Origin of the sequence: Citrobacter sp. wls619 (assembly GCF_005281345.1) — a bacterium.
Lineage (GTDB): Bacteria > Pseudomonadota > Gammaproteobacteria > Enterobacterales > Enterobacteriaceae > Citrobacter.
Window position 1 is genome coordinate 2,387 of sequence record NZ_SZXJ01000042.1, and the last position, 56,944, is coordinate 59,330.

Below are 56,944 nucleotides of genomic sequence, written 5' to 3' on the forward strand. Positions count from 1 at the left end.
GGGCGAATATTAGCGATGCCTGTCTGCGTTGTCAAAGCCTGAATGGATATTTGCGATCGTTTGCTGAAATATTCTTCATTTCGTCGCTTATTCAGACGCAGACGGTTGTTTTATACACTTTTCACGTTCAGGACGAGGGTATTTCCACAGCCAACGGCCTGTGACCATACGCCAGTAAAATAACGCGGCCCGTACTGCCCAGTCGAAGAACATCCCCATCCAGACGCCAACGACACCCCAGCCTAATACGATCCCGAGGGTGTAGCCGGCGACAACACGACAGCCCCACATCCCCAACATGGAGACCCACATAGCGAAACGGGCGTCACGTGCACCTTTAAATCCAGCAGGAAGAACCCATGATGCTGCCCATATCGGCATAAATGCCGCGTTCAGCCAAATCAGGATGACAATGACCTCTTTTACATCCTGATCGTGGGTATAAAACGAAGCCATCAACCCAGCAAACGGGGCGGTTAGCCAGGCGATGGCGGTTAATCCGATTGTGGAGAGCCAGAATACATGTCGCAACTGGATTTCCGCCTGAGCAATCTGTCCATTTCCCAGACGCCTGCCGGTAATGATGGTAGACGCGGAACCTAAAGCGTTTCCCGGCAGGTTGATCAGTGCCGCTATCGAAAAGGCAATGAAGTTACCGGCAATGACGCTGGTACCCATACCCGAAACAAACATCTGCGTAAGTAACTTGCCACCGTTAAACAGGACTGACTCTATACTGGCAGGAATACCAATCCCCATAACTTCCCAGATGATGGCAAGATTCAGCGGTTTAAAATAGCTCTTCAGGGGAATGCGCAGCGCGGGGTTAAATCCAATCATCAGCACCCCTATAATGGCGATGGCACCAATGTAACGTGAAATCGTCAACCCCAGACCTGCGCCGACGAATCCCAGCCCTTGCCAGGAAAAAATGCCATAGATCAGGATGCTACTGATGATAATGTTCAGGATATTCATACCACCGTTAATCAATAACGGTATTTTGGTATTTCCGGCACCGCGCAGTGCGCCGCTGCCAATTAACGCAATTGCCGCCGCAGGGTAGCTGAGCACGGTTAATTCCAGATAGGTTAGTGCCAGCGCTTTTACATCAGGGGTGGCTTCTCCTGCCACGACATCAATAATCTGCTCACCGAAATAGTGAATCACCGCCGCCAGTACGACAGCAAATATCGTCATGATCACCAGTGATTGTCTGGCTGCGGCTCTGGCGCGTCGGCGATCGCGCTTTCCGAGACTAAAAGCAACCACCACCGTCGTGCCAAGGTCGATGGCGGCGAAAAATGCCATGATGACCATGTTGAAGCTGTCGGCGAGCCCGACACCTGCCATCGCTTCTTTACCCAACCAGCTCACCAGGAAGGTGCTCAGTACTCCCATCAAGAGTACACAGGTGTTTTCCAGAAAAATGGGGACAGCAAGCGGGGTAATTTCGCGCCAAAAGAGAACTTTATAACGCTTGCGTTTGGCATACCAGGGCGTGCGGGATGCGACCTGGCGTAAGGCTGCGGAGACGTTCAAAGTGGACCTTAATGAAGAAAGTTGAAACCTCATTTCAAATGATGAGGGAGAATCAAAAAAGCTGCAAAGTTTTTTCTATTTAAAATGTCTGTAAATGCAACAAACTGTCGAGAGAAGCATCAATTGCTCCTCAATGTAGGAATTGGGGTTTGACAAAAGTTTTTTCGCCGCTAAGATAAGCCTCCACAACGATTCCTCTGTAGTTCAGTCGGTAGAACGGCGGACTGTTAATCCGTATGTCACTGGTTCGAGTCCAGTCAGAGGAGCCAAATTCTTGTTTTCGTGCAGCTTCATTAATGCCTGTATGGTTTTAATACAACAGCTTAGCGTGAAAACTTCTCCTGATGCATTTTGATTTTATCCTCCGCATCGGGAAAAATTGGTGGTCAAATCTGGGGTCCGGTTCGTTCTATTATGGAGTGACCCCATATGTCTCTTACTGACACCAAAATCCGCAGTCTCAAACCATCTGATAAACCCTTTAAAGTTTCCGATTCCCACGGTCTGTATCTCCTGGTCAAACCTAGCGGTTCACGTCACTGGTATCTCAAGTACCGTATTAAGGGTAAAGAATCCCGTATTGCACTCGGTGCCTACCCAGTCATCTCCCTCTCAGACGCCCGTAGTCAACGTGAAGGTATTCGCAAAATGCTGGTACTGAACATCAATCCAGCAGAGCAGCGAGCAGCTGAACGCAGTTCTCGTATACCAAAGAAAGTGTTTAAAAACGTGGCACTGGCGTGGCATAAGAGCAATAAAAAATGGTCACAGAACACCGCCGACCGTCTGCTCGCCAGCATGAATAATCATATATTCCCGGTCATTGGTACGATGTCAGTTTCAGAACTGAAACCCCGTCACTTCATCACTTTATTAAAAGGAATTGAGGAAAAGGGTCTACTGGAAGTTGCATCCCGTACACGCCAGCACCTCCGGAATATCATGCGCTACGCCGTGCATCATGGATTAATCGATTTTAATCCGGCAGCAAACTTGGACGGAGTGACGGCTCCGCCAGTAAAACGTCACTACCCCGCTCTACCGCTGGAGCGTCTTCCAGAATTGCTTGAGAGCATTGAGAGCTTTCAGCAGTGCCGTGAACTCACCCGCCTTGCCATCCTGCTAACACTGCATCTATTCATTCGCTCGAGTGAATTGCGTTTTGCCCGCTGGCATGAAATTGATTTCGTAAACCAGGTCTGGATGATACCCGCCACGCGCGAAGCTATTGAAGGCGTGCGTTACTCTGGTCGTGGTGCCAAAATGCACAGGCCTCATATCGTCCCCCTCTCACAACAATCGATCGCGATCCTGAAAAAGATTAAAGATATCTCAGGAGATAATGCACTCGTGTTCCCCGGGGACCATAACCCGTATAAACCGATGTGTGAAAATACAGTAAACAAGGCGCTACGCCTGATGGGCTGGGACACGAAAGTGGAAATCTGCGGTCACGGTTTCAGGACAATGGCATGCAGCGCCCTTATGGAGTCCAGTATATGGTCACAGGATGCTGTTGAACGGCAAATGAGCCACCAGGAACGTAACTCCGTGCGCCAGGCATATATTCACAGAGCAGAGCATCTGGAAGCCAGAAAGGCAATGATGCAGTGGTGGTCGGATTATCTGGATACTTGCCGCAAATCCTATGTACCACCCTATATTCTAGGGAGAGGAATAAAAATGCCTCTATCTCACTAGAGTCATTTAATTATGCTAACAAATCAAAGCCGTATCAGTCCAGACTGATACGGCTTTTTTACTTTGTTCGGCAATCAATAAAACAGGAGCGATGATACGATACAAATGGTGTACTTTACCGTGTAAATGAGCGTTATGAAATTATTCAAAGTTAAATCTAATACCTGTCAGAACTGACAGTTTTATTCTTAGCAAAAAGGTATTTAATAGTTTTAATTTATCGAAAGCATTGTGATCATCATGGTTATTGGAGATATACAGAAACCTTTCTACATATCATTTTTCGGCTAATGATAAATTCTTTAGTAGCGGCAAAGGGGTTCCGTCAAACGAATCGAAAATCGATACGAAGAAATATCGGAGGACAATTCTGCTTAGCTAAGCACTACGTGTGTAAGCGGTTTCCTCTGAATTTAAAAGAAAGTTCAACATCATGAGGAGTGGGTAGATATGAAATTAATAAATGTAATAAAGCCAACCCACGTTTGTAATCTCTCGTGTTCATACTGCTATAACGATGATGAACGCCGTCCATTTATGGATATAGATACACTAGAAAAAGTAATAGAGCAGACATTTTCACTAGCAAGATTTATCGGCAAATACAAGTCGGTTGAATTCATTTGGCATGGAGGAGAGCCACTTCTAGCACCGTTATCATTTTATGAAAGAGCCATCGCCTTCCAGGAAGAATATGCAGATAAGATACCTTATTCAAATATTGTACAGACAAATGGCACAATAATTAAAAAGTAACATTTGAAATTTTTTAAAAAATACAAATTCCAAGTTAGTTTATCCATTGATGGTATAAAAGAATCACATGACGCAAACAGAGTATTCAAAAATGGTAAAGGTAGTTTTTCCCGTGTTTTGGAGAACGTAACAAAGCTAAGGAAGAATGGTTTTAGAATAGGTTGCGTTCTTGTATTAAACAGAAAAAATAGAGAAAACATTAAAGAGTCATATTCTTTTCTCCGAGAGAATAAACTTGGACTTAACATCATCCCCCTAATGAAGGGAGGGAATGCAACTAATATATTCAATGAAATAGCTTTAACGCAGGCAGAGTATTTTGAAACATGGTCATTACTTTATGAAGATTGGCTTTCAGCAGGTAGTGAAGATTATGTTGATGTATCTAGCTTTTTACACACAACACGCTCTGTAATATCAGGCTCATGTTCATCATGCATTGGGATGTCACAATGCGGTAAAGCTAATCTTTCAACGGACCCTCTTGGTAATATTTATCCCTGTGCTAGTTTAACGGGAAACATGGATGTTTGTTATGGTAACATCAATGAACATTCCCTCATTGATCTTTTTTATTCGGATACAGCAATAAAATGGAGACATAGATCTTCTACAGAAAAATGTTCTAAATGCAAATGGTTTCATTTATGCCATGGTGGATGTCCATCACGTTCATATCATTATTACAATGGAGAATATAATACACCTGATCATTATTGCAAAAGTATCAAAATGATGTACGACCATGTTGAATCACAACTTCTAAAATTCGGTATAACACCCGGAAATGTAAAGCCTAGCCATCTAAATGATGGTTTCATAAATGTAGATGAGTTAATTTTGAGGAAATAGATATGGATAAGAAAATCTGGACTAAAGCTTTACTCGCGAGCGTAAAAGCCCCAGTGACACTTACTGGTAAAAAGATAGATGAAAAAATCATTGTCGAGTTTACGAAGCAACCGAACGATGCTTCATGGATTATAATGTACACCAATGGAGTTATAATGATGAATAGCAATAAAATGCTATTCATTAACCTATAGATGTATATTTTCGAAGATTATTCAATCGCACAGCGTCTAGGAATATAGAACTAATTCCAGGATTGGCCAAAATTACTGTGCCACTACACGAACGTTTCATCCTGAGGTTCCCATTCACCGCCCTGCCGTCGTCAACTGTTCTGATACAGCAGAATTACCCGATGAGAAAATCGTCTTGCCGGTATCCCCAGCATCACGAATGCATTCCTGAAAGACATCTTCCTGAAGCTGGGAACTGGGGCAGAAACTGCGGGCACCTCTCCCCGGTTTTGTCTTCTCAATTTTGATAGCTGGCTACGACTCAACGGCAGCTATTTAGGTATGAGGCAGGGTATTTCTTAAGTTTCAACCAGCCTTAAAGAGCGGACAAACTCGATCAGTTCCCTGCTTTTCCTGAATTCCGGCCGCAAAGCGTTAAGGTCGTTGTAGTCTCGGGAGCGTGCAGCAGGCAGTAGCAGACATTAGGCAACGTTACAGAACGCTGGGTTTCTGGCACCAGCGTGACTCCTATTCCCATCGACACCATGCCAATAGCTACCGCAACATCGCGAGTAAAATAGATTTTTGGCGGGATACTTACAACCCGACCCCGGGCGGATCTTTCTGGATCATTAATGTATCCCCGGACAGCGCCTCCAGTTCGATTTTGTCAGCCCCCGCCTTCGGATGCGAGTGCGGTGCTGCGGCGATGAGTGACCTCGTGGCGATATCCACGAGGTTGGCAAAATGCTGAACAGACGATCGGAGCAGCCCCATATCGTTCCCCTATCGCGTCAGACCATCACTATTCTTAAACAAATACGGGAAATCTCCGGGCATCAGGAAGTAATATTTCCCGGAGATCATAATCCGTATAAGCCAATGTGTGAAAATACGATCAACAGGACTTTACGCCTAGTGGCGTTATGACACAAAAGATGAAATCTGCGGTCACGGATTCCGGGCAATGGCATGTAGCTCCCTGATGGAATCCAGTTTATGGTCTCAGAATGTAGTGGAGCGCCAGATGAGCCATCAGGAAAACAATAATGTTCGAGCAGCTTACATCCATAAAGCAGAATATCTTGACGCTCGTAAAGCGATGATGCAGTGGTGGTCGGATTATTATAGATAAATGCAGGAAAAATACCTCCCTTCCTATGTCTGGGCCAGGCTGGAGAAAGCTTAAAGCTATCTAGTCAGCAATAACTTTAATTTATCAGTAAAGTATAAGCAGAACCGTTCTGAAATAGATCTGCTTTTAAAATTTTATCAGGCAGCAGTATTTTCGCTTTATCTGTAGGTGATTCCTTATCCGGGCACAACTATTCTTAATTATACCATCCAATACTATTGCAATTCACGAGGTTACTGTAAACAGTTTTTCCCGTACGTTTTAAGTTTGTTCTCTGATTTATCTCAGTACCGATATTGGGGGCTCAAAAATACGAAGATCTCTGATCTAGCATTGTGCTGACTTTGGACAATCGTCACCGAGATATTTCTCTATAAATTCTTCTGGCATTACATTGAATTTCAGGTTAAATCTATGCCTAAAGTAAGTGACAGTTCTGAAATTATATTGTTTACTGATGGTAATGAGGTCATTCGAAGTGATCAAAAGGTCTACTGCTGCCATTTCTAGTTTTTTATTAATAATATAATTCATAATAGTTACTCCGCATTCTTTCTTAAAAAAGGCATGTAAGTATTGCCTGGATATTTTAAAAAAATACGCAATATCTGATATACTTAGGTTGCACTTTATATTTACAAAAATGTACTGTTTTACTTCATTGATATTTGTCATATAAATATATATTTAAGAGTGTTTAATACATAGTAACAGAGCAAAGAAAATAACAAAATAATCAATATAACAAAAAAAAATGATAACAGCACAACAAAAGACCATGATGAACGAGAGGTCTTTTGTTGTACAATAAATATGATTATCCTTAATCATAACATACTGAACGCATCAGCAGGCTGGGATTATATAGATAGCGGATTCTCAGTGTATAAAATCACATTTTGGCACAGTACAGTAATAATTATAAAATCGCTGAAGGATCAACCTTGGCCATGTTGGTAAATTTTTTCCATCTGGTAGATGGTCGATAACCTCATTATTCCAGAGACAGGCTAACATAACATCCAGCGAAAACTCAGGATGAAACTGTACCGAAAATGTTGTGCCACTATACCGAATGATTTGACAACTATCCTGTGTCGAAAATGCCAGTATGTTAGCCCCTTGAGGTGCTTCCAGGACGGTTTGCTGATGTGAGAGCCATGCCGAAAGACGTTTAGGCATATCCTTCAATAAAGGATCATTTTGATAATCTCCACTTAGTTCGATCAAGTGTAGCCCACACTCTCTTCCTGTTGGGTTATCTCCAACCCGCCCTCCAAGCGCATGCGCAATTAATTGATGCCCAAAGCATACACCCAGTAAGGGAAGTGAGTTGCTATGCGCGCTTCTAATCCATTCCGCAGTAGACTCACTCCATGGATGTAAATCAGTCACCATTGCCCAAGAGCCCGTTAGAATAGCCCCTGAAAAGTTGTCCGATGAAGGTATTTTTTCACCCATGTCAGGCCTGAATATTTTGATATCATTATGAACCGGAGGCAAAGCATCTATAAACCAGTCGCTCTGTTGTCCAATTGCCTTAAATATTGGCTCTGGTGGTTCCCCCAGCTGAATAATGGCTAAAGGTTTGAGCATATTAATCCTAAATGTAAAAATCATCTGTTGAATTTAGTACAGGTCGGATAATTCCATTTCGTATTGTAAAATCACCAAAATCTTCATTATCATTTCTGTTCACTGCCCATGAACTAATTAATGAGTCCAACTCACTAATAATATCATTTAAATGCCAGTTCTCCTTATAAAGCCGCGGTATACGGGTGCCCTCTTTATTTCCCCCCACGTATAAATCATAACGATCAAGTGCTCGACCTACCAAGCCCACTTCAGCTAGCATGGCACGACCACATCCATTAGGACATCCCGTCACACGGAAAATGAACGATTCGGTGGGTATCTGATTGCGCACAAGGATAGCATCCAGCCTGTCAATTATACCGGGTAAAACACGCTCTGCTTCAGCCATTGCTAGTGGGCAGGTTGGATAAGACACGCAGGCCATAGACTGCTTTCTCTGCGATGAAACAGAATCATCGATCAAACCATATTGACGAGCAAGACTGTCAATAAGTTGCTGATCTTTCTCCGGCACACCAGCGACAATAATATTTTGGTTTGGTGTGAGCCTAAAATCGCCTTTATGAATATTAGCAATAGCTGCAAGTCCAGACTTAATCGGTTTTCCGAGACTATCAATAAGACGACCACTAGGAATGAAGAGGGTCAGATGATACTTATTGTCGTTACCACTCACCCAACCGATGCGATCACCACGTCCCGTAAATCTATAGGTTTTAATTTCCTGGAATGTCATGCCCGCGCGAAGTTCTACCTCAGCCTTAAAAGCGTCTACCCCCACCCGATCGATCGTATATTTTGTTTTGGCGTTTCGACGGTTTTTTCTATTTCCCCAATCCCGCTGGGTAGACACAACGGCTTCAGCCACTGCCAGAGTGGACTCAAGCGGGATAAAGCCGAGCTCGCTGGCGAGACGAGGGTAGGTACTTTTGTCACCATAAGTCATTGCCAGACCACCACCGACAAGAACGTTAAACCCTTGAAGTCTACCTTTATCACCAACGGCTACAAAGTTCAGGTCATTCGCATGTAAGTCAACATCATTTTGTGGCGGGATAACAACAGCCGTTTTGAATTTTCTTGGTAAATAGCTATTGCCAAGAATAGTCTCTTCTTCAGGTTGCTTAACTTTTTCACCATCAAGCCATACTTCTGCATATGCGTTAGTTTTTGGCAAAAGGTGCTCAGATATTTTTTTTGCCCAGTCATAAGCTTGCTGGTGTATTTCTGATTCTACGGGATTAGATGTGCAAAGTACGTTTCGATTCACGTCCCCCGCCGTGGCACGCGAGTCAAGCCCCAACCTGTGCAATAGCTGATGAACAGGCTTTATATTTTTTTTTAGTACTCCATGGAGTTGCAATGCTTGTCTATTAGTGATTCGAATACTGCCATACTGAGTATGCTCTGAAGCAAACTCATCGATCCCGGCCCATTGCATTGGTGTGATTATTCCGCCCGGTAAGCGAACTCTAAGCATTACAGTGTGCAGAGGTTCCAGCATCTGCACCGTACGCTCTGACCGAATATCCCGGTCATCCTGCTGATACATACCGTGAAACCGGATCAACTGGAAGTTATCTCCAAGGAAACCACCGGTTAAATCATTCGTTAAATCTTCTTTAATTGTCCCTCGTAACAATTCACTTTCGGATTTAAGTCTCTCATTATCTGATAGTTTATCATTGCTCATATTATTTATTCCTAAGAGTATTGCATTAAGTTTCCTTAAACATTTTCATCTCTAGACACCAATAACGCTATGATCAGTCATGTTTTTTTTACTATATCAGTGCTAGTTAAGATGTTATATGTTATTCTAAAATGCTATTTGTACGTCAATAAAACCTCACTATATTATAAAATAGCATCATTTGCTTCCAGTTAATTTTAGATTTATCATGATATATGTGCGCATATTAAGAAATTTTCATTAATCAACGCTTAAATAATAAAGAAAGCTTGATGCAACCATTAATTGCAATAACCATTACATCCATTGGTTGTTTATCAAATAGTTATCATCTATAATTTCAAGGGGCAATATCATTTTCAACAAAACGATTACAAGATTGCATTTATTCATGAAAAAGCTTTTATTGCTGACTAGGCATATGAGTATTTTTAATCTACATCTGAAAGGGGTTACACATTCATCCTCGATCATTACTCAAACTATATACCCATATCCAAAGAATTTTTCTTGCGTTCTGATTCGGTGATATGCACAGGTTAAACCAGTAATTTTTCTACGAGGTTGGTTGAATCGCCACAGATGAAAAATCAACAATAAAAACAAAGAGTGATTTTTAATAATAATTACTATACCTATTCCCGCCGTATTTTTTCATTTTAGGTGGTTATGCTATTTAAACTCAGAGATAATTTTATGGTAATGGTGGCATGAGAAAAACATAAAGTATTAAAGTTAGCACGAACCAAACTGGTAAGTTCGTATATGCTATTTATATCAACGACTGGACGAAGTTGACTTCTACACACAGATTATTCTTCTCAATTTCATTTACTAATTTGAGAAAGTAATCTGTTTTCTCATGTTGGTTCAGAATATCACTCGATACCCTCTCTTCAACAAATGTCACACCTAACTCTCCGATGAAAGCATCATAGCGGACACATCCTCATTCCATACGACTTTTTGTTATCAGATCTTTTAGGACTGGTTTAATATTTTCAACAACCTTAACATCAGCTGTTAATAACTCGACAATGGAAATCCTCATAATAACCTCTTTTACAAATGGAAGCATTGACAATCAGCAACCACTCAAGAGAAACATTAAAATATAGGTGTTGCATATCCATATTTTAATGATAATGTAACTGCAAGCTACTTACGATTTACGCCAAAGGAAATCTCCGCTCTAGAATATAATATCATCTAAATAGTGTAAGAATATAATCTCTGACATAGGAAATAGCTTTATTTTTAAGTCCACGTTTATTCCATACTAGATACAAGTTGTTAGTTGGGGCATCAGTAACTGAATTGGCGGCCAGTAACCTACCGTCAGATAACGCATCCTGGCAATGATAATCTGGCAGAACACTCCAACCGTAGCCCTCGATTACCATGTCCTTAATAATGCGTAAATCGGGAACGGTAAATGCTGCTTTAATATCTGGAGATACCTGAAAAAGAGACAACCAGAGGTTCCTAACTAGGGGTAAATCCTCATCGTAGGCGATTAAGGGTGTCTGGTTTAACGACTCTTTCGTCGGTTTTCCTACTGCTCTTGCAAGAGCCGGTGCAAAAACAAGCATCATACGTTCAGTCAATAGATGTGCGAACGCGTACTGATGTTCATTCGGTATTGATGCCGTAATTGCTAAATCAATGGTGCCTGAATCAAGTAGGTTATAAATTAGCTGTTTATTGCCAGTATGTAAGCGAAAGTTGAAACCATCTGGCATCAGGGCCGCCAAAGAAGAAGCTAGTCTGTTATGAATAAACTCGGAAGGACCGACAATATGAACGGTTCCGCCCTCAGTTTGTCCTAGTCGATAAGTAGCCAATTTCATCTCGAGGCTATCAAGATGTGGCGCAATAGACCGAGCCAGTTCATCAGCTGCACCTGTTGAAGCTACCCCTCTTGGCTGACGAATAAAAAGAGGTTTTCCGACAAACATCTCGATTGCCTGGATGTGCAAGGACGCCGTTGGCTGGGTGATCCCCAAATTTATCGCAGCCTGAGATATGGATCGGACACGATAGACTTCAAGAAATGTTCTCAAATGCGTCAGATGGCTCATTTGGAAGTTCCCTCAAAGAAGTTTATTTCAGAAAATATGTTACATACCAAGAATTGCTAGTGATATATCTCTTTATTTCAACTTACATTCGCATAGTAACGGAGAATCACTCTTCAACAAAATGGTTCGCTGAAAAAAGTTACTGCTAATTTAGGACTGTTCATTTATAGATTTCCCCTGTAAGAACTCTATTTTGGTTATGTTGGGTGATGGTTCGCAAGGATTCCGACACATCGGCAACATAACTGTCTTTGATATTCCAGGAAGAGAGGGTATGTTCTAGCTGGTAAACATAATCCGCGTTACTTCCGATAGAACCGTGAGCTTGAAGTATTATCGGGGATACATCTTCAACCGAGCTGTTACTGATGTATAGGGAATGGTACCTATCACTAACAAATGTGATGGCGTCGACTTGCTCCCCTGAATCCAAATTCACCTGTAGCCAACGAGGTTGATACAAGCCGGTGATCATCTCGCGAATCCAAACCAGTAACAGCTCTTCCTCAAGCCCATTTTCAGACAGTTTTAATGCAATCCCCTCAGCGTCACCGTCTTTTTCCAGTGACAACATGCGGCCTGGTTTTTCCGGAATAGCCCTGCCAGATATTAGCTTAATACAGAACCGACGTTGCCAGCCAGGGAGAGTTGCTTTGCGTATCTCTTCAACAGCAAGCAACGGATTCCACATCAGCGAACCATAAGCAAAGATCCAGACTGGAGCGCCAGAAGGGCGCTCCTTTAATGCTGTCAGCATCGAGTCTGTGATTTTTTCGTAATCCCAGATCATATGACCAGGGAGTGTTAATTCATGCGCCCGGTGGAATTCTCCACTCAGAATGTAGTCACGAGTTAACATTAATCCTCCCCATTAATTAACGCTGTGCTTTACTCTTGGCGATCTGAGAAATAAGCAGCAGCAGACCCAGAAGGGAAAGCACAGCGCCTGCCAGACCAGTGTATATAATCCCCATACTGGTGATTGTGAAAGCACCAGTCACGGAGCCGAGAGCGATCCCGGAGTTAAACCCGGCGATATTCAGACCAGATGCCACCCCAGCTGCGTGAGGAGCTTTCTCGGATGCTACACTGATCAATCTGGCCTGCAAAGCAGGTACAGCCCCGAAGGTAAACATCCCCAGAAGAGCCACAAGAATCCCCATCATTACCGCTGAACCAGAGAAGGCCCACATACCCAGCGAAATAATGATGATACCGCCGACAATCAGAATATTTGCCCGGTTCACACCCAGTGAGTCCGTAATTTTTCCGCCCAGAACGTTACCGATAGCAGCGAATACACCGTATACAAGCATGAATATCCCTACACTGGAAGTTGCAACGCCCGTTAGCTGTGTCAGCATAGGTGCAATGTAAGTGTAGGCAGTAAAAGAACCGGCATACGACAGTACGGTAACGAGTGCTGCGCTGAGTAAGGTCGGATTAAGTAATGCCGTAATACTCTTCAGGGCGGAAGCACTGTGATCACCATGTAATGCACGAACAGGATCTTTCATACCAAACAGTAAGCCTGCGAGACCGATAGCGCCAAATACGCCAATAATTGCTAATACAGGTCTCCATGCCATTACACCACCAAGCCAGGTACTCAGAGGTACACCAATAGCCATTGCCAGAGTGAAACCACCGAAGACAACAGCGACGGCTCGTCCTTCTTTACCTGGTCCCGCGAGTTTTGCCGCAGTACTTGCAGCTACAGCCAGGAACAACCCATGACCAATACCCGCTACAAAACGTGCTGCTACCATTGAGGAGAGCGTAGTGGAAAAAGCAGCTACAAAGCTTCCCAGAGTGAATACCAGCGTTGTCACCAGCATGACATTTTTTCTGGACCAGCTGGCTGTAAGTGCGGTCAGGATTGGTGCAGAGAATGTAGCACCCAGTGCATAGGCAGTGACGGTCGCTCCTACTTGTTCCACTGTGACATTGAGGCTTGAGGCCATGACGTCACTGAGACCAATAGGTACAAACTCCGCCAGGCCAAGAGCAAATGCGCTCAGGGTGAAGATATAAACAACAAAAGGCATGATAATTTCTCACATCATTTAAGGTTAGATGCGAGTTTAAATAATCAATAGATATGTTTAAAATAATGCAATTTATACATGGTATAGGATTTTTTATGGCAAATGAGTGCTACTGCAAAGATTTTTTCTTATGATTTACCCATAAAAAAATCATGGCATTAGTGCAGAAAAAATCATTTCAGTCATAGGTAGCGACTCCTTATCCTCAGTTCATCGGCACTTTCATCACCTGACTCTCAACCAAGAGCTCTCTTATTAAGAGTCGAGTGTTCAGGCTAAAGGTGTCGGACAGGTTTATCCATGTAAACGGAGGAAGGAAAGAATGAGTAAACAACTTCAGGCCTTGATCATAGGTGCTTCCCGGGGAATTGGACTCGGACTAAGTAAAGAGTTACAGCAGCGGGGATGGGCGGTTTCAGCAACACGCAGACTGCTAGCAGGCGCAGAGGAATCACCGGAAATTAAATGGTTAACTCTTGATATTAATAATCTGCAGCAAAGTACTACATTTGGGCAGATGCTACCACTAGAGCAGTTTGATGTCATTGTGGTAAATGCTGGAGTTTATGGGCCGGATCACCAGTCGGTCAGTTCCACAACACAGGATGAATTGCTGTCACTATTCATGACTAATACCTTTTCACCTATCCGTATTGCGAATGCCGTTCTCCCCTCCTTAAAAGCGAATACGGGAGTCCTGGCATTCACAAGTTCAAAGCTGGCAAGTTTGAATGAAAACCCCCATGCTGATATGCCATTGTATTCAGCAAGCAAATCCGCTCTGAATATGCTCACACGTACATTGCTCCCAGCCACGGAGTCTCGCGGACTCACTCTCCTTTCCCTTCACCCGGGTTGGGTTCAGACCGAACTGGGTGGCGCTGCTGCACCTTTAACAGTCCAAGAGAGTGTGCAAGGGTTGGCAAATGTCTTGGACAATTATCAGGGAAAAGGTGGGCATCATTTCGTTGATTACAGTATGCAAAATTTATCCTGGTAGACTCAAGGTTTCTTAAAAGAAACTGCCTGAATTCGAAAGCAATTTTTTAACCCGATTTTGCGTTTTTAAATAAGTTTCTATTTACAGCGGATCTCAGACATGAGGATTAATTATGAATCACAATGTAAGAGGCCTAGATCACATTGCATTGACAGTGCCAGATATGGAAAAAGCAACGCTCTTTTTCAGGAATGCATTTGGTACTCGTCTTGCCTATGACCTACATACACCTGAAGAAGAGTCGCTCAAAGGGCCTGAAATTGAAGCCATGCTAGGATTAAGGTCTGGTGCAGAACTTGTACATATGCGTATGTTATCTCTAGGCGAAAGTACGAGTATTGAGCTCTTCTGCTATCATGAAGACAATCAGAGGTCTGCGGCCATTTCGTCAGACTTCGGTTTGCAACATTTTGCGGTGTATGTTGATGATATTGACAATGCTGCTGAGAAATTTGTTTCAGCAGGAGGGACTCTGTTTACCGAAATTAATCAGATCTTTGGAGAAATTGAAGGTGTGGACGAAAGGAATCGCTTTGTTTATGGCAAAACCCCCTGGGGGACAGTCGTTGAACTGGTAACGTACCCGGCCGGGATAAACTACCCTGATTACAGCGAATCAAACCGATTTACGCCACCAAAAAGCTAAGCACTTATGTATTATTAATAATGTAGAATTCTACTTTACTAGTCCATACATCCAAAAGGGGTTACTCCAGTAGATCCTTTTTTCATACTTTCCACCATAATATTTGACACTATATGATACACTAGATTTATAGCTACAATTATAAATGGCAAGTGCGCCTGCGGTTATTATAACTTAGGGGCTATGGAATTATAAAAACCCATCTGATAATCCAATAGCTTTATAATTCCCATGCGTTCCAGTTCAATAAATATTCACTGAGCAATCAGTAATCGTATTGCTGTGATTTTTTATTTATGGAATATACTTCATTTCACGTAGTGTAGTTAGCACTTCAATAATCATTTCTTCACTATCAATACACTCATTGAAGCCGTGCTTGCGGGCTTTAATCGTACTGGTGATATTATCGAACGTAGTTTTAAAAATAAAGCCACCGAACCCCCATGCCACAATTTTATTGTATGGATAGGGAATAAGATTATGCTTTTGTGTCAGTTTATCCCATAAAGACCCTTTATCTGCCATCGTATCCTGTAAGGAAAGTGGGAAAGGCTCCCCTGGCGAAACATCAAAAAACGCTGCTACACGTGGCCAGATAGAGGACCAGCGGAAGTAATCACCATTGGTGATATAAATATCTCACCAGGAAAGGACATGGGGACATTCAATGCTTTTGCTATCGCCCCATACACTACAATATTCATGACAAGTTAATGATGATATTAAATAATTAATGGGAGGCATGTTTAATTTTATGGATCCAAGGTACATTTCTTTATCACCTTATTTATAAAAACAGATTTAGCCATTTAATATCCGTTAAGGATGTCTTGTCTTCATTCACAATAGTAACGATCTTTTGAAACTTTCAGCTCCGGCAACTGAGCTTATCAGGAATTTGACAAAAATTGGCGCAACACATTAAAGCGACGCACCATTACAATCAGTCATCAAAATTTAACAGCAGAAATAACTGATTCCTGACTTCCCTTATGGCTTAAACAAATTTCGATATATCCCAGGCTGGCAACACAAATATTGTCTGGCAGCTTTGACTTCAGCATTCAAAGCTGCTGCGGCATGCCATGGCCATTGAGGGTCATAATGAGCTGCGCGAGCAATACAGTTAAGGTCAGTATCTCCATTTGCAATAATTGATTCCACATGAGCAGGTTTACTAATCAGACCTACGGCAACAGCCGGAGTCGTGACTTCTGTTTTAATAGTGCGAGCTAGAGGGGTCTGATATCACGGTGATAATCTGGTCAGGATGTAAGCCGCCACCGGAAACATGGATAGCATCAACACCATGATCTTTTAACTGATCCCGAACCATCTGCAGACCATCTCTAGACTGCTCAGTCGGAATGGTGTAAACGGCATTATAAGGAACAGCAGAAGGGGCAACTGGCTGCCCCCCAACGACCTGGTCAGGGGGATCTGCTCACTTTTTTCCCAGGGACGGTAAGTTGACGCCTTGCGTTCGGCGTGAGCGAGTTGAATGGCAACAGGCATATCTGACCATCAATGAACAGAATCCAGCACTTTGGCCATGGCTTCTTCAGTCTTATCATCGTAAAGACCAACATCTGCGTAAGTAATTCACTCTTCTGGGGAGACCGCTGTAACGTCAATGGTCAACAACCTGGGATCTGATTGAGCCAACTGACCAAGGTGCGTAAGATGCCAGTCGTTTATGCAACCATCGATGGCTGAATACTGGCACATTAGCACAATCACAATACGATTACTCAGCCCAAGATTACGAATCCATAATGGTTTAAACAATCAAGAATCAGGCATATCTACATCTCCATAATTAAATCCACCAAATCATAGTATTTCTGTAATGCTTGCAGATTTTTATAAAAACTAAGCAAAAACGATCTTTGCAATCTTAATCACCACTCAAAAACCGAGAAATAGTAATTCATATGATATATATAGAAAAGAAAATAGAGCCAATGAAAGCGTTATACTCTCATCTCTCTGCAAGCTCAAAGGATGTTTGCCCTGTTTTTTATCTTTATTTCATAAAAATACTCCTCGCGTAAACTATACAATTGTTAAGTTATCAACGATACAAGAAGTTTTCCTTACTTATTAATCGTTATCAACTACAGTGATATCACTAATTAAATGACATTACCATTTAAAAAAATAAAGAGTTCGTCCATTAAGACTTATAACCCGTATGATTCCTTGCAGTATGATGCAACGAGACATTATTCGCTGCTAGCGGAGGCTTTTGTATCCACCTATGCGACCATTCTTAGTGAGCGTAAATTGCCATAACTGAATATCTCTAGACCTGAATGCACCAGCACAAGACAGCAGGTAGTAGCTCCACATCCGATAAAAACGCTCCCCCATACGTTCAGAGAACTCAGGCCATGAATTAACGAAGTTTTTATACCACATCAATAATGTTTTATCATAATCAGAGCCAAAATTATGGACATCCTCAATCACAAAAAGGCCTTCTGCTGCATTAACGATGTCATTCATAGCAGGAAGAATTCCATTAGGAAAAATATATTTATTGATCCACGGGTCTGCTGGGGTTCCCTGAATATTTTTACCGATAGTATGAAGTAAAAATATACCATCATCAGTTAAACACCGTTGAGCAACACACATATAGGTATTGTAGTTTTTTTGTCCTACATGCTCGAACATTCCGATACTAGCAATTCGGTCAAATTTTTCATTTAATTCACGATAATCAGCGAAGCGGAACTCGACAGGTAAGTGTTTATAGCGTTCACGTGCATACTCAATTTGCTCTTTAGATATAGATACGCCAACACATTCAACGCCATAATGTTCAGCAGCGAATCCTATAAGACTCCCCCAACCGCAACCGATATCCAGTAAACGCATTCCGGGTTTAAGTTCAAGTTTTTTGCATATTAAATCAAGCTTTGCATCTTGGGCATCATCAAGAGTGGTTGCACCATTACTCCAGTAGCCGCAGGTATATGTCATTCTTTTATCAAGCATAGCAGCATAAAATTCATTTCCAATGTCGTAATGTTGCACACCTACCTGCCAGGCACGCTTATGCGACTGCAGGTTGAATAACTTTTCCTTAATAATATTTATTTTTGTCATTAACGGTACGACTTGCTGGTCAAGTTTATGTCTGAGAAGATGACAAAAAAATTCATCAAGTTCCTGACTATCCCACTTTCCGTCCATGTAAGCCTCACCAAGAGCCAAATTACCTCGTGTGAGAATTTTTGAGGGAAGGTTTTCATCAAATATTTTAATATCTTGTGGCCTTTCACCATTAACGGCGACATCAGCGGTGGCAAGAAGGTTCGCGATGAGTTTTCCTGCCGATGTGCGGCTAATATCAACCTCACACCATATTTCATTCAGTTCTTCAAATGATGAATTTGATTTTTCTCTTATAGCTGCCATACACTTAATTCCTGACTTCTGTTAATTGAGTAGTGTTAGTATTTCATTATCAGTTAAAATACCACGATGTTTTACAATGACAAACATTATTGTTTCTATATCAAACATATGATTATTTATGACTGGCAGGAATATAACTGGCACATATTTAGTGGGAATGCACTTTCATACATAAAATCATGCTACTGTGTAAATTTCCATCAGACAATCTTGAGACATACATGATACCCCCCTCTTCTTATATTTCGGTCCTGATAATAAGTAGCGGCACAGACTATTCTTCTATTCTCCCCAATAGCTTTGGCTTTAAGAGTACTATCAGCAAGCGTTTCGTACCTGACGGTAAAATTGATACCCTCGCAGACTAAGTCTACAAATCCATCCGTTAATGTTAAATCAACAGATAGATCCGGGTGGCAATCCTGAAACTGAACGACGCTTCAGACAGCAGTAGGCAAACCCCTTCAAGCAGTAAGCATACTTGGTGCTGCAATCTATCTGAATGAGAAAGATAACTTACCTCTACCGACTGGAATGATGTACCTGAGTTCACTGAAGCATACAGACAGGATATCCCTGCTCGCTTCACTTTCCCTATCATCGTTTCTGGTAAATTGGATCAGAATAGGGCTGACAGGGTACTGAACAATGGTTATGCAGATCTAGTCACTTACGGTGACCCGTTTGTTGCAAATCCTGTTCCACCTCGTCGTCTTGCTGAAGGTCTGCCGCTGGAAAATTTTAACGGTAGCGCATTATTTGGTGTTCCCGAGCAAGGTTACAATGATGACCCCGCCAGGGGATAAATAATTCATGATATCAAATGTGGTCGGGATGCGTGATCGGGTATCTCTATTCCTACGATCAGAATTCAGAACACTATTCAGCTGATAATATTTTTCAAACGGAAGATGTTTTTTGCAATCATCCAATATTGCAACATTAAGATGCATTTTTCTCCTTTTCATAGCATAATGAGTTAATTTTTTATGAATCATTAAAATCCAACAATGAAAATGGATGAGATTGATAACCGCATTTTGCGGGAATTACAAAAAGACGGGCGCATTCCAAACAATGTGCTGGCCGAAAAAGTCGGTCTATCTCCCTCCCCTTGCCTGCGTCGGGTGAAACAACTAGAGGAAAGCGGCGCTATAGATCGGTATGTCGCTATCGTCAATCCCACCACGTTAGGGCTCAATTTATCAATCTTCGTTCGCATCTGGCTCGACAGCCAGGGTGAAGAGGCCGTGGAGCATTTCTGCCGCGAGATCAAGCTACTGCCGGAGGTTGTAGAGTGTCATCTGATGGTGGGAGACTGTGATTTTTTATTACGGATCGTCGCAACGGACCTGAAAGCATATCGGCAATTTCAGATCAAACATTTGGCGCGCATCAAGGGAGTTCAAAGCATGAAAACAGAACTGCCAATGCAGACTATTAAACACACCACCGAACTCCCCATCCGTTAGGCCTGTTGCGGGCTTACGCCCGCAAAATCACGGTTTAGCATCAGTTACGATTCTGTATATACCTTCAATCCCCGGCATTCCACACCTCAGGTAGAGTCCATTACGCTTCGGGGTAAGCTCAGGTTTCGAGAGCGGCTGGCGGCATATCATCTTGATAGACTGGGGCGTCAGATACGCCATGTTATCAACATAGCGTGTTTGCGAAAGTATTGACGGATAGCTGTCAGACCAGCGCCATATCAGGCCTTCTGCACAACATGCAATCACCAGAAACATGCTGCACACGCAAGGATAAAAAACAGCTCTCTGGACCCGTGTCATACCCATTATTGTTGCCATGAGGTTTCACGATTGGCTGATTTTCTTCTGTCAAACAGTGACGCAATAACCGTCACCACCAGAACAGGCATCAACCAGCCCAACCCCAGATTAGTTAACGGCATCAGTCGCAGAAGGGACAGTGGCCAGACATTGAAACCCACAGCATCAAGAGCATCGGCTAAACCGAATATAAAGGCGATGAAGGCTGCCGGGGAAATGACCCTCCCCGGAGAGCGAAATTTTGCGCGAACAAACCAGGTTAAAATCAGCACGACAAAAACAGGATAGATAGCAGTCAGCGCAGGTACGGAGACATTAATCAGCGCCGTCAGCCCCAGGTTGGATACCGCCATGGAAAATAAGGCAAAAATCCAGACCAACCCGGCATAACTTACCGGTACAAGAACGGTGAAATAACTCGCACAGGCGCAGGTTAACCCTATCGCTGTGACCAAACAGGCAATGGTGATAAGTACACCAAGGAAAACAGAACCGGAGGCGCCATAACTAAAAGCAACATAGGCGCTGAGCACTTCAGCACCATTCGTTGCATTGCTCACCAACCCCCCACTTCCCATTCCCAGACGGAAGAGGCTCAGATACACCAGCATCAACCCTACGCCCGCGATCAAACCAGACAACACGGCATAGCGCGTAATTAATCCTGGAGAACTTACCCCTCGCGATTTGATGGCATTTACCATAACCAAGCCAAAAGCGAGTGCGGCTAGCGTATCCATAGTCAGATAACCATTGGTCAATCCCTGAGAAAAAGCGGATGTCGCGTAAGCCCCCACAGGCGATTGTGCTGTTCCTGCCGGTAGCACCAGCACTGTCACAGCAAGCACAATCAGAGCGGCGACTTTTATGGGAGAAAGGACTTTACCGACCGTATCCAGCAATTTTCCTGGGTACAACGAGACCAGCGCCACAACCCCGAAATAAATAACACTCCAGGCGAACAGCCACTTTTCACTCTTAACAAAAGGTTGCAGCGCAAGTTCATACGAAACGGTTGCCGTTCGTGGTGTGGCAAAAAGTGGCCCAATGCAGAGATAGCATACAATGACCAGCAACAGCCCCACCCGCTTGCCGACAGGCTGGGTAATTAACGCCATTGAACCAGCTGCACGCGCCATTGCAATGGTGGTAATAACAGGAAGCCCGACACCAGTCATTAAGAATCCAAGCGCGGCGAACCAAACGGATGTCCCGGCCTGCAAACCAATAAAAGGTGGGAAAATAATATTCCCAGCGCCGACGAAGAGCGCGAAGTTCATAAAACCTAAAACGATAATGTCTGTGATACGGAGTGTTTTCATTTTTATATCAGCGTTGTGTTTGTTGGGGGAAATCAGTTAGAGCATAAAACGGAGTAAGGCGGTAGCCAGTACACTGATAAGCACCACCGGCAGCAGCGAAAACCGCATGGCTGCCAGCAGCGCAATAACCAGCGCCAGCTGATCGGCTACATTGGTGGTGACAAAATGGGGTGCGATAACGGTAATCAACACACAGCCAGGAGCCGCTTCCAGAACGGCCTTCAGCCTCGGACCAGGTTGTCTCCCATGTAGTACGGCATAGCCAAGAATGCGCGTCAGATAGGTCGTCAGCGCCATCAATAAAATGGTCAGTAACGTCAGGCTCATCACTTTTTCCCATTCATCAGCAAGATAGTAACAATTCCTGAGAGTGCGCCGACGGGAACATAGGCTGCTCCCGGACACAGATGCCACGTCAGGCCTGCACAAACAAGACTCACCAGCCAGGGGATTGCTGGCCGAAATCCTTTCCACATCCCTTTCAGTAACACCAGGAATACGGCTGGAAATGCCATATCGAATCCCCAGACAGTGATATCACCTAGCACCGGGCCAACGACAACGCCAATACCCGTAGACAGAACCCAGATCAGCCAAAGTAAGATAGCTACGCCAGCGTAGAACCCCATACTAAAACCCGACATACCCTGCTGCCTGCGCTTTGCTTCATCAGCAATCCCCATTGCCCAACTTTCATCACACATAAAGAACAGTGCGAGGAATGCCTGCCTGCGTGGAAGATGCGCTAAAAAAGGCGCAAGTGAAGCCCCCATTAACAAATGCCGGCAGTTCACGAGAAGGCTGACAAGCACAATGGTCAGTACATGAGGTGGCGAGGTCCAGAGCGACAAAGCGGCAAACTCTGAACCACCGCCAAAGTTAAGACCGGTCATTAACATTAACTCCGCGGCCGTCATCCCTTTTTGGGCAGCCTGCGTACCCAACAATAATCCAAAGGGAATAAAACCAATCATGACGGGGACAGCCGCCATAGCACCGCGGCTGATTTCACGACGATTAGCAGAACGGAAAAAGAAGGAAACTGTACCGAACATAAATACTCCTTTTATGAAGGTGTATTATAAGTTTTGGGGACTGGCATCGGGATGCGTTTTCGTCGTAATAAGCGCCTTATTTGGCGTTGGATTCCAATAATTCACTCATTTATGAAATCCAGCGTCATTGAGGGCCACATCTCTGGATTATGCGCCAGCGGGAGAACCAGCCACAGCCAGTTCTCCTCTTTCATTACGTTAGGATGCCGCATTATCCGAGGCTACGGAGAACGAGGGCAGAACATCCTCAATCAACTCCTGTAACACCTCTTTCGCCGGTCGCTGGCTTGGCTTGAGGTTAAGCGTGATATGCGATACGCCTATACTCTCCTGCTGCTTCCAGAATTCCATCAAGGTGTTACGCCCTGCGCGCATGAAAATATTGTTGAACAGGCGTAAAGGCTCATTCGGGTTTTCACTTAACTCAAGGAAGTTTGCGTAGCCAAAGGGATGCCAGGTCTGGCCATCACCCAGCTCAGCAATTTCCTTCACGATATCGCCAGCGCGTTTAGGATCAACACCGTGCCAAATCCAGGCATCGGAGTGATTCGCGATCCAGGACATATCCTGGCGAGCACGGCCAATGGTGATCATTGGCAGACGTGGAACAGCGGGTTTCGGCACCAGATCAATCCCGCCGTTGAAATTGCCGTAATATTCTGTCGTGCCTTTTGGAAAACGGTTCTCCGTGAGCAAACGAATAACATCCCACGCTTCCCTGAACCGGTCGGCACGATTGTTAAACTCATAACCAAACGCCGGGTACTCTACAGGACGGTCACCGCTCGACATACCCAGCAGCAAGCGGCCACCTGACAAGCGATCCACGCTTGCCGCCTGTTTTGCCGTGAGGACCGGGTTTCTCAGCGGGGAGACTATTCCGGCAGTACCTAGGGCAATATTTTTGGTCACGCCAGCGAGGTAACCCAAATCAACCATCGGGTCATACACCTGGCCTGCATCACCAAAGTTGGGGTCATAGAACGGAACGTCGCGTAACCACAAGGCAGAAATTCCGCCTTCATCGGCCATTTGCGCTAATTCACGGTGATCGTCCATATCCGGGATCGGGCCTTCCGGATAACCCTTAAACGGCGCGATAAGCCCAAAAGTCAGTTTTCCCGGCTGGAATACACGTTTGAAAGCGGCATGCTGCTGAAGATGCGAAGGTAATGTGAGTTGAGTCATTTGAATTCCTGCTGATTAATTTAATTAGGTCTGTTGCAATACAGTAAAACAAATATTCGGGAATGTGCTTCCCATGTGATGGGACGAATTTATTCAGGGGAGTAATGAGCAATAAAAAGCCCGCGACTGGAGCGGGCTCTGGGGGATGATAATTAAAGATAGGTGACGTTATCTATCTGTCGTTTTGAATCGTCATTGAGGCCAAGAATATCAAACCCTGGCATGTCGCGTATAAACTCCAGGAATGGCGGCTTGATCCCTAAATCATCAAGGTCGGCGGCGTGAAGCTGGTAACGAATAGCCTCTTCATCGCCGGAGATAACTTTTTCTACCCAGTTAGGTTCAATAATAAGCTGGTGTCCCAGCGCAACAAAATCAATATCAGCCTGTACCACCTCCTCGGCTTGCTGAGGCGTGCGAACATTACCAACGGCGATGATCGGCTTTCTCGGGCTGACTTTTTTCAATTGGGTAATAATCGGTTCAATGTTCTCTTTATCACGCATTGACGTACGCCATACCGAGCCCATAGAAACGTGAATATAATCAAGCTCTGTATGCTGAAGCTCCCCAATGAAATATTTGGTGTCGTTCAGCGTAATGCCGGGTTCTTCCAGCTCTTCCGGCGATAAACGATATCCAACAATAAATGACGGCGAAGCGTATTTATTTTTTACCTTCATCACTTCGTCAATCACCGCCAATGGCAGGTTGAGTCTTTTATCCAGGCTGCCACCCCATTCATCAGTACGACGGTTTGAGTGTGGAGAGACGAACTGCTGTAACAGGTAGGTGTTTGCGCCATGAAGTTCGATGCCATCAAATCCTGCCTCGATGGCGCGCCGAGTAGCCTGGGCGAAATCGTTGATGAGGTTGACCACTTCATCTGCACTTAATTCTCGCGGTGTTGCAGCCCCGCTACGCGGCGCAGCAACCGCACTGGCGCTTACCGGCTGCAGGCCACGGGTGATCCATTGATTGGTCATGCGTCCCGCACTGAAAATTTGCAAAATGGCCTTGGCTCCGCGCGCTTTAATCGCATGGGCAAGTTTCGCCAGTCCCGGGATTTTGCTGTCGTCATCGGCACCTAATTGCCCTTCAAAGCCTTTTCCTTCTTTATTAATGTAGGCCACCGGCGTAATAAACAACCCAACACCACCTGCGCGCTGCTGCATATAATTAATTTCTTCGAGCGTCACCGTCCCATCCTCAAATGACATTTGCTCTGTCATTGGTGGTAATACAACACGGTTTTTAATGACAACACCATTAGGCAATGTAAAAGGTTTTAAAAAGCGATAATCCTTCATTTCAACTCCAGAATGAATTTGAAAACAACAACGTGATTTATCAAGTTTTCACATACTAGAGTAAATATTCGGGAATGTGCTTCCCATAACCGGGGAATATAAAGAGCAGATTGCGGCAAATACATCACAATATTCGCCGCAGCGCTGTCTGGTTCAGGAGATCTCAGCAATATCTCGCATCACTTCAGCGGCCACAATATGAGATCGCTGACGGGCCAGTGGGTCATAGATACGGCTGTCGATAATCAGTTCGTCAACCCCCGTGCTCGCGATAACCTCACGTAACCACGTGCCGACTCGCTGCTTATCACCCGCAGCGGTAAACGCCATCACCTGGTTCAACACCTGCCGCTCGTGCGATGGCAGGCTGGGGATATAGTTATCTATCGGCGGCTGAAGCAAGCCTGGGCGTCCCATGTGTAAGTCCAGCATCCATCGTTGATGTGAACTGGCGAGGTACTCTGCTTCCTCATTCGTGTCTCCAAGGAACAGATTTACCCCCGCCATAACGTAGGGTTTGGCCAACTGCGGTGACGGCTTGAAATTGTTGCGGTAATGCGCAATCGCCTGCATTAAGAAGCGAGGTGCAAAATGCGAAGCAAAGGCATACGGCAACCCAAGTTTAGCCGCCAGATCGGCACCATGAAGGCTGGAGCCAAGTATCCAGACAGGTACATCGTGCGGTTCCGGTACGGCTCGTACGGGGCGTCGATGATTATCGGCCAGATAATCCATGACCTCCACGACATCCTGATTAAAGTCTCGCTCTGGCGTTAAACCGCGCAAAGCGCGTACCGTGGCACCACCACTCCCAGGCGCACGACCGACACCGAGATCAATACGACCAGGATAGAGAGCATCGAGCGAACCAAACTGCTCTGCAACCACCAATGGCGCATGATTTGGCAGCATGATGCCGCCGGAGCCAACCCTGATAGTGTGAGTTGCGGCGGCAAGCTGAGCGATGATAAGAGCGGTGGCCGCCGAGCCAATACCCGGCATATCGTGGTGTTCGGCAATCCAGTAGCGGCGGAAACCGTGCTGCTCGACTGTTACCGCCAGTTCACGGGATTCATGAATCGCGGTGGCCAGGTCCTTGCCTTCACCGATCATGACAAGATCTAATACAGATAAAGCGGTCATTGTAACTCCAGAATGAATGTTAAAAATAATAAGCAAATGTTAATTTTTCACATACTAGAGCAAACATTCGGGAAAGTGCTTCCCATTATCAGGGAAGCACTGGAGCAGATTAAGTCAGACATTAATGTCTGAATAATTAAATAACAGATTAAAGACTAATTTTTTGGCCTCTTCCAGGGCACGCCATTTGCCATCCAGTCTTCGGCAATCATGTCGACAAATCCGCGTATTCTGGGTGATAAATGGCGTTTGCTGGGATAAATAATTCTCACGGGTTCAGGGTCAACTTTGAACTCCGTCAGAATGGCGGTTAATTCACCGCATTCCAGTGACTGGAATGCCAGGTAATCAGGCAACTGAATGATGCCAAACCCGGCGATAGCGGAAGAAAGCATTGCTTCTGAACTGTCGATATCCATTCGCCCCGGCCCGTCGTAGAGATAGTATCCCTCAGGAGTTTGATACCGCCAGACACGGCGTTTATCGGCGCTGCGGAAAAAGATGGTGTCGTGCCTGGAGAGATCTTCGGGCACAACGGGTACGCCGCGTAAAGAGAGGTATTCCGGTGAAGCGCAGGTCACCATGTGCTGAGTGGCAATGGTTCGGGTTAAGATCCTGGAGTCATCTTTTGGCTCGCCAATACGAATGGCGATGTCAAATCCCTCCTCGATCAAATCAACATAGCGATCGCTGAACACGATATCGGCTCGTAATTCTGGCCATTTTTTTAAGAATCTGTCGATCACCGGAAGTATATGCCGCTGCCCAAGAGACAGCGGCGCGGTAAGGCGAAGCGTGCCCGTCGGTTTTTCCCGCCGCAGCGCCATAGTGGCATCGACCTCTTCCAGATCCTCCAGAATCTGTTTGCACCGGTCATACATAATTCGCCCTTCTTCCGTCAGGCTGAGCTGTCGTGTTGTTCTGTTAAGAAGACGCACACCCAGTTGCGCTTCCAGCCGCGTAATGCTTTTGCCAATCGCCGACCGTGACAGGCCAACGCTTGACGACGCACGGGTGTAACTTCCCGAGTCAACAGCCGCGACGAAGGCGGCAATATCACCAATACGGTTCAGTTCCATCAGCTCACTCTCTTCATGGAAGCGCCTGCTTCCCGTGATATGGGAATCACATTCCCCAAATTTTCGATTACTCTTCGCATTAGCTTAACAACAAGCCATTAACAGAGAAGCTTTATTTTTCGTACATCTGCTATGCAGCACGTTTAACTAACCGACTTCCCACAGAAAAAGTGGCGAAGTCATACTCAGGAAGTGAAAAAATTCATGATGTTAAAAGAATCTGACGCCATCCTTGATGAAGTGATTACCGCATGGTCAGGTAAACGCCACTGGCCATCATTTATGGGCGATAATATCGTCTACGAAAGTAATCACCAGGGAAGTGCCACGGGAGAATTTGCCGTCAGGCAACTGTTTGAAGATAACTTTCCGGGTGGAATGACCGTACATGTAAACACCACCAATAAAGTTGTCCGGTCACAAACCCAATCCAGTACTATCGCCGCCTATTTTTACGGGAGAACCACTGATACACGTTTGCAGAATAACGACGACGTGAATTTCGGCGGAATGATTGTGATTAATACTTTCAGCGGATCTGTCGAACGCGTACGCGTCCATATGAACTGGCTAAAAGGTAACAAGAATATTGTGCATCACTGGCACTTCCCCTATGAACGCCAATGGCAGCCAGGGGACAGTGTTTCGCCTCTGATCAGTGAAATTGACGCTCCGTGGCACGCCTACAAGCAAGCGCATACACCTTTAAGTGATGAAGACGCAATTTCTGAAGCCTGGTTCCAGTACGCATGGGCGCTGGATATGGCGGATTATAGCTTGTTTAACGGCGCATTTTCCGACGATGCGAGCGCGGACTTACCCCCTATGGGAAAACTGAAAGGGCGTCGCATGCTGGTCTCAACACTAAAAGCCTTCAGAATGCCCTGGCCCTGGATTCAGCATTACGGTGTTCCATTGCAAATCGACATCGCTGAAGACCGCCAGTCTGCCTCATTTTTACTTGGCCGAATTATTCCGGAGCAAGATAAAACGGCTGACGGCGAAGCATTGTACGGCGCACATTATAAAATTGAGCTGAAAAAAGAGGGCAGCGAATGGAAGATGTCGCGCATGGATTATTTCCCAGGATGGTTCACCGTCAAAAATGAGGGCTAATATTGCGTTATGCAGGGGCATCTATCATGAATAAGATAATAGGTTTAACTGGCGTTTTAAATACCCCCTCAAGGACAGAGGGACTGGTCAGTCATTTAACAGAAGCATTCGTTTCCGGAACTGGATTTACGCATTCTGTTATCACCCTGAATGACTTTGGTGAAAGCCTGCCATTAGCAAGAAAAATCGAGGATCTCGACCAGAATGCTGGTGTTTTGGTTGATGAAATCGTCAACGCAGATGCACTTATCATCGGCGTACCTACCTGGAACGCGGGTTATCCGGGGATGTTCAAACATTTATTCGATCTCATTCCTCCGGATGCCATTGCCGATAAACCCGTAATATTATCTGCAACGGGAGGTTCCGATCGTCACGCATTAATGCCCGAGTACCAGTTGCGGCCATTATTTACCTATTTACGGGCGCGTGTCGCAACAACGACGTTGTTTGCCACTACGAATGATTTTGATGGCCATCAACCTTCTCCGGAATTTGAAAAAAGAATGCTTCGCGCAGTGGATGAATTAAAAGCGCTGGTTTATTGATTCCAAAGCAAAGATTCAGGAACAGAAACAAAGGTAAATTTATGCTCAGCAGACAGTCAATGCGAAACGGCAATTTTCTCCGTTATCACGAGGAGTTAGTTGCCAGCAAAGGATACTGGAGCGCTGAGATGCTGAGAGCCTCAATGCAATCCATCCTTGAAGAGCGCCCCGCCGGGGCGCCCGTCTGGCTATTCGCGTACGGTTCTTTAATGTGGAATCCCACCATTGCGATAGAAGAAATGCAGCGAGCCAGAATCGAGGGTTGACAACGATGTTTCTGCATACGATTACTGACCGGTAGAGCAACGCCAGAGTACCCGGGAAGAATGTTGTCTCTGGATGAAGGCGGCATGACGGAAGGTATGATTTTCAGGCTCCCGGAATGCTCGATGGAAAGTGAGTCCAGCATTAGCTGGATGCACGAAATGATAACGAAAAGCGCCATAAATCAGGGCGCTCCAAGCTACTTATATTGCTGATAGAAAAGGATAATCAATATATCCTTTTTCGTTCCCATCAAAGAAGATTTCACTGTCAGCAATATGAATTTAGCATCTTCCTGTATTACTAAAAATGCGAGCCTCTTGGAGCCTTAAGAACTGTCAGAGGAAATTGGTAGGATGGCCAAATCATTCCCGACAATGCCGCGTAAGTATTCCTGCAAAACAAACCATCAACTTTTAGAGAGCCTCTGGCACTCCAACGTCCGTTCCTGGCACAGAGCAGATTTTTTGACGCTCACCCTGGCTACCCATCCTTCATATGTAGAGTTCGCCATAAAACGATCAATACGTGAAGCGAAGCGTATAAGACCGTTTTAAGTAATCGGCAACGATGGGTGGTCATTCTAGCGGTCTTGACAGAAAGGGAATTCAGGTTTAGCTTATTTATTATACAGTTACTGGCAAAGGCGATCCCAGTCAGAGCAGCCATATTTGAGAAGCCTGCTTAAGGAAACTTGAGCGGGCTTTTTGCTTTTCTACGTTTGTTAATCACACCGAAAGCCTCAGCTTAGAATGGCTTCCAGTCGGGCCAGTACTTCATTACGACAGCGTCGGGTATACGTTCCAGACACTTACCGTTCCGGGCTCCCATATCAATCGTTCTGGGTTGGTCGCAGCGAATAACGCCCGTTGTTTTGGTTCCCGCCCCGTCCAGGGAGACGGTAAAACCGGCTACGCGGGCGAAGTTTTCGCCGCTGGTGACGGGAACGACAACGAGTAGCCGGGTGCACTTATTAAATGATGTCTTCGATACGATAAGCACCGGACACTTTCCGCTTTGTTCATGTCCGGCTGTAGGTTCCAGTGAGACGAGCCAGATTTCCCCTCTGTCCATTTACAGGATCTCCTTACCCACCGCAGGCGCATCAATCCATTCCCGACCCTCTTCACTCATTTCGGCGTGCGGATCGCACTGCGCCATCAGATTCACTCTTTACTGGCTTTTTTACGCAATTCGGTCACCGGTACGCCACCAATCCCCCAGTTATCCGTTTCGACTTCGTCAATAACCACAATAGTGGTGTTAGGATTTTTGTTAAGCACATCCACCAGTAGCTGAGTAACCCCTTCCATCAGCTGTTTCTTTTGTTTATCGGTAGCACCTTCTTTGGTGATCTTAATATTTACGTAGGGCATAAAAACTCCTGTAAACCAGATAATTATGGGAAATGCGCACAGATAGAAGAACGCAAACCCGTTAAACAGCAGAACAGAGCCATACTGCTTTTGAAAACGAATTCTGCCGGAAGAGTTATTAAGGTTATTAGCTGAAATATAACTAATATCATTATTTTCCAAAACAACCAGAATATTTACCTTTGTTGTATTGCAAATAACTCATCGCTGCTGCGATAAATAACGAGACGGCGCCCAGCAATATGGAGTAAGTCATGCCATTTTTATTACTCTGAAAGACACTGACGACTAATGGGCCAAGGATCTGCCCCACCCCATATGTCAGCGTAACAAGACCGAGGAGATTAATCTTTTGGGGCGCGCTTATTTTTCTAGCCAGCGGCATGACTAATGAGCTTGTACCCATAAATGTGCCACCAAATCCAATGCAGCTAATGGTTAACAGCAGTGGCGAGTTAATAAATATGGCCATGACTACGCAACTCGCTTGCACAATTAAGTTAATGCTCAGGCAGAATAATATATTCCATTTGCGAGCCGCCCATAGCCAGCCATAGCAGCCAGGAATAACGGCAAGACCGACAATAGACCAGATATGGTCGGCTAAAAAATTGTTGCCAACACCCCGGGCCATTAACGGCAAATACGTGGCGACAATGATATAACCGAATCCCGCCAGGCCATACAGTAAAGCTAAATTCCACCACTGGATATCCGACTCCGCACCTGCGGCAGTTTTTACGGGGGAGATCATATGCTTATCTTTCGGCAATAACATCGTCAGTATGACAAAAAGTATCGCTGAAATGATGGCTGCACCAATCCACAACACATGTGAATTTAAGGCGTAGGATACGCCAGCAATGACATACTCATTGCCGATAAAAATACCCATTCCTACGCCCGAAAACAAAGAGGCGATAACAAAAGGGTTATGGGTATGTTGAAGGACCAGCATTGAACCAAATATCATCATTCCCGCGCTTGCCACACCGGCGAGGAACCTGATTAACAAAATAATTTCTGCCTGGGTCACTTTTGCCATCAAAAAAATCAGCATGACGGTAAGTAGTGCTGAGACCAGTAACGACACTCTTAACTTATTGACCGCGCTAAAAATACCAAAAGAGAAAAGAAGGCTGCCAACAAGGTATCCTGCGTAGTTGGCGCTGGCAATTATTGATAATTGTGAAAAGGTAAACAGTCCTTCATGCAGCATAACCGGGAGCATAGGCGTATATAAAAAGCGCCCAATGCCCATTCCTAAGGTCAGGACGATCATACCAAATACAGCAGTACGCAACTGACGGAGGCCAACAGCACTGTGATTGAGATCCATATTTTGGCCTCAAAAGACGAATTAAGTTTGATTGTTATATTACACAAGTAAATGATGATAAAAAGTTAATAAAAATGACGAAAACATTCACTTTGAGTGATGCCTCTATGAACAGTACCTCTCTGAACTTGTTTAAAACGGTGGCGGAAACGGGCTCCATATCCGCTGCTGCACGTAGTCTGCACTGCGTGTCTTCGAATGTCACAACCCGCCTTAAACAGCTGGAAGCCAGCCTTGATGTCTCTCTGTTTGTGCGCGAGAAAAATCGACTTTACATTACCCCTGAGGGCGAGCTGCTTTTGCGCTACGCCAACAAAATTCTGGCGTTGTTAGAGGAAGCGGAATTGTCGATGCTGGGAACAAAAGTGGCGGGGCCATTGCGTATTGGTGCCATGGAAACGACCGCAGCGGTACGTCTCCCTTCGATACTGGCGGATTTCCATCGCGAAATGCCTTCCATTGAGTTAAACCTAAAAACCTCCCCTACTGAGGCGTTGGTGCAACACATTCTGAACAATGAACTGGAAATCGCATTCGTTGCCGATCATCAGGGGCTGCATATGGAAAATTCGCCCCTGCAATCACACGTGTTATGTCAGGAAACGCTGGTACTGGTAACGGCAGCAGAGCACCAGAATGTCATTACTGGTGCTGACCTCCAGGTGACAAGGCCGCTGGTCTTTGTTAAAGGGTGTAACTATCGCTCCCGCCTGGGAGAATGGCTGCGCCTACAGGGGGTCGATTACGCCGATCCTCTGGAATTTGGCTCTTTTCAGGCGATCCTTGGCTGTGTGAGTGCCGGGATGGGGATTGCGCTGTTGCCGGAGAGTGTTGTCAGACAGTATGAGAATAACTTCCCTATCCGCAGCCATACGATTACGCCACAGATAGGTAACGTGAACACCATGATGATATGGCTAAAAAGCCGCGAAGTCAGCCGGGTACTTAATCACTTTGTCTCGTTTATTACACGGGCTTAAGCGATTGCGTCGGGTCACGCCAGGCAGCCGGCAACCCAGTGCATTCATGGATGCTAAATATCTTATCCATCACAGGGACAGGCCGCTTCACACCGTTGATTAAAGTTATGTAAATGTAAATTATTTACACTTTGCAATGATTGTAATTGCTAGTGATTATCATTTATTGTACGCAGGCAAAAAATGAGCCCCTGCTCGGGTCACTGTACGTTCCAATTACGCTGGGATATAAACGATGAATGCTCTGCCTCGCACTGGACTGCGCCGTATCACGCTTGCTTCTGCTCTGCTCCTCTCTGTCAGCCTGCCGGCTTTCGCCCAGGATGCGTTAACGCTGTATACCACCCGTGAACCGGGCCTGATTCAGCCCCTGCTTGATAGCTGGACGAAAACCAGCGGTATAAAAGTCAGCACGGTCTATATCAAAGACGGCATGCTAGAACGTGTTAAAGCGGAAGGTAAAAACTCCCCTGCCGACCTGCTGATGACCGTTGACGCCGGGAACCTTATCGATTTAGTCGAAGCGGGTGTGACACAACCCGTAGAATCAGAAGCACTGAAAGCGGCTATTCCGGCCAATCTCCGCGGTGCAGATAACCAGTGGTTTGCGCTGTCTATGCGTGCGCGTGTGTTGTACGCCGAGAAGTCAATGCCAATTGATAACTGGCATTACGAGCAACTCGCCAACCCTGAGTACAAAGGTAAAGTCTGTATCCGTTCCGGACAACACCCGTATAACACTGCATTGATTGCCGCCATGATCGCGCATCACGGCGAAGCAAAAACCGAAGAATGGCTGCGGGGCGTGAAAGCGAATCTGGCACGTAAAGCGACTGGCGGCGACCGTGACGTTGCCCGCGATATCCTCGGGGGTATTTGCGATATTGGCCTGGCGAACTCCTATTACGTCGGCCATATGAAAAATGCCAAAGAAGGCAGCGATGCGCGTCAGTGGGGCGATGCAATTAAAGTCGTTAAGCCAACCTTTGAAAATGGCGGCACGCACGTCAATATCAGCGGCGCTGCAGTAGCACGCTATGCCCCCAATAAGGCCGATGCCGTTAAGCTGATGGAATATCTGGTTTCCGCACCTGCCCAGCAGCAGTACGCGAAAGCGAACTTCGAATACCCGGTACTGAAAGGTGTCACTCTCGACCCAGTGATCAACGCCACAATTGGTGAGATCGACGTCGATAAAATTCCGTTAACCGAAATCGTGAAATACCGTAAACAAGCAAGTCTGCTGGTAGATAAAGTTGGATTCGATCAATAAACCTCTGCAGTTTCCGACGTTACGCGGCCTGGTTTCCGGGCCGCAGTCATTATTAACGCCGTTGCACCTTGGGGCGCTTTGCATTGCGCTTGGCGTCCTGACTCCCATCATTGCGCTTATCTGGCAAGCTACCCAGTCGGATTTATCGCACTGGGACAATCTCATTACGTTTGTGCTACCTGCAGCATTAAAAAATACCGTACTGCTGTTAGCCGGTGTGGCCGTGTTGGTTGGCGTGATTGGCGTAGGCAGCGCCTGGGCCGTCACAGCATGGGACTTTCCTGGACGTAAGATCCTCAGTTGGGCGTTACTGCTGCCGCTGGCGATGCCAACCTACATCGTCGCCTTTGCCTGGCTCGATCTGCTGCATCCGATCGGCCCTCTGCAAACCTTTATCCGCTTCCTGCTGGGCTTTGACAGTCCACGGCAGTTCCGACTACCGGATTTGCGTTCGCTTTCCGGCGCGATTATTTTGCTCGGTTTAGTGCTCTATCCTTACGTCTATCTGACGACCCGTGCCACCTTTATCAGTCAGCCGGCCCATTTACTGGAGGCTGCCCGCACGCTGGGATGCAGCGCTGCCGGGACGTTCTTCCGGGTCGCCCTGCCAATGGCGCGCCCGGCACTGGCTGTCGGCATCAGCCTGGCACTTCTGGAAACGCTCAACGATATTGGCGCATCGGAGTTCCTCGGCGTACAAACGTTAACCGTTACCGTCTACACCACGTGGATCTCTCGCTCTGATTTATCCGCCGCCGCTCAAATCGCCTGCATGATGCTGATGTTTATCTTCTTCATTCTGACGCTGGAATTTTACGGACGCAGAAAGCAAGGATTCAGCAGCCGCAGCCTGCGGGAAATCCAACCTACTCGCGTGCACGGCTGGCGTGGCTGGCTGCTTGGCGCTGTCATTTCGCTACCGGTTATATTGGGCTTTGTGGCCCCGGTTCTCTTTTTGATGTGGGAAAGTGCCAAACGCTTAGGAGACACGAGCCCGCTGTCCGCCTCGTTGCTTTCAGCATTACAAAATACGCTCTTGCTGGCAGCAGGCACCACGCTGGTGGTGATTTGCGTCAGCTTGCTGGTAGCCTGGAGCGCACGCCATAGCGCGGCAGATAACGCGATGCCAGGCTTTCGTCGTGGCGTGATGCGTCTGGCCTCCCTCGGTTATGCGGTGCCCGGAACGATTCTGGCGATTGGTTTTTTGCCCCCAGCGATGGCTGTCGATCGTTGGCTGGCCGACTTACTGGATATTCGCGGGTTGCCGCTGATGTCTGCCGGTATTTTATTGGTCATTTGCTGTGCGATGCGCTTCCAGGCAATTGCCATCGGCGCGCTGGACTCCGGTCTGGGCCGCATCCCGCCGTCACTCGAACAGGCTTCACGCTTGCTCGGCGAAAACGGTGCCGGAACATTTGCCCGCGTTCATTTTCCGTTACTGCGTCCGGCATTAGTGAGCAGCGCATTGCTGGTTTTTGCCGATGCGATGAAGGAACTGCCAACCACGCTGCTGTTGCGCCCGGTAAATTTCGAAACGCTGGCCACTCTGCTGTATGCAGAAGCAGCCCGCGGAACCTATGAAGAAGGCGCGATAGCCGCGCTGCTGATTGTTTTAGCAGGTACACTGCCCGTTATATTGTTGGTGCGTCATCAGATGACTCGCCGTGGTTAAGAGAGTAACAATGTCAGAAATCGCATTACGACTCCAGGACGTGCACGTTGCCTACGGCAACAGCCAGCACCCGGTCCTGAGCGGATTCTCAATGTCGGTACGCAAAGGGGAAATTGCCTGTCTGCTTGGCGCTTCAGGCTGTGGGAAAACAACGGTGTTGCGTGCAGTTGCCGGTTTTGAACGACTGCAGTATGGAGAGATCTATGTCTCAGAGCGGCGTATCGCTGGCCCCGGCGTTCATTTGCCACCGGAAAAACGTCATGTCGGCATGGTCTTTCAGGAATACGCCTTATTCCCTCATCTGACAGCGCAACAAAACGTGGCCTTCGGTTTACGGCGTATGCCACGCGAAGCGCAACAGGCCAGAGTGACAGAGCTGTTGAAAATGGTGGAATTGCACAGCCATGCTAACCACTACCCCCATGAGCTTTCTGGCGGGCAGCAGCAGCGCATCGCGTTAGCCCGCGCGCTGGCGCCACACCCGGAAATTTTACTGCTGGATGAGCCCTTCTCCAGCCTGGATAAGCGCACACGCGAACGCCTTGGTAATGAGGTTCGGGATATTTTACGGGCTGCCGGCCAGACCGCGCTGCTGGTTACCCACAGTGAGCACGAAGCTCAGTTGATGGCGGACCATATCGGTTTTGTGAAAATGGGTCAGTATCAGCTTAAAAAAGCGGCCCACCAAAGCCAGGGCTAAGAAAGAGCCGCGTAGTGACATCGCTAATGCGTCTGCACCAGACTGATATTCACCGGCATCCCGGAACGGCGTTCCAGCGCCTGATTCCCACGATTCACATCCACGTCATTCCCGCTGATAAACGTACGCAAAACGGGGGTGACGGGCAGCGGAACCTTTCTGTCAGATTCATATTCGGAGCGATTGCGGGACAGCGGTTCATGAACCTCAACCCAATGGCTACCGTCTGGCTCGGTGCTGAATTTTACCGGTCGGTCAATAATCTGAACACGCGTGCCAACCGGCACAGTATCAAACAGGTATTTGATGTCGTCATTACGCAGACGGATACAGCCCTGGCTCACGCGTAGCCCAATACCGAAGTTGGCATTAGTACCATGAATGGCGTACAACCTGCCGATATAGATAGCGTACAGTCCCATCGGATTGTCTGGCCCGGCAGGCACAAACGCCGGTAAGCTTTCCCCACGAGCAGCATACTCCCGCCGGGTATTTGCCGTGGGCGTCCAGCTTGGTGCTTCCTGTTTACGTTCGACCGCCGTGACCCAGTTGCGCGGCGTTTCCCTCCCGGCCTGCCCAATACCAATAGGTAACACCTCTACCGTATTGGCGCCCTCAGGGTAATAGTACAGCCGCATTTCCGCGACGTTGATGACGATGCCTTCACGTACGGTATCAGGCAATATCAATTGTTGTGGCACCACCAGTGTGGAACCCGACTTTGGCAGAAACACATCCACACCAGGATTGGCTTCGAGCATGTTGCTCAATCCCTGTCCATACTGTGCGGCAAAAGCCTCCAGAGGCTGAGTGTTACCAGCGGGTATTGTTATCGTCAAAGGACTTCCCACCAGGCGGCTGCCCTCAGGAGGCAATGGGTAGCTCACCGCCTGCGATCCCTGACTCGCGAGCAGCATAACAAGAGCACACAGCAGTTTTACACGACGCATCTTTTTCCTTTCCTTCGTCGCAGCAGACATCCGTTAAGTATAGCTTTTTTTATCTGTTTTAGGGGGTTACGACGAGAATGCACAGAAAAAACCCCGCCTTAAAGCGGGGTCGTGGGCGGCTACGCTTCTTTGCCATCCGGTAATACAATATTACTGGCAGCTAACTGCCCCATATTGCTATACATCGCGCAGGCAGCTTCAACAATGGGCATCGCCAGCGCGGCACCACTGCCTTCGCCTAAACGCATTCCCATGTTGAGATACGGCTCCAGTTCCAGGTGCGCCAGTGCAGTACGAGCGCCCTTCTCGGCGGAGAAATGCGACGGGATCAGATAAGGTTTAATCTCCGGCGCTATCTGACAGGCAGCCAGCGCCGCTGAATAAGACAGGAAACCATCCAGGATGACCGGCAGACCACAAGACGCCGCACCCAACATCACCCCCGCCATACCGACAAGATCAAAACCACCCACTTTTGCCAGCACATCAATACCATCACGACTGTCTGGCTGGTTGATGGCAATGGCCCGGCGAACAACATCGACTTTATTTCCTACCCTTGAGAGCGGAAGGTTAGCACCAATACCCACCACATCCTCGGCATCGCTACCGGTTAACACACTGACAATCGCCGCCGCAGGCGTGGTGTTTGCCATGCCAAGCTCACCGACACCAAACAACGTTACACCATCATCCGCCAGTTCTCGGGTATACCGAATCACTTCCAGCAGCAGCTCTTCGGCTTGTGAGCGGCGCATTGCCGGCCCTTGTGCAATATTGCCGCAACCGCGCGCGACGCGCATGTTCACTACGCCAGGAATGAGTTCGGCGTCAATTCCCACATCAATCACATGCACCTTTGCACCAGCCTGAGCGGCCAGCACGCAGACGCCGGTCGTTCCGCGCGTCATATTGGCCGCCTGAATCGCCGTCACGATCTTAGGCGAAACAGCAACACCTTCATCCCACACGCCGTGGTCGGCGCACATCACCAGCATCGCTTTCCCCCCGACATGCGGCACGCCTTTCAGGCCTGGCATACCGGCCAGTTGCACAGCGAGAGATTCGAGTCGCCCAAGGCTTCCCGGCGGCTTAAGCAGGCCATCAATATGTTGCTGCGCGCGCAGCATTGCAGCGCTATCGGGTGAAGGGATCGCGTGAAGTAAAGAGGATAAAGTCTGCATAAGGGTTCCAGTATGTTGACTGACTCAAAGCAGAGCCAGCAGGAAAACCAACTCGCCAAGTTCAATGGCCGCACCCAGCGTATCGCCGGTTTGCCCACCTAACGTGCGTTTTAGTAACTGCCCAAGAATGAAGATCGCCACCAACGTAACGACCAGTGCTGCCACACCGCGCATGCCAGGAAGCAGGACGGCCGCAAGGATCGCCGTGAACCCCAACGTGACACAGGTTTGTCGCCCACTCACTTTGCCAATAAAGACATTTCCCAGCCCCTCTTCTCGGGCATAACGGTGTCGATACATCAGCAAAACAGCGCTACCCCGCCCAGCAACGCAGGCTGCAGCCAGTGCCGCCAGCATCGGCGTCCCGCGCAGCGCCAGTTCGCTCACCACCAGCACTTTGGCCAGTAGCACGAAGATCAGCGCCAGTCCGCCATGAGTCCCGAGTCGACTGTCGCGCATGATTTCCAGCATCCGCTCGCGTCGACGTGCAGAAAAAATGCCGTCACAGGTATCCGCCAGTCCATCAAGGTGAAAACCGCCGGTCAGCAGCGCCAGCGCCAGCACGGCAAACAGGGCGGCCAGAGGAATACCACACCAGGGTTGCAGCACCATAAAGACCAGCCCCGTTAGTCCCCCCAGCACAACACCTATAAGGGGGAACATGACGATACCGCGTGAATAATGCTCAAAATCCAGCCCTTGCGACCAGCGCGTTGGAACGGGCAACCGACTGATAAAAGAGAGCATTGCCCAGAACAACTTACTCATTTAATTTTGACTCCAATTCCTGATACCACCAGCCAGACCTCATCCGCTGCCGCCGCCAGGCGTTGGTTAACACGTCCGGCAATATCGCGAAAATGCCGTGCCAGACGGTTCTCCGGAACGATCCCCATTCCCACTTCGTTAGTGACCAGCACCACCTTTGCCGGGCAGCACTGACAGGCTGCGATCAGCGAACGGATTTCATCTTCGATGGACTGCTCCATCGCCGCATAATCCCAACTGTCAGGATCGCTGTCACCGCCCAGCGCAAACAACTGGTTGGTCACCATCGTGGTGATACATTCCAGCAGAATGGCTTCCTGCGGATCGTTCGCCGCCGTGATCAGCTCATCAAGATGTTGCCAACGCTCAGCAGTACGCCAGTGTGCGGGACGCCCATCGCGATGGTGCTGAATACGTGCTGCCATCTCCTCATCAAAAATCTGCGATGTGGCGATATACAGCACCTGGGGGAAATCGGCAATTAACGCTTCCGCATGTCGACTTTTTCCGCTGCGGGCACCGCCAGTCACCAGAATCATCATAATGGCTCCTGGTGCTGCTGCATGATGGTATAAATTTTCTCAATATCGATGTGTTGTCGCATCGCATCCGCCAGCAGATCAAACTGCTGCGATTTATATTGCGCGTATTGGACGGTGGAATCCAGCGCGGTTAGCCCTTTGCGTTCACGCAGACCGTTGACCAGCGCACGGGTGAATTCATCACTGTCAAACAGACCGTGCAGATAGGTACCCATTACCAGTCCGTCTGAGCTCACCGCACCATCAGCCATAGCGCCACCGTTTTTATGCAGCGTCATGACGGGCTGGCAGTTTTCTGTTAATTGCGTTTCACCCATATGAATTTCATAACCGCGTACGGATAGCTCCGCGACACCCGCCAGCCAGTCCGGCAGCGTAGAAGACATCACCCCTGCCACCTGGGTCGTCGTTTTATGCTGGGCAAAATGGGTCACGATATTCAGCAGCCCGAGCCCCGGCAGCGTGCCGAGTCCTGACTCCACATCATCAATGATGGTGTCTCCGAGCATCTGGTAGCCACCGCAAATTCCGATCACCGGTACACGCTGACGGTGTAATTGCAACACGCCGTGGGCTATACCGCTTTCACGTAACCAGACCAGATCGCCCAGCGTATTTTTACTGCCCGGCAGGATCACCAGATCGGCTCCCGCCAGCTCCTCCGGGTGGCGCACATAGCGCACACGAACATCCGGTTGAGCGGCAAGCGCGTTGAAGTCAGTAAAGTTAGAGATATGCGGCAGTTGGACTACGGCTATCTCAATATCTCGCTTATCCGTGCGTACGTACTTCCCTTTTTGCAGTGCGACGCCATCCTCGTCTTCGAGATCCACGTCCAGCCATGGCATCACGCCCAACACCGGAACGCCGGTCAGCGCCTCAATTTGTTCAATGCCGGAATACAACAACGCCACATCACCGCGAAACTTGTTGATGATGACGCCTTTGACTCTGGCGCGTTCATGGTCGTGCAGCAGCGCCAGTGTGCCGTAAATGGAAGCGAATACCCCACCACGATCGATATCCGCCACCAGAACGACCGGGCAGCGCGCCATCTCCGCCATCCCCATATTGACGATATCGCGATCGCGCAGGTTGATTTCTGCCGGGCTGCCCGCCCCTTCCAGCACGACAACGTCAAACTCCTGCGCCAGACTGTTATAAACTGAAATAATCTGTTCACGCAGCCGCGGTTTGTACTCGTGGTAACTGACCGCATCCATATCGGTTGCCACTTTGCCCATCAACACGACCTGTGCTTTACGATCGCTGGTCGGTTTAAGTAGCACAGGGTTCATACGCACATCCGGCGTTATCCCTGCCGCCTCCGCCTGAAATATTTGCGCGCGCCCCATTTCCTTTCCTTCCGGCGTAATGCCAGAGTTCAACGCCATGTTCTGCGATTTGAACGGCGCGGTACGCAATCCATCCTGATAAAAAATACGACACAGCCCGGCGACGAGTACGCTTTTGCCAACATCAGATGCCGTTCCCTGCAACATTATTGCCTGCGTCATGACGCCTCCTTCAGCGCGTTCTTTCGCATACAGCTAAAAAATTCAGCCTCTGTTTTACACAACGGGAAACCCAGCTCGGTGTGCAATTTCACCAGCCATGGCGGAGTTAGCCCGGCTTGTTCAATAAGATCGGTACGGGCGAACACGTCACCCGGCGTACCGTGCGTCAGCACTTCTCCGCGACGTAAAACGTACACCGCATCGCTGACTTCATAGATGAGATCGATATCATGGCTGGAAATAACCACATGATTTCCCTGCGCCACAATGCGTTTGATAATCTCGATCATCTGCGTACGCCCTGATGGGTCGAGACCGGCGGTGGGTTCATCCAGTAACAGATACTGCGCTTGCAGCACCAGCGCCCCCGCAATCGCCACGCGTTTTTTTTGTCCGTGGCTGAGACACTGAATGGGCTGATGGCGAAAATGTTGAGCATTGACCAGCGTCAAGGCATCGTCCACCCGACGGGCAATTTCAGCCTCGTCCACGCCCAGATTACGCAGGCTAAATGCGATGTCACTGTCGATATCGGTATAAAAGATTTGCTGATCGGGGTCCTGAAATACCGTTGCCACCTGCTGACGTAGCGCCAGCAGGCCGCGCTTGCTGTAATCCAGTGGTTTTCCTTGCCACATCACTGCCCCCTGTTGTGGGCGCAGTAAACCGCTCAGGTTCATAAACAGCGTGGACTTCCCGCAGCCATTGGCCCCCACCAGTCCGGTGACGGCATGTTGAGAAAAGTCCAGCGTTAGCCCTTTGAGAATCGGGTCATCCTGGTAGCGAAACCAAAGCGCTGAGGTGGCAAGCATACTTTTCCTTACAGGTGAAAATCACCCTGATACAGTTTGATATCCAGTGTGGTGGTCATTTGCTGATAACGGATCAACACGCGGGTAAACAATAATCCCACCAGCATCGCCAAAGAGCGATAGCCCAACGGCAAGCTACGATAACCAAAACGCAGCGTTTGTGCGCGATGAATGGCGAGTGCCTCGTCTAACAGGATAAAAATAAATCGCCAGGTCAGCAGAATCAGCTCGGTCATCAGCCGTGGGACATGTGCACGTTTAAGCAAGATAATTAACTGCGGAAACGGTAAATTCAGCACCAGCCAAAACGTTGCCGCCAGCGCCGCAAGGCTGCGCCAGAAGGTTTCATTGGCGGTGACCAGCCCTGGCGCGCTCACGCCTAACCAATAGCTTCCCACAGGGATGCTAGCCAGCAGCGTCTGCGGATCGCGGCTAAAACTAAACAGAATGGTCACCACGCCAACCGTCAGAAAACCAAACGGTAATGCCATCCAGCGGCACCAGCGCCAGAAAGAAACCCGCAGTAGCCAGCAACTGAGTGCCGCTATCAGCAACATCTCAATACCCTGCCCCAGCGGGGGCAGAGTAAAGGCCAGAATCATCATCACCAGCCAGAGCAAGAATTTTCGCTGCGGTGAGACATGAAACCAGCGGCTCTGGTAGCTCAGCCTGTCAAGCCCGGTCATCACGGCGCTGCCTGCCCTTGGTATAACCCAGGATATAGAAAATCACGGCAGCCCCCAGCGAACCCTGTAGCGTAAACAGCAGGCTTTCAATTTCGCCGCTTGCAGGTTCATACAATGGCTGGAACCACGGCTCATAATGTGGCGCGATAGCCTGAATCTGGCTTTCCGCTTCACCGTCCGAACCGCCGTATTCTCCGCCGTGGTTGATGAAAAACGGCAGGACCACCAGCGCAACGACCATCCCTAATAAAATCAGCGTCTTTTTCATCGTTAATGTCCTTGTGCGGTAATCAACTGGCGTTTGGTTAACTGGTCATAAATCATCACGGTTAGCAGCCCCTCAGCGATCGCAATTGGAACCTGCGTCAGACAGAAAATACCCATGAATTTGATAATTGATCCCATCGCCCCCGCAGAGGGATCCGGGAAGGCGACGCCCAACTGCACAGAGGTGACGAAATAGGTAACGAGGTCTGCCAGCATGGCGCACAGGAAGACGCAAACATCACGACGCAACCCCGCGCGACAGGCCATCTTCCACACCATATACCCAACAACCGGGCCGATTACCGCCATCGACATCCCGTTCGCGCCAAGCGTTGTTAAACCGCCGTGAGCCAGTAACAGCGCCTGGAACAACAGGACGATTGCACCGAGAATAGCCACCACACCCGGCCCGAACAGGATAACCGCCAGCCCCACCCCTGTCGGATGTGAGCAGCTCCCGGTAACGGAAGGTATTTTTAGCGCTGACAGGACAAAAATGAAGGCTCCGCACAGAGCTAACAGGACTTTTTGGTGGTTATCTTCCTGCACGATCTGGCGCAGACGCACTAACCCGTACCACAGACAAGGCAGAAACAGCAGCCACCAGGCCAGCGCCCACATCGGTGGCAAAAAGCCTTCCATAATGTGCATCGCAAACGCCTGCTCAGGAACAATCATCAGTAATAGTGCCGCAGCTAACCCGCTGAAAGACAGCTGTTTGAGCTGTTGTTCAAGCTTCATTGTGCATACTCCCACTGTTTATTAACCAGAATGGTTGAGAAATAAGGCAGCTGCTGATCGTCGCTCACTTCATTCAGATGGCGCCAGCACTGCTCACCTGGCAGCGTGGCTTCAGACATCATCAATGCGCAGTCCAGCAAGCCTTTTTGTTGCAGCAGCGCTTTGATGCGCGCAAAACGACCGTACACCTTCATCAGCACCAGGCTGTCATGCTGTGTTAAAGCATGCTGGATTTCACTTTCCGGCGCGGTACAGGAGACCACTGCCAGGGACTGTTGCTCCATAGCAAGCGGCGTTTTTGAACGTGCCGCAATCGCGGCAAACGAGGTTACACCCGGTACAATTTCCAACCAGTCAGGGCAGCCAATACGCTGGAGTAAAAAGACCCAGGTGCTGAACAGCATGGCGTCGCCGAGCGTGATAAAGCCCACCTGCTTACCGGCTTCGACTTCCTGAACCAGCGCGGCAGCAACCTCATCCCATACGGCCTCTTTTTCAGCACTGTCGGCACTCATCGGGAAATGGCAGCAGCGGACTTCGGTCTGCTCACCGATATACTCCCGCACAATCGATAACGCAAGGCTGTCGCCACCTTTACGTCCGGCAGGCGCATAGAGAATATCGAGATGACCCAGCGTGCGTGCGGCCCGCACGGTGATAAGATCGGAAGCACCGGGTCCGGTGCTCAGCGCATACAATTTGCCACTCATGCTGCTTCCTCCAGCGCGACATTAAGCGCCTGCTGTAAATGTGCCACAAACATGGCACGAACCGCCGGATTCTCACCCAGACCGCTGAGCCACGGCGTAGCCGGAATGCCTGCTGCGTTAAACAACGTTTTCCACGAATCCTCTTCATCGGAGGCCATATCATTGATAGCGTGGTCGCCTGCAACCAGCATTAGCGGCATAAGATGAACCGCCGTCACGCCTTCCTGACCTAAGCTTTCGATCAGCACCTCAACTTCCGGGTAGCTTTCCACTGCACCTACGCGAGCCGGGAAGCGCTGCGCTGTCATCATGTGATCGAGACAGGCATAAGCAGCAAAGGCGTGATGACTGGCGCCGTGGCCCATAAACACGACTTTTTCACGCTCACCTAACTGCGGCATCTGCTGTTGCAGCGCCAGCATCAGTTGTGCGTAATCATCGTGACTGCTCAACAGCGGCACCCCCAGAGTCAGACGTGAAAACAGCGGGCGCATACTTTGCACTTCACGAACAATTTTCTCGTATTCGTCACCATTAATGATGTGCAGCGACTGAATAGCTACATCCTGATACCCCTGCTCCGCCAGCTTTTGCAGCGCCTGCAGCGGCGTATCGATCTCAATGCCGTCCCGCTGTTTGAGCTTGCGGATGATCATCCCGGAGGTAAATGCCCTGAACAGATCTCGGTCGGGGCAACTGGCCGCAAGATCGCGCTCGCAGGCCACAATATTCTTCTCGCAGGTGTCGTGATAGCTGGTGCCAAAGCTGACCACCAGAAGCGCCTTTTTCATCTCTTACTCCTTAAGCAGCGGCCAGCCAGCGCGTTAAACGCGCCCCAAATGCGGCCTGACTTTCCAGTAATTCTTCTCCCGTCACCAACGGTGCCGGGCGTGTAATCACGATGCAGGGAATACCTGCATCCAGACAGGGCTGAACTTTTTCCTGATAACCCCCTTCCGCGCCTGACGCTTTGGTGATCATCACATCCGCCCGACACTGGCGATAAAACGCGGCATTGAACTCGGCGCTAAACGGCCCACACAGCGCGAAGATCTCACCGACGCCAAACCCCAGATCCGCGCACTGTTGAATCACCTCTGGCACAGGCAGTACACGTGCCAGCAGCGTTTTTTCAGGCAACCCTTCGCGCCAGATGGCCAAATCTTTACTGCCGGTCGTCAGCAGCACCCGCTCGCCAAAACGACGTGCTGTTTCACATGCTTGCTGGATGCTCTGTACGGTGTGCAGATGCGGGTGAGTTAAATCACTCAACTGTTCAGGTCGCTGATAGCGGCTCAACAACACGCCGGCCGCTTCACAGGCGTTCATGATGTTGCGGCTCACCACTTCGGCATACGGATGCGAGGCGTCGATCACCCAGCGCGTCCGGTTTTCCTGCAACCAGGCAATCATTTGTTCGCGCTCCAGACGCCCGCAGCGAACCTGGCCTTTGATGTCACCCGCCAGTTGCTTACCTGTCGGCGTCGCCACCGACAGGGTATAAGCGACATTTGCCGCATCCAGTTGCTGGCACAGCATGCGCGCATCGCTGGTGCCGCCCATAACCAGCACGTCACCGTAATTCACAGCACATAACCCCGTGGTGTAATCATCAGCCCATCCTGTACGTAGGTGGTTTTGTTGCCGACAATCACCAGACTGGTCATATCCACCGGCTCAAAATCCATATCACCGAGCGTAGTCAGCCATTTTTCCTGCTTTTTACGACCGGCCGACTTCACGATACCTACGGGTGTTTGGGCGCTCTTGCTGGCGGAAAGCAGTTCAAATGCACGCGCCAGATGTCCTTCACGACCGCGACTGCGCGGGTTGTAGAAACAGATAACGAAGTCAGCTTCACCGGCGGCAATAATGCGTTTTTCAATTACCGGCCACGGCGTTAGCAGGTCACTCAGGCTGATATGGCAAAAATCGTGCATCAGCGGTGCGCCAAGCAATGAGGCGGCGGCAATACTTGCCGTCATCCCAGGGATCAGCCGAACCTCAACATCCAGCTTTTGCTTGCTGACCAGCTCAAGTACCAGCCCGGCCATACCGTAAATCCCGGCGTCGCCGCTGCTAATCAGCGCCACGTTGTGGCCAGCCTGCGCCAGTTCGATCGCGGCCTGGCAGCGTTCAATCTCTTTGCACATCCCGGTTTTGATCACCTGCTTATCGCCGGTGAACGCCTTTACCAGATGGGTGTAGGTTTTATAGCCAACAATGATTTCCGCCGCCTGGAGCGCTTCAACGGCTTCCATGGTCATCATTGCCTGCGAGCCAGGGCCAATTCCAATTACGCTTAACATCAGTGTGAAACTCCCAAAGTGATCGTGACGCCCTGTTCGCGCAGGGTCTCGCCTAACAGTTGTCCGTGGCTCAGCAGCCAGGCTGCAGGACCGGAAACGCTTCCTGTCCCCACCGTTTTGCGAACAAACGATGAGGCCGGAAAACGGTGTTCATGCTCACGCAGCGCGTCAGCGGTAAAGGTTTCGAAAGGCACGCGGCAACAGGAGGCCAGCTGGATAAGCCCCTGTTCGTCTTTTTTCAGCGTGATGCTGCCAATTGCTTTTAACGCCAGCGGGTCGAGGCGCTGGGCTTCGAGTTGGCGTGCCAGCAGCGCAGCTAACAGTGGGAACGGCGTATCCCGACGACAGCCAATTCCGGCAACCACTCGCTGCGGTACCAGCTTCCAGTGCACAACGGGCAGTTCCGGCAGGTTGTTGCGCAAGGTAATACAAATCAGCGCATCCAGTTCAGGCAGCTGATTGAGATCGGTCACCGTGATAAATCCACGGCGGTCGCAATGGCTGACGTCCTGTGCCAGTTCGTCGTCCCACCACAGACCAACCCGTTTGTTGCTGACCAGCATCTGGTTAATGATTTTGACCGCCGAGCGGAAATCATTCATACGGGCATTTAATTGAAACGCCAGTGTGTCCAGCGCCGCCATATCGTTAACATCCGTCGCGGTAGTAATGACCGGGTCAGCCCCCAGCATTCCCGCCAGATAACGCGCCAGTGCGTTAGCGCCCCCCGCATGACCGGAGAGCAGGCTAATGACATGCTGGGCACGTTCATCGATGACCACCACCGCCGGATCGCAAAATTTGTCGTTGACCAGCGGAGCCAGCACACGCACGGCAATGCCGGTTGCACCGATAAAAATCAGCGCTGAGTAATTCGCAAACGCATCGCGCGCGGTGTTAGCAAAACCGTTGTCGAAAGGAATAAATCCCTCCTCCAGCAGTTTTTCACTGGTGAAACAGGTTACCGGCAGCATCGCCGCCAGACGTTTAGCAAGCACAACGCCGCCGGGGGTCAGGCAAAATAGCGCGAGTGATTCAGGCTTTACGGTATTCATGGCTAAAATCCGCCGCATAGAGTTTGGAGTAGTGATACTCCGAGCCCAGGAAGTTACCGACCAGAATGAGCGCCGTTTTACGGATCCCTGCGTCGCGAACTTTGTCGCCAATATCTGCCAGGGTACCGCGCACGGTCTGGCTTTCCGGCCAGGTTGCCTTGTAGATCACCGCCACTGGCGTGGCCGCCGGGTAACCGCCTTCAATCAGACGCTCAGCAACCCGGTGGATGCGTTGGACGGAAAGATAAATCGCCATCGATGTCTGGTGGCTGGCAAACGACTCCAGTTGTTCACGTTCCGGTACCGGCGTGCGACCTTCCAGACGGGTAATGATGAGACTCTGCGATACTTCCGGTACGGTATACTCGACACCCAACTCCGCAGCCGCCCCCAGGAATGCGCTAACGCCTGGCACCACCTGCCAGTTGATCCCGCGTTTGGTCAGCTCTTCGCCTTGCTCACGCACAGAGCCATACAAGGAAACATCACCGGTTTGCAGACGCACGACGGTTTTACCGGCCTTCACACCGGCTTCCATCAGATCAAGGATCTGCTCCAGATGCAGTTCGGCGCTGTCATGGCATTCCGCTCCGGCCGGGCAATATTCCAGTAATTCAGTGTTAATCAGCGATCCGGCATAGATAACCACCTGTGCCTGCTGGAGCAACCGGTAACCTTTGAGGGTAATCAGCTCGCGATCGCCAGGACCTGCGCCAACAAACCACACACTACGGGGATCAAAAATCTCAGACATGGGTTCCTTCCTTCTGACAGGCGATAACAAATACGGGGTTATTCGGTTTGAAATAGTGACCACTACCCAGCGTGGCAAGTGAGGAAACCTGCAGTTGCAGGCAATCCACACCCTGAATGCCAAGGTGGTCCAGATGAGCCAGAGCGGTGTTGAGGTTTTCCTGAAGGATAAACGTCATCACCAGTCGCCCTGCGGGATGTAACTGACGCATTGACCAGTCGATTAGATCGGTCAGATGGCCGCCGCTACCGCCCATGAAAATGGCATCGGCTTTTTCCGCAATCGTCATCGGCGCGATACCGGGAAAAATATCGATGTTTGCACAGGCAAAATGCTGACGGTTTTCGTCCAGCAGCCTGAGTGCATCCGGATTACGCTCGATCGCCGTGATACGCAGCCCTGGATATTGCAACGCCGCCTCAATCGACACGCTGCCGGTTCCCGCGCCGATATCAATCAGATGGCTGGCGCGGTGTAATTCAAGTTTTGAGAGGGCGAGTGCACGTACCGCTTCTTTGGTCATCGGCACTTTCTCTCCACGTAGAAAAAGCTCATCTTTCATCGAGGATCACCACTGCATTCATGTCATAGTCGGCTGTAATTTCGCTCACAGGCAGGCAGTGGATACGCTCATTGTCCATCGCCAGGTTTTCGCCAATCACCATCCAGCGATGTCCTTTGCCTCTGGCCACCAACTGCTGTGCAATTTCACGCGGGCCACACAGCGCGTCGGTCACCATCGCCACCTTGTTATGTCGCGCCAGTTCATCAAAACAGACACTGCGACCATGGCTACTGGTGAGCCACATGTCGTTCATATCAATACCAGCTTGCGCACACAGATACTGAACGGCGCTAATACCGGGAATAATGCGCACATTTTCAATACCAAAATGCGCCACCATCCGCGTGCCAATGCCGTAGAACAGCGGGTCGCCGGAGGCCAGTACCACCACGTTTCGCGCCTGATGTTCGCCGATCCAGTGCAATAGCTCCGGAATATTGGCGCCAAGAGCAAACCGTTCACCGGCAAAATCCGGGAACTGCTGCAGATGTCGCTTGCCACCGACCAGCACGTCGGCCTTTGTAACCGCGTCGCGCGCCACCGGCGTCATCAAATGCAACCCAGCGGGCCCCATCCCTACAACGGTTAACATTCCATCTCCTCTGCGATCTCCGCGACCGGACGATTGCTGCCGAGGACCTGATTATCAAAAGAGAACATGATGGCGTCGCAGGTCGGGGGATTTTTCGTAAAACGCAGGGTTTGCAGGACGCGCATACAAATACGCTTCGCCAAGTGGTTGTAAATGTGTTGAAAACCGTATGCTTCGATATGTTCCATCGCAGCTTCGGTCGTGTCACAGTCGCTGACCAGCGTCAGCAGTTCCAACGGCGCGCCAAGTAATGCGAGGTGAGCCACCAGCGTTTCCATGCGGGCATCAGCGATATGACTGTGGGTATGGAAGATCCCTGCCGCGATTTTGATAAGTTTGCCGGGATGGCCCACCAGCACGATCTGGCGGAATCCCAGGCGCACCGCTTCTTCAATCATGTAACCGACAAAGTTGCTCATAGTGACCACAACCTGTGTGTCGATCCCCATCTGTTCACGCACAAAACGTTCGCCGTGATTACCCGGTACCAGTACGACGCGATCCAGCCCTGCCGCACGTTTGATCTCCAGCTCCAGCGATAGCGAACGTTTCCAGCTCTCTTCCGACATCGGCGTCACAATGCCCGTGGTACCAATGATCGAAATACCGCCCAGAATCCCCAGACGCGAGTTGTAGGTTTTTTGCGCCCGTTCTTCACCTTCAGGGGCAAAAATCTCGATGTTTGCCCCGCGATTTGGTCCAATCGCTTCACGTACTGCGGACTCAATGGTCTGACGAGGTGTCCGGTTAATCGCCGAACTGCCCACCGGTAAACCAATTCCTTTACGGGTCACCGTACCGACACCTTCACCGCCCTGTAAGACGATCTCTTTGCTATCGTCTAACGTCACGCGGGCAAAGATCAGCATCCCATGCGTGGCGTCCACATCATCACCACCATCTTTGCGGATGGCGGCAATCGCCTGCTGCCCTTCGATATGCGGTGACTCCACGTTCAGGCATAACGTCACCCCGGAAGGAGTCACAATGGAAACCTGATGGATCAGATGCTGGCGCAGCACCATCAACGCAGCGACTTTTGCCGCCGCCGTCGCACACGATCCCGTGGTGTACCCTTTACGCAGCGCTTTACCGTTGTGCCACACTGGCGTATCGAAGGACTGGTCGCTCATCGCGCCCCCTGCATGTGATAAAGCATGGCATTGACAATAGCGGCAGCGACGTTACTGCCACCTTTGCGACCTAATGCGGCAATGGCGGGCAGATGACTTTGTGTCAGTGCGTCCTTCGACTCCGCCGCGCCAACAAATCCTACCGGTACGCCAACCACACCGCTGACAGGTGCATCATGCTCCAGCAGGCGGAACAACGCGGTTGGCGCGTTGCCAAAGACAAACAGTTTTTCGCCTTCTTCCTTCACGGCAATGTCGACTGCAGCCATTGAACGCGTGATCCCCTGTTCTTTTGCTGCCCGTACCACACGTGGGTCGCTGATGTAACAGCGGCATTCGCCACCGAATTTTGCCAACAGGGTTTTGTTGATCCCGGAAAGCGCCATCGTGGTATCGGTATAAATCACGCTCGGGCGACTCAATGCAGCGCAAAACTGTTCCAGCACATCACTGGAAAACCACAGAATGTCCAGCCAGTCGAAATCCGCGGTGGTGTGGATCACCCGCTTGATGATGGCTTCATGCAACGGACTGGCAAACTGATAATCCGGGCGGGTTTCACTGATAATCTCGCCAATGATGTCGAAACTTTTGGCCTCAATTGCTTGAGGTTGCTGGATATAGTGCATTTTGTTGTCCTCAGGCGACACCGAACCACAGCCAGCGCAGCGCCATAAAAAGCGCCAGTGCCAGGGTCGATGCTACCCACATCAATCGAATCGTTTGGGAAATGTCGTCTACAGAAATGTCTCGTTGTTGATCGCCAATCCACGGTTTCTCAACGCGCTCGCCGAAGTAGTCATTGGGTCCCCCCAGGCGAATACCTAATGCGCCAGCCACAGCAGCTTCCGACCACGCGCAGTTTGGGCTGCTATGGTTGTAGCGATCGCGCCAGCCAATCTGCAAAGCGCGTGCGCCGTCCTGGCGGCATAAAAACGCCGCAACACCCAGCAACAACCAGCTCAGTCTTGCCGGAATAAAGTTAGCAACATCGTCCAGACGGGCGCTGACCATGCCGATAGCACGGTACTTTTCATGTTTGTACCCCACCATTGAATCGAGGGTATTCACCGCTTTGTAGGCCATCGCCAGCGGCGCACCGCCCAGAAAGAGGAAAAACAGCGGCGCGATGATGCCGTCAACGGTGTTTTCCGCCACGGTTTCTACCACGGCGCGGTTGATCTGTTTTGGTTGCAGCTGTGAGGTATCACGTCCCACAATCCAGGAGAGTTTTTCCCGACTTTCGGCGAGATTATTGGCACGCAATGGACGCTCAACATCCAGCGCAGCATTCGCCAGACAACGCCCCGCCAGCACGGTAAAGATCATCCACACCTCTACGCCCCATCCCAGCCACGGGTGAATGGAATTCGCCAGCGTCAGCACCCCCCAGGAAACGCCCCATGTCACACCGACCACCACGATCCACATTACGGCACCGCCGATTCTCAGCGTGCTATCACTATGGCAATAACGCCGAATGACTCGCTGGACTGCGGAGATAAGGTTGCCAATCCAGCGCACCGGGTGAGGCCAGTTCTGCGGATCGCCAATGATAAAATCCAGCAGCCAGGCAACGCACCATGCGAGTATCGTCATAGCGCGTTCCTCGCAGCGGTCAGCCAGTGATTGAGCATTTCGGGACGCTGGGCAAAATGAACGTGCAGATAACTGGCGAAGGTATTTCCGACCTGCCATCCACCTGACCAGGCCTGCAGCGTTTTGCCATCACGCACCTTGCGGCAATTCATCACTGCCGGGATTTCAGGGGTAAAATCGGAATAGTGGAATTCATGTCCGCGCAGGACTTCACCAGCCGTTGCCAGCAATGTTTGCTGTGTAGCTTGTGCCTCGCAGTAGCCAAACCGGGTCAGCCGTTTGCCCATTTTGCTGTGCCCAGGAATGATATCCGCCATTAGCCAGCGCTCGCCGTTGCTGTCCTCCAGTGAGCTACCGAGATACATCAACCCTCCGCACTCTGCATAAATAGCGACGCCACGCTGATGCGCCGCTCGCAGTTGCTCCAGCATGGTGACATTACGGGCCAGGGCCGCAGCATGCAGTTCCGGATACCCACCGCCTAACCAAATCATCTGGCAGTCCGGTAAGCAGGTATCGTGCAGCGGGCTAAAACGAACAATGTTGAGGCCTGTACGCGCCAGTAACGTAATGTTATCCGGATAATAAAAGTTGAACGCCTCGTCATCAGCAATGGCCAGCGTTAACCCTGCGCCTGCGTCTGCAGCAGGCAGTGCGGGCCATTCACCGACAGGAAGATTGTTTGACGCGCTTAAGGCCAGCAGCGCGTCGATATTCAACGTCTGTTCCAGCGTCGCGGCAAAATCCTGCCACGGCTGCTGGTTGATAACTGACTCACGAGCGGTAACCAGACCCAGATGACGTTCAGGGAGCGCGACACCCTCCATGCGGGGAACGTAGCCTAATACAGGCACGGAGCAGTAACGCTCAATCGCAACTTTGAGTAGCTGGTAATGTGTTTCGCTGTTGACCCGATTAACAATCACGCCTGCAATGTTCAGACTCGGATCAAAATGCTGGAATCCCATCACCGTGGCGGCTATCGAAGTGGAAACCGCCTTACCATCAACCAGCAAGATGACCGGGCAACCCAACTGTTTCGCCATCGCCGCAGTACTGCAGTAATCAGGGTCTGTGCCATAGCCGTCATATAACCCCATAACGCCTTCGATAACGGCAATATCCGCGTGCTGCATCTGCTCGCAAAATAAGGCATTCAGTGTAGAGGTGGGTAGCATGAAGCTATCAAGATTGCGGGAAGCTGTGCCGCACACCGCGGTGTGCCAGCCAGTATCAAGGTAATCAGGACCGACTTTGCATGGCTGGACGCGTAAACCGCGCTTTTTCATCAGGCTCAACAAGCCCAGTGTCACCGTGGTTTTGCCACAGCCGCTACCGGTACCTGCAAGAACAAATGCGTGAAAACTGGCCGCCATACCCTGATCCTGTTCAGGGTGGTAGGGGTGTATAGATACCCAGTCTCTCGACTGTATGCATCTGCGCAACCCACTTCCCACCGAAGTTGTTGGTAGTCACCGACAGGCAGGTCTTCTGGCTTAGCGTCGTCCTCGCCCGTCCTTCCCAATCTTGCGATCAGTGGTCTATACGGGGTCGTCAGCATCACAGCAGCGGGGGCTGCGGGGGATTCTCACCCCCTTCCCTACCACAAATGTGGCAAACCTGTCAGTTCAAGAGCCGACTTAATTTGGCTCTTTGTCTTGAGGCAAATTCACGACCTCATGACAATAATTCAATTTAATATCTTGCCGGGTACATTCAACCAATGTTATGGCCTCACCCCGTTTATTCATATGTTCATTTTTTGAATGAAAGCGTCATTAAAGAATAAAGAAAGTCTTTCACACAGACACTGTATCTCATCACAAAAATAAAAACTGGTGCAGTTTATCCCTCAAATACTATTATTTTGTTGCGCTATGACAATTTATTGACTGCTGTAGTTATTTTTCATTTTATAATGACTGACATAGCGTACGATATCAAAAATCGGCAATAGCAAATTATTGCTATTTAAGCTGTCTCTTCAGATGAGATGACATTTATTTGCTGACGGAAAGCCTGCGGCGTAACCTGGTACGTTTGACGGAATACTTTGCAAAAATAACTGGTTTGTGAAAAGCCTAAATTTCGCGCAATACTGGCGATGCTCCAGTCGCTATGACAAAGTAACTCTTTGGCGCTCGCCATTCGCTGTTGATTTACCCATGCGTTAAACCCTATCCCCTGATATTTTTTGAACAATTTGCTGAAATAGTAAGGACTGAGATAAACGTGAGAGGCAACATCTTCCAGACGCAGCTCGTCTGATAAATGCGCATCAATATAACGCAAGGCTTTCTTCATTTTACTGTCATGAGGGTTCGGGCTACGATTAGCCCGCACCGGCTCTGACTGTTGCGGATTGTCTTTGATTACGACGAAATTCAGTTGTTTTTTAAGACAATTTTCCACAATGAGCTTTAGCAAATCCGCGGAAGCAATAACCCGCGAATAGTCCATTTCCGGTACATTACGAAACTCACTCACCAGTTCGGGATCGGCTTGCCAACGGTCGTCCACGTTCAGAATATCCACCAGCCCCACGTCATTACTTAAGCGCACCTGACCACATAAGACAAACCCTACCAGATGTCCCGCAATGACCAGCGGAATGGAGAAGTCGGTAAGTCCGGCATGGCAGCGATAAATGCAGGGTTGATCGGATTTTGAAGCTTCCAGTCCCCCACAGCGATCGCTCATACGACATCGCGTACTATGTTGAGGATGCTGGCGCATCAACTGGCAAAAAGGGGTGAAATTAAAAAGCTCAGAAATTTCATCACCGTGAATATTGACAACCACAACAGCCAGACTGGTGGCCTGCGCAAAATCCTGTGCGATTTTATTAATGAGTTCTGAGTTCAGGGCACTCGCAGAAATCATGATAAAACCTCTCAGTTAATTTATTGTTATAAATAAAACATATTATTTACATCCGCTTTTCATCTCGCTATCCAAAGCAATGATAAAAGGCGTATTCGAACATAACAAAAGTCTCCCATTCTTGGGAGACTTTTTAAGCGGTTCAGGAAACCTGATCACGAAAACAGTTATTACATTTCAAAAATAAACATTTTCCGTGAAGCTAACGCTCATTTTCCTCCAGCTTACAGCTATTACACGGTAAGTTTTTGCCAATAAAGTAACGATAAATTGCTGCCCCCGCACAAGCACCAATGATAGGTGCCACGATCGGGACAATAAAGTAAGGAATATCACGCCCCCCAGTCATCGCGACATCCCCCCAGCCCGCCATCCATGCGAACAATTTAGGCCCAAAATCACGAGCCGGATTCATGGCAAATCCGGTAAGCGGCCCGGTAGAAGCCCCTAGAACAGCAACCAGAATACCGATCAGTAGTGGTGCTAACGGCCCCCGGGGAATCCCATTGCCATCATCGGTGAGCGCCATGATCATCCCCATCAGAATGGAGGTAATCACAACTTCCACCAGTGCAGCCTGCCAGACGCTGAGTGCAGCGGCAGGATAAGTACTAAATATGCTGGCAAGCTGCAAACTTTCGAGGCTGCCCCGCACCATGTGGTGGGCGGTTTCGTACTCGATAAACAAACTGCCATACAACAAATAGGCGAGCAGAGCGCCACCAAAGGCGCCAGCCACCTGAGCAATGGAGTACGGCAACACTTTACGGCCAGGAAAACAGGCAAACAGCCACAGTGCGATGGTGATAGCGGGATTGAGATGCGCACCTGAGATCCCGGCAGTCAGATAAACAGCCAGTGAGATCCCCAGCCCCCATATAATGCAGATCTCCCACAACCCTAAACTGGCACCGGCTACTTTCAGGGCGCTCAGGCATCCAATGCCAAAAAACAAAAATAATCCGGTACCCAAAAACTCGGCAATGCATTGCGCTTTTAGTGAATCGTTCATTGTGACACCTTCTAAGCAGAGTTCGTGTCTTTACCAGCGGTCTCCTTGCTGG

56 protein-coding genes, 1 tRNA gene, 4 pseudogenes and 1 riboswitch are annotated in these 56,944 nt (G+C 48.9%); of the genes and pseudogenes, 16 read left to right on the forward strand and 45 right to left on the reverse strand.

Annotated features, from left to right (window positions below; all coding sequences use genetic code 11):
- Positions 1-87: 87 nt before the first annotated feature.
- Positions 88-1,575 carry an EmmdR/YeeO family multidrug/toxin efflux MATE transporter gene (locus tag FDX19_RS08080; protein ID WP_137382320.1) on the reverse strand — a complete coding sequence of 496 codons (1,488 nt, stop codon included), beginning with the start codon at positions 1,573-1,575 and terminating at the stop codon, positions 88-90.
- A gap of 97 nt (positions 1,576-1,672) precedes the next feature.
- A complete protein-coding gene (locus FDX19_RS25680) occupies positions 1,673-1,729 on the reverse strand; it encodes a DUF5951 family protein (RefSeq protein ID WP_350203164.1) in 57 nt (18 codons plus the stop codon).
- Between the two features lie 6 nt (positions 1,730-1,735).
- On the opposite strand from FDX19_RS25680, the gene FDX19_RS08085 reads away from it, so the two are divergent.
- The 5 genes from FDX19_RS08085 (at position 1,736) to dynB (ending at position 5,045) form a co-directional block, all read left to right on the forward strand.
- Positions 1,736-1,811 (forward strand) — tRNA-Asn (locus tag FDX19_RS08085).
- A gap of 160 nt (positions 1,812-1,971) precedes the next feature.
- The gene (locus tag FDX19_RS08090) at positions 1,972-3,243 is read left to right on the forward strand and encodes an integrase arm-type DNA-binding domain-containing protein (RefSeq protein ID WP_137382321.1); all 1,272 of its coding nucleotides are present in this window, start codon (positions 1,972-1,974) and stop codon (positions 3,241-3,243) included.
- 450 nt (positions 3,244-3,693) lie between these two features.
- Positions 3,694-3,999 carry a radical SAM protein gene (locus FDX19_RS08095; protein WP_137382322.1) on the forward strand — a complete coding sequence of 102 codons (306 nt, stop codon included), beginning with the start codon at positions 3,694-3,696 and terminating at the stop codon, positions 3,997-3,999.
- Positions 4,000-4,002: 3 nt separating this feature from the next.
- Entirely contained in the window at positions 4,003-4,851 is an 849-nt protein-coding gene (locus FDX19_RS08100) for an SPASM domain-containing protein (RefSeq protein WP_137382323.1), read from the forward strand.
- Positions 4,852-4,853: 2 nt separating this feature from the next.
- Positions 4,854-5,045: a dynobactin A family peptide antibiotic gene (gene dynB / locus FDX19_RS25685; RefSeq protein ID WP_368666072.1), complete on the forward strand. Its 192-nt coding sequence runs from the start codon at positions 4,854-4,856 to the stop codon at positions 5,043-5,045.
- A 576-nt stretch (positions 5,046-5,621) separates the two neighbouring features.
- On the opposite strand, the gene FDX19_RS25080 is transcribed toward dynB, so the two are convergent.
- The gene (locus FDX19_RS25080) at positions 5,622-5,801 is read right to left on the reverse strand and encodes a hypothetical protein (RefSeq protein ID WP_170974364.1); all 180 of its coding nucleotides are present in this window, start codon (positions 5,799-5,801) and stop codon (positions 5,622-5,624) included.
- Here FDX19_RS25080 and FDX19_RS25445 point away from each other — a divergent pair.
- Positions 5,784-6,213, forward strand: a pseudogene (locus FDX19_RS25445) (tyrosine-type recombinase/integrase); the annotation flags it as partial. The gene FDX19_RS25080 and the pseudogene FDX19_RS25445 sit on opposite strands and share 18 nt — an antisense overlap.
- A gap of 273 nt (positions 6,214-6,486) precedes the next feature.
- On the opposite strand, the gene FDX19_RS25690 reads toward FDX19_RS25445, so the two are convergent.
- From FDX19_RS25690 to FDX19_RS08135, 6 genes are all read right to left on the reverse strand, one after another.
- Positions 6,487-6,834, reverse strand: a complete 348-nt coding sequence (locus FDX19_RS25690; protein WP_137382324.1) for a helix-turn-helix transcriptional regulator — start codon at positions 6,832-6,834, stop codon at positions 6,487-6,489.
- 204 nt (positions 6,835-7,038) lie between these two features.
- On the reverse strand, positions 7,039-7,755 hold the full coding sequence (locus FDX19_RS08115; protein WP_137382325.1) for a glutamine amidotransferase: 717 nt from the start codon (positions 7,753-7,755) through the stop codon (positions 7,039-7,041).
- Between the two features lie 7 nt (positions 7,756-7,762).
- Positions 7,763-9,451, reverse strand: a complete 1,689-nt coding sequence (gene cysI / locus FDX19_RS08120; RefSeq protein ID WP_137382326.1) for an assimilatory sulfite reductase (NADPH) hemoprotein subunit — start codon at positions 9,449-9,451, stop codon at positions 7,763-7,765.
- Between the two features lie 1,205 nt (positions 9,452-10,656).
- The gene (locus FDX19_RS08125) at positions 10,657-11,532 is read right to left on the reverse strand and encodes a LysR family transcriptional regulator (protein ID WP_137382327.1); all 876 of its coding nucleotides are present in this window, start codon (positions 11,530-11,532) and stop codon (positions 10,657-10,659) included.
- A gap of 160 nt (positions 11,533-11,692) precedes the next feature.
- On the reverse strand, positions 11,693-12,391 hold the full coding sequence (locus tag FDX19_RS08130) for a gamma-glutamylcyclotransferase (protein ID WP_137382328.1): 699 nt from the start codon (positions 12,389-12,391) through the stop codon (positions 11,693-11,695).
- A 16-nt stretch (positions 12,392-12,407) separates the two neighbouring features.
- The gene (locus FDX19_RS08135) at positions 12,408-13,580 is read right to left on the reverse strand and encodes an MFS transporter (protein WP_137382329.1); all 1,173 of its coding nucleotides are present in this window, start codon (positions 13,578-13,580) and stop codon (positions 12,408-12,410) included.
- Positions 13,581-13,902: 322 nt separating this feature from the next.
- Between FDX19_RS08135 and FDX19_RS08140 the strand changes: the two genes are divergently transcribed.
- Positions 13,903-14,580: an SDR family oxidoreductase gene (locus FDX19_RS08140; RefSeq protein WP_137382330.1), complete on the forward strand. Its 678-nt coding sequence runs from the start codon at positions 13,903-13,905 to the stop codon at positions 14,578-14,580.
- 112 nt (positions 14,581-14,692) lie between these two features.
- Positions 14,693-15,226 carry a VOC family protein gene (locus FDX19_RS08145; RefSeq protein ID WP_137382331.1) on the forward strand — a complete coding sequence of 178 codons (534 nt, stop codon included), beginning with the start codon at positions 14,693-14,695 and terminating at the stop codon, positions 15,224-15,226.
- A 294-nt stretch (positions 15,227-15,520) separates the two neighbouring features.
- On the opposite strand, the gene FDX19_RS08150 is transcribed toward FDX19_RS08145, so the two are convergent.
- Both FDX19_RS08150 and cfa read right to left on the reverse strand, forming a co-directional pair.
- Positions 15,521-15,754, reverse strand: a complete 234-nt coding sequence (locus FDX19_RS08150; RefSeq protein WP_137382332.1) for a hypothetical protein — start codon at positions 15,752-15,754, stop codon at positions 15,521-15,523.
- A gap of 1,710 nt (positions 15,755-17,464) precedes the next feature.
- Positions 17,465-18,655 carry a cyclopropane fatty acyl phospholipid synthase gene (cfa, locus tag FDX19_RS08160; RefSeq protein ID WP_137382333.1) on the reverse strand — a complete coding sequence of 397 codons (1,191 nt, stop codon included), beginning with the start codon at positions 18,653-18,655 and terminating at the stop codon, positions 17,465-17,467.
- A gap of 1,016 nt (positions 18,656-19,671) precedes the next feature.
- Between cfa and FDX19_RS08175 the strand changes: the two genes are divergently transcribed.
- Entirely contained in the window at positions 19,672-20,127 is a 456-nt protein-coding gene (locus tag FDX19_RS08175) for an Lrp/AsnC family transcriptional regulator (RefSeq protein WP_368666073.1), read from the forward strand.
- Between the two features lie 326 nt (positions 20,128-20,453).
- Here FDX19_RS08175 and brnQ read toward each other — a convergent pair whose 3' ends face one another.
- The 7 genes from brnQ to FDX19_RS08210 form a co-directional block, all read right to left on the reverse strand.
- Positions 20,454-21,770, reverse strand: a complete 1,317-nt coding sequence (gene brnQ, locus FDX19_RS08180) for a branched-chain amino acid transport system II carrier protein (RefSeq protein WP_137382335.1) — start codon at positions 21,768-21,770, stop codon at positions 20,454-20,456.
- Positions 21,771-21,806: 36 nt separating this feature from the next.
- On the reverse strand, positions 21,807-22,097 hold the full coding sequence (locus FDX19_RS08185) for an AzlD family protein (RefSeq protein WP_137382336.1): 291 nt from the start codon (positions 22,095-22,097) through the stop codon (positions 21,807-21,809).
- Complete coding sequence (locus FDX19_RS08190; RefSeq protein WP_137382337.1) at positions 22,097-22,825, reverse strand: AzlC family ABC transporter permease; 729 nt, start codon at positions 22,823-22,825, stop codon at positions 22,097-22,099. The genes FDX19_RS08185 and FDX19_RS08190 overlap by 1 nt, the downstream gene beginning before the upstream one ends.
- A gap of 198 nt (positions 22,826-23,023) precedes the next feature.
- The gene (locus FDX19_RS08195; protein WP_137382338.1) at positions 23,024-24,013 is read right to left on the reverse strand and encodes an LLM class oxidoreductase; all 990 of its coding nucleotides are present in this window, start codon (positions 24,011-24,013) and stop codon (positions 23,024-23,026) included.
- Between the two features lie 152 nt (positions 24,014-24,165).
- The gene (locus tag FDX19_RS08200) at positions 24,166-25,323 is read right to left on the reverse strand and encodes an NADH-dependent flavin oxidoreductase (protein WP_089194971.1); all 1,158 of its coding nucleotides are present in this window, start codon (positions 25,321-25,323) and stop codon (positions 24,166-24,168) included.
- A gap of 153 nt (positions 25,324-25,476) precedes the next feature.
- Positions 25,477-26,466, reverse strand: coding sequence for an LLM class flavin-dependent oxidoreductase (locus FDX19_RS08205; RefSeq protein WP_137382339.1), 990 nt, complete (start codon positions 26,464-26,466; stop codon positions 25,477-25,479).
- Between the two features lie 155 nt (positions 26,467-26,621).
- Positions 26,622-27,545, reverse strand: coding sequence for a LysR family transcriptional regulator (locus FDX19_RS08210; RefSeq protein WP_089194973.1), 924 nt, complete (start codon positions 27,543-27,545; stop codon positions 26,622-26,624).
- A 204-nt stretch (positions 27,546-27,749) separates the two neighbouring features.
- Between FDX19_RS08210 and FDX19_RS08215 the strand changes: the two genes are divergently transcribed.
- The 3 genes and pseudogenes from FDX19_RS08215 to FDX19_RS25450 form a co-directional block, all read left to right on the forward strand.
- Entirely contained in the window at positions 27,750-28,661 is a 912-nt protein-coding gene (locus FDX19_RS08215) for a nuclear transport factor 2 family protein (protein ID WP_089194974.1), read from the forward strand.
- A 26-nt stretch (positions 28,662-28,687) separates the two neighbouring features.
- Positions 28,688-29,209, forward strand: coding sequence for an NAD(P)H-dependent oxidoreductase (locus FDX19_RS08220; RefSeq protein WP_137382340.1), 522 nt, complete (start codon positions 28,688-28,690; stop codon positions 29,207-29,209).
- 278 nt (positions 29,210-29,487) lie between these two features.
- A pseudogene (locus FDX19_RS25450) lies at positions 29,488-29,688 on the forward strand (gamma-glutamylcyclotransferase); the annotation flags it as partial.
- A gap of 527 nt (positions 29,689-30,215) precedes the next feature.
- On the opposite strand, the pseudogene FDX19_RS08230 reads toward FDX19_RS25450, so the two are convergent.
- The 4 genes and pseudogenes from FDX19_RS08230 to FDX19_RS08245 form a co-directional block, all read right to left on the reverse strand.
- A pseudogene (locus FDX19_RS08230) lies at positions 30,216-30,547 on the reverse strand (type II toxin-antitoxin system PemK/MazF family toxin).
- Positions 30,548-30,637: pseudogene (locus FDX19_RS25630) on the reverse strand (antitoxin); the annotation flags it as partial. It lies immediately after the preceding pseudogene.
- Positions 30,638-30,639: 2 nt separating this feature from the next.
- Positions 30,640-30,849 (reverse strand): 2-hydroxymuconate tautomerase family protein, encoded by a 210-nt coding sequence (locus FDX19_RS08240; RefSeq protein WP_137382341.1) that lies wholly within the window; start codon positions 30,847-30,849, stop codon positions 30,640-30,642.
- A gap of 151 nt (positions 30,850-31,000) precedes the next feature.
- Positions 31,001-32,188, reverse strand: coding sequence for an MFS transporter (locus FDX19_RS08245; protein ID WP_137382342.1), 1,188 nt, complete (start codon positions 32,186-32,188; stop codon positions 31,001-31,003).
- Positions 32,189-32,295: 107 nt separating this feature from the next.
- Here FDX19_RS08245 and FDX19_RS08250 point away from each other — a divergent pair, with 107 nt between their 5' ends.
- From FDX19_RS08250 to FDX19_RS08265, 4 genes are all read left to right on the forward strand, one after another.
- Positions 32,296-33,168 (forward strand): LysR family transcriptional regulator, encoded by an 873-nt coding sequence (locus FDX19_RS08250; RefSeq protein ID WP_137382343.1) that lies wholly within the window; start codon positions 32,296-32,298, stop codon positions 33,166-33,168.
- A 235-nt stretch (positions 33,169-33,403) separates the two neighbouring features.
- Positions 33,404-34,441, forward strand: coding sequence for an extracellular solute-binding protein (locus FDX19_RS08255; RefSeq protein WP_137382344.1), 1,038 nt, complete (start codon positions 33,404-33,406; stop codon positions 34,439-34,441).
- The gene (locus tag FDX19_RS08260) at positions 34,425-36,113 is read left to right on the forward strand and encodes an iron ABC transporter permease (RefSeq protein WP_137382345.1); all 1,689 of its coding nucleotides are present in this window, start codon (positions 34,425-34,427) and stop codon (positions 36,111-36,113) included. The genes FDX19_RS08255 and FDX19_RS08260 overlap by 17 nt, the downstream gene beginning before the upstream one ends.
- A 10-nt stretch (positions 36,114-36,123) precedes the next feature.
- Positions 36,124-36,813 carry an ABC transporter ATP-binding protein gene (locus FDX19_RS08265; protein WP_137382346.1) on the forward strand — a complete coding sequence of 230 codons (690 nt, stop codon included), beginning with the start codon at positions 36,124-36,126 and terminating at the stop codon, positions 36,811-36,813.
- A gap of 23 nt (positions 36,814-36,836) precedes the next feature.
- On the opposite strand, the gene ldtA is transcribed toward FDX19_RS08265, so the two are convergent.
- The 23 genes from ldtA to pduF form a co-directional block, all read right to left on the reverse strand.
- The gene (gene ldtA, locus FDX19_RS08270; RefSeq protein ID WP_137382347.1) at positions 36,837-37,763 is read right to left on the reverse strand and encodes a L,D-transpeptidase; all 927 of its coding nucleotides are present in this window, start codon (positions 37,761-37,763) and stop codon (positions 36,837-36,839) included.
- A 119-nt stretch (positions 37,764-37,882) separates the two neighbouring features.
- Positions 37,883-38,947, reverse strand: a complete 1,065-nt coding sequence (cobT, locus tag FDX19_RS08275) for a nicotinate-nucleotide--dimethylbenzimidazole phosphoribosyltransferase (protein ID WP_137382348.1) — start codon at positions 38,945-38,947, stop codon at positions 37,883-37,885.
- A gap of 24 nt (positions 38,948-38,971) precedes the next feature.
- Complete coding sequence (gene cobS, locus FDX19_RS08280) at positions 38,972-39,715, reverse strand: adenosylcobinamide-GDP ribazoletransferase (RefSeq protein WP_137382349.1); 744 nt, start codon at positions 39,713-39,715, stop codon at positions 38,972-38,974.
- Positions 39,712-40,257 carry a bifunctional adenosylcobinamide kinase/adenosylcobinamide-phosphate guanylyltransferase gene (cobU, locus tag FDX19_RS08285; protein ID WP_137382350.1) on the reverse strand — a complete coding sequence of 182 codons (546 nt, stop codon included), beginning with the start codon at positions 40,255-40,257 and terminating at the stop codon, positions 39,712-39,714. Before cobU ends, cobS begins: the two co-directional genes overlap by 4 nt.
- Complete coding sequence (locus FDX19_RS08290) at positions 40,254-41,774, reverse strand: cobyric acid synthase (RefSeq protein WP_137382351.1); 1,521 nt, start codon at positions 41,772-41,774, stop codon at positions 40,254-40,256. The genes cobU and FDX19_RS08290 overlap by 4 nt, the downstream gene beginning before the upstream one ends.
- Positions 41,771-42,586, reverse strand: a complete 816-nt coding sequence (locus FDX19_RS08295; protein WP_137382352.1) for an energy-coupling factor ABC transporter ATP-binding protein — start codon at positions 42,584-42,586, stop codon at positions 41,771-41,773. The genes FDX19_RS08290 and FDX19_RS08295 overlap by 4 nt, the downstream gene beginning before the upstream one ends.
- An 8-nt stretch (positions 42,587-42,594) precedes the next feature.
- The gene (locus FDX19_RS08300; protein WP_137382390.1) at positions 42,595-43,272 is read right to left on the reverse strand and encodes an energy-coupling factor ABC transporter transmembrane protein; all 678 of its coding nucleotides are present in this window, start codon (positions 43,270-43,272) and stop codon (positions 42,595-42,597) included.
- A complete protein-coding gene (locus FDX19_RS08305) occupies positions 43,259-43,540 on the reverse strand; it encodes an energy-coupling factor ABC transporter substrate-binding protein (RefSeq protein ID WP_137382353.1) in 282 nt (93 codons plus the stop codon). Before FDX19_RS08305 ends, FDX19_RS08300 begins: the two co-directional genes overlap by 14 nt.
- Positions 43,541-43,542: 2 nt before the next feature.
- Positions 43,543-44,280: a cobalt ECF transporter S component CbiM gene (gene cbiM / locus FDX19_RS08310; RefSeq protein ID WP_137382354.1), complete on the reverse strand. Its 738-nt coding sequence runs from the start codon at positions 44,278-44,280 to the stop codon at positions 43,543-43,545.
- Positions 44,277-44,990 carry a cobalt-factor II C(20)-methyltransferase gene (locus FDX19_RS08315; RefSeq protein ID WP_137382355.1) on the reverse strand — a complete coding sequence of 238 codons (714 nt, stop codon included), beginning with the start codon at positions 44,988-44,990 and terminating at the stop codon, positions 44,277-44,279. Before FDX19_RS08315 ends, cbiM begins: the two co-directional genes overlap by 4 nt.
- Positions 44,987-45,781 carry a sirohydrochlorin cobaltochelatase gene (locus FDX19_RS08320; protein WP_137382356.1) on the reverse strand — a complete coding sequence of 265 codons (795 nt, stop codon included), beginning with the start codon at positions 45,779-45,781 and terminating at the stop codon, positions 44,987-44,989. The genes FDX19_RS08315 and FDX19_RS08320 overlap by 4 nt, the downstream gene beginning before the upstream one ends.
- Positions 45,782-45,791: 10 nt before the next feature.
- The gene (locus FDX19_RS08325; protein ID WP_137382357.1) at positions 45,792-46,577 is read right to left on the reverse strand and encodes a cobalt-precorrin-6A reductase; all 786 of its coding nucleotides are present in this window, start codon (positions 46,575-46,577) and stop codon (positions 45,792-45,794) included.
- Positions 46,574-47,299: a precorrin-3B C(17)-methyltransferase gene (locus tag FDX19_RS08330; protein WP_048211983.1), complete on the reverse strand. Its 726-nt coding sequence runs from the start codon at positions 47,297-47,299 to the stop codon at positions 46,574-46,576. Before FDX19_RS08330 ends, FDX19_RS08325 begins: the two co-directional genes overlap by 4 nt.
- Positions 47,299-48,354, reverse strand: a complete 1,056-nt coding sequence (gene cbiG / locus FDX19_RS08335; RefSeq protein ID WP_137382358.1) for a cobalt-precorrin 5A hydrolase — start codon at positions 48,352-48,354, stop codon at positions 47,299-47,301. The genes FDX19_RS08330 and cbiG overlap by 1 nt, the downstream gene beginning before the upstream one ends.
- Positions 48,335-49,108: a cobalt-precorrin-4 methyltransferase gene (locus tag FDX19_RS08340; RefSeq protein WP_137382359.1), complete on the reverse strand. Its 774-nt coding sequence runs from the start codon at positions 49,106-49,108 to the stop codon at positions 48,335-48,337. The genes cbiG and FDX19_RS08340 overlap by 20 nt, the downstream gene beginning before the upstream one ends.
- Positions 49,101-49,670, reverse strand: coding sequence for a decarboxylating cobalt-precorrin-6B (C(15))-methyltransferase (locus tag FDX19_RS08345; protein WP_137382360.1), 570 nt, complete (start codon positions 49,668-49,670; stop codon positions 49,101-49,103). The genes FDX19_RS08340 and FDX19_RS08345 overlap by 8 nt, the downstream gene beginning before the upstream one ends.
- Positions 49,660-50,265, reverse strand: a complete 606-nt coding sequence (locus tag FDX19_RS08350) for a cobalt-precorrin-7 (C(5))-methyltransferase (RefSeq protein ID WP_137382361.1) — start codon at positions 50,263-50,265, stop codon at positions 49,660-49,662. Before FDX19_RS08350 ends, FDX19_RS08345 begins: the two co-directional genes overlap by 11 nt.
- Positions 50,259-51,398 (reverse strand): cobalt-precorrin-5B (C(1))-methyltransferase CbiD, encoded by a 1,140-nt coding sequence (gene cbiD / locus FDX19_RS08355; protein WP_137382362.1) that lies wholly within the window; start codon positions 51,396-51,398, stop codon positions 50,259-50,261. Before cbiD ends, FDX19_RS08350 begins: the two co-directional genes overlap by 7 nt.
- Entirely contained in the window at positions 51,395-52,027 is a 633-nt protein-coding gene (locus FDX19_RS08360; RefSeq protein WP_040231934.1) for a cobalt-precorrin-8 methylmutase, read from the reverse strand. Before FDX19_RS08360 ends, cbiD begins: the two co-directional genes overlap by 4 nt.
- A gap of 10 nt (positions 52,028-52,037) precedes the next feature.
- Positions 52,038-52,997, reverse strand: a complete 960-nt coding sequence (gene cbiB / locus FDX19_RS08365) for an adenosylcobinamide-phosphate synthase CbiB (protein ID WP_137382363.1) — start codon at positions 52,995-52,997, stop codon at positions 52,038-52,040.
- Positions 52,994-54,373 carry a cobyrinate a,c-diamide synthase gene (locus FDX19_RS08370; RefSeq protein ID WP_137382364.1) on the reverse strand — a complete coding sequence of 460 codons (1,380 nt, stop codon included), beginning with the start codon at positions 54,371-54,373 and terminating at the stop codon, positions 52,994-52,996. The genes cbiB and FDX19_RS08370 overlap by 4 nt, the downstream gene beginning before the upstream one ends.
- An 87-nt stretch (positions 54,374-54,460) precedes the next feature.
- A riboswitch (cobalamin riboswitch) is annotated at positions 54,461-54,636 on the reverse strand.
- 332 nt (positions 54,637-54,968) lie between these two features.
- Positions 54,969-55,880 carry a regulatory protein PocR gene (gene pocR, locus FDX19_RS08375; RefSeq protein ID WP_005123057.1) on the reverse strand — a complete coding sequence of 304 codons (912 nt, stop codon included), beginning with the start codon at positions 55,878-55,880 and terminating at the stop codon, positions 54,969-54,971.
- A gap of 202 nt (positions 55,881-56,082) precedes the next feature.
- Positions 56,083-56,892: a propanediol diffusion facilitator PduF gene (gene pduF / locus FDX19_RS08380; protein WP_048211992.1), complete on the reverse strand. Its 810-nt coding sequence runs from the start codon at positions 56,890-56,892 to the stop codon at positions 56,083-56,085.
- Between the last annotated feature and the right edge of the window lie 52 nt (positions 56,893-56,944).

Excerpts from the sequence above, each read along its gene's own strand:
- FDX19_RS08290 (WP_137382351.1), bottom strand. The coding sequence starts at position 41,774 with ATGACGCAGGCAATAATGTTGCAGGGAACGGCATCTGATGTTGGCAAA.
- FDX19_RS08150 (WP_137382332.1), bottom strand. The coding sequence starts at position 15,754 with ATGGCAGATAAAGGGTCTTTATGGGATAAACTGACACAAAAGCATAAT.
- cysI (WP_137382326.1), bottom strand. The coding sequence starts at position 9,451 with ATGAGCAATGATAAACTATCAGATAATGAGAGACTTAAATCCGAAAGT.
- pduF (WP_048211992.1), bottom strand. The coding sequence starts at position 56,892 with ATGAACGATTCACTAAAAGCGCAATGCATTGCCGAGTTTTTGGGTACC.
- FDX19_RS08185 (WP_137382336.1), bottom strand. The coding sequence starts at position 22,097 with ATGAGCCTGACGTTACTGACCATTTTATTGATGGCGCTGACGACCTAT.
- FDX19_RS25690 (WP_137382324.1), bottom strand. The coding sequence starts at position 6,834 with ATGACAAATATCAATGAAGTAAAACAGTACATTTTTGTAAATATAAAG.
- FDX19_RS08210 (WP_089194973.1), bottom strand. The coding sequence starts at position 27,545 with ATGGAACTGAACCGTATTGGTGATATTGCCGCCTTCGTCGCGGCTGTT.
- FDX19_RS08250 (WP_137382343.1), top strand. The coding sequence starts at position 32,296 with ATGAACAGTACCTCTCTGAACTTGTTTAAAACGGTGGCGGAAACGGGC.
- FDX19_RS08350 (WP_137382361.1), bottom strand. The coding sequence starts at position 50,265 with ATGTTAACCGTTGTAGGGATGGGGCCCGCTGGGTTGCATTTGATGACG.
- FDX19_RS08115 (WP_137382325.1), bottom strand. The coding sequence starts at position 7,755 with ATGCTCAAACCTTTAGCCATTATTCAGCTGGGGGAACCACCAGAGCCA.
- FDX19_RS08255 (WP_137382344.1), top strand. The coding sequence starts at position 33,404 with ATGAATGCTCTGCCTCGCACTGGACTGCGCCGTATCACGCTTGCTTCT.
- FDX19_RS08205 (WP_137382339.1), bottom strand. The coding sequence starts at position 26,466 with ATGACCGCTTTATCTGTATTAGATCTTGTCATGATCGGTGAAGGCAAG.
- FDX19_RS08125 (WP_137382327.1), bottom strand. The coding sequence starts at position 11,532 with ATGAGCCATCTGACGCATTTGAGAACATTTCTTGAAGTCTATCGTGTC.
- FDX19_RS08320 (WP_137382356.1), bottom strand. The coding sequence starts at position 45,781 with ATGAAAAAGGCGCTTCTGGTGGTCAGCTTTGGCACCAGCTATCACGAC.
- FDX19_RS08140 (WP_137382330.1), top strand. The coding sequence starts at position 13,903 with ATGAGTAAACAACTTCAGGCCTTGATCATAGGTGCTTCCCGGGGAATT.
- FDX19_RS08220 (WP_137382340.1), top strand. The coding sequence starts at position 28,688 with ATGAATAAGATAATAGGTTTAACTGGCGTTTTAAATACCCCCTCAAGG.
- FDX19_RS08305 (WP_137382353.1), bottom strand. The coding sequence starts at position 43,540 with ATGAAAAAGACGCTGATTTTATTAGGGATGGTCGTTGCGCTGGTGGTC.
- cbiM (WP_137382354.1), bottom strand. The coding sequence starts at position 44,280 with ATGAAGCTTGAACAACAGCTCAAACAGCTGTCTTTCAGCGGGTTAGCT.
- cbiG (WP_137382358.1), bottom strand. The coding sequence starts at position 48,354 with ATGAATACCGTAAAGCCTGAATCACTCGCGCTATTTTGCCTGACCCCC.
- FDX19_RS08345 (WP_137382360.1), bottom strand. The coding sequence starts at position 49,670 with ATGAAAGATGAGCTTTTTCTACGTGGAGAGAAAGTGCCGATGACCAAA.
- FDX19_RS08370 (WP_137382364.1), bottom strand. The coding sequence starts at position 54,373 with ATGGCGGCCAGTTTTCACGCATTTGTTCTTGCAGGTACCGGTAGCGGC.
- pocR (WP_005123057.1), bottom strand. The coding sequence starts at position 55,880 with ATGATTTCTGCGAGTGCCCTGAACTCAGAACTCATTAATAAAATCGCA.
- cobT (WP_137382348.1), bottom strand. The coding sequence starts at position 38,947 with ATGCAGACTTTATCCTCTTTACTTCACGCGATCCCTTCACCCGATAGC.
- FDX19_RS08090 (WP_137382321.1), top strand. The coding sequence starts at position 1,972 with ATGTCTCTTACTGACACCAAAATCCGCAGTCTCAAACCATCTGATAAA.
- FDX19_RS08215 (WP_089194974.1), top strand. The coding sequence starts at position 27,750 with ATGATGTTAAAAGAATCTGACGCCATCCTTGATGAAGTGATTACCGCA.
- cobU (WP_137382350.1), bottom strand. The coding sequence starts at position 40,257 with ATGATGATTCTGGTGACTGGCGGTGCCCGCAGCGGAAAAAGTCGACAT.
- ldtA (WP_137382347.1), bottom strand. The coding sequence starts at position 37,763 with ATGCGTCGTGTAAAACTGCTGTGTGCTCTTGTTATGCTGCTCGCGAGT.
- brnQ (WP_137382335.1), bottom strand. The coding sequence starts at position 21,770 with ATGAAAACACTCCGTATCACAGACATTATCGTTTTAGGTTTTATGAAC.
- FDX19_RS25080 (WP_170974364.1), bottom strand. The coding sequence starts at position 5,801 with ATGGGGCTGCTCCGATCGTCTGTTCAGCATTTTGCCAACCTCGTGGAT.
- cbiD (WP_137382362.1), bottom strand. The coding sequence starts at position 51,398 with ATGAGCGACCAGTCCTTCGATACGCCAGTGTGGCACAACGGTAAAGCG.
- FDX19_RS08240 (WP_137382341.1), bottom strand. The coding sequence starts at position 30,849 with ATGCCCTACGTAAATATTAAGATCACCAAAGAAGGTGCTACCGATAAA.
- FDX19_RS08360 (WP_040231934.1), bottom strand. The coding sequence starts at position 52,027 with ATGCACTATATCCAGCAACCTCAAGCAATTGAGGCCAAAAGTTTCGAC.
- cbiB (WP_137382363.1), bottom strand. The coding sequence starts at position 52,997 with ATGACGATACTCGCATGGTGCGTTGCCTGGCTGCTGGATTTTATCATT.
- dynB (WP_368666072.1), top strand. The coding sequence starts at position 4,854 with ATGGATAAGAAAATCTGGACTAAAGCTTTACTCGCGAGCGTAAAAGCC.
- FDX19_RS08080 (WP_137382320.1), bottom strand. The coding sequence starts at position 1,575 with ATGAGGTTTCAACTTTCTTCATTAAGGTCCACTTTGAACGTCTCCGCA.
- FDX19_RS08330 (WP_048211983.1), bottom strand. The coding sequence starts at position 47,299 with ATGTTAAGCGTAATTGGAATTGGCCCTGGCTCGCAGGCAATGATGACC.
- FDX19_RS08195 (WP_137382338.1), bottom strand. The coding sequence starts at position 24,013 with ATGACTCAACTCACATTACCTTCGCATCTTCAGCAGCATGCCGCTTTC.
- FDX19_RS08245 (WP_137382342.1), bottom strand. The coding sequence starts at position 32,188 with ATGGATCTCAATCACAGTGCTGTTGGCCTCCGTCAGTTGCGTACTGCT.
- FDX19_RS08300 (WP_137382390.1), bottom strand. The coding sequence starts at position 43,272 with ATGACCGGGCTTGACAGGCTGAGCTACCAGAGCCGCTGGTTTCATGTC.
- FDX19_RS08130 (WP_137382328.1), bottom strand. The coding sequence starts at position 12,391 with ATGTTAACTCGTGACTACATTCTGAGTGGAGAATTCCACCGGGCGCAT.
- FDX19_RS08145 (WP_137382331.1), top strand. The coding sequence starts at position 14,693 with ATGAATCACAATGTAAGAGGCCTAGATCACATTGCATTGACAGTGCCA.
- FDX19_RS08135 (WP_137382329.1), bottom strand. The coding sequence starts at position 13,580 with ATGCCTTTTGTTGTTTATATCTTCACCCTGAGCGCATTTGCTCTTGGC.
- cfa (WP_137382333.1), bottom strand. The coding sequence starts at position 18,655 with ATGGCAGCTATAAGAGAAAAATCAAATTCATCATTTGAAGAACTGAAT.
- FDX19_RS08095 (WP_137382322.1), top strand. The coding sequence starts at position 3,694 with ATGAAATTAATAAATGTAATAAAGCCAACCCACGTTTGTAATCTCTCG.
- FDX19_RS08315 (WP_137382355.1), bottom strand. The coding sequence starts at position 44,990 with ATGAGTGGCAAATTGTATGCGCTGAGCACCGGACCCGGTGCTTCCGAT.
- cobS (WP_137382349.1), bottom strand. The coding sequence starts at position 39,715 with ATGAGTAAGTTGTTCTGGGCAATGCTCTCTTTTATCAGTCGGTTGCCC.
- FDX19_RS08295 (WP_137382352.1), bottom strand. The coding sequence starts at position 42,586 with ATGCTTGCCACCTCAGCGCTTTGGTTTCGCTACCAGGATGACCCGATT.
- FDX19_RS08190 (WP_137382337.1), bottom strand. The coding sequence starts at position 22,825 with ATGTTCGGTACAGTTTCCTTCTTTTTCCGTTCTGCTAATCGTCGTGAA.
- FDX19_RS08340 (WP_137382359.1), bottom strand. The coding sequence starts at position 49,108 with ATGTCTGAGATTTTTGATCCCCGTAGTGTGTGGTTTGTTGGCGCAGGT.
- FDX19_RS08265 (WP_137382346.1), top strand. The coding sequence starts at position 36,124 with ATGTCAGAAATCGCATTACGACTCCAGGACGTGCACGTTGCCTACGGC.
- FDX19_RS08175 (WP_368666073.1), top strand. The coding sequence starts at position 19,672 with ATGGATGAGATTGATAACCGCATTTTGCGGGAATTACAAAAAGACGGG.
- FDX19_RS08200 (WP_089194971.1), bottom strand. The coding sequence starts at position 25,323 with ATGAAGGATTATCGCTTTTTAAAACCTTTTACATTGCCTAATGGTGTT.